54 protein-coding genes (1 of these 54 running past the window's edge) are annotated in these 57,671 nt (G+C 40.2%); 43 read left to right on the top strand and 11 right to left on the bottom strand.

Translation table 11 applies throughout. From position 1 onward, the window contains the following. The 3 genes from FCN14_RS08245 to FCN14_RS08235 form a co-directional block, all read left to right on the top strand. Nucleotides 1-323, top strand: partial view of an energy transducer TonB gene (locus FCN14_RS08245; RefSeq protein ID WP_138430802.1) — the 3' portion only. Its footprint begins 97 nt before the window's first position; only the last 323 of its 420 coding nucleotides appear in the window; its start codon lies beyond the left edge, outside the window; it ends in the stop codon at nt 321-323. 182 nt (nt 324-505) lie between these two features. Continuing rightward, entirely contained in the window at nt 506-910 is a 405-nt protein-coding gene (locus FCN14_RS08240) for a hypothetical protein (protein ID WP_138430801.1), read from the top strand. Between the two features lie 44 nt (nt 911-954). After that, the gene (locus FCN14_RS08235) at nt 955-1,347 is read left to right on the top strand and encodes a response regulator (protein WP_138430800.1); all 393 of its coding nucleotides are present in this window, start codon (nt 955-957) and stop codon (nt 1,345-1,347) included. A 749-nt stretch (nt 1,348-2,096) separates the two neighbouring features. Here FCN14_RS08235 and FCN14_RS08230 read toward each other — a convergent pair. Further along, nucleotides 2,097-3,095 (bottom strand): sensor histidine kinase, encoded by a 999-nt coding sequence (locus FCN14_RS08230; protein WP_138430799.1) that lies wholly within the window; start codon nt 3,093-3,095, stop codon nt 2,097-2,099. Nucleotides 3,096-3,455: 360 nt separating this feature from the next. Here FCN14_RS08230 and FCN14_RS08225 point away from each other — a divergent pair, with 360 nt between their 5' ends. The 21 genes from FCN14_RS08225 (at nt 3,456) to fliR (ending at nt 22,061) form a co-directional block, all read left to right on the top strand. After that, the gene (locus FCN14_RS08225) at nt 3,456-3,794 is read left to right on the top strand and encodes a flagellar basal body rod protein FlgB (protein ID WP_138430798.1); all 339 of its coding nucleotides are present in this window, start codon (nt 3,456-3,458) and stop codon (nt 3,792-3,794) included. Between the two features lie 18 nt (nt 3,795-3,812). Then, nucleotides 3,813-4,304, top strand: coding sequence for a flagellar basal body rod protein FlgC (locus FCN14_RS08220; protein ID WP_138430797.1), 492 nt, complete (start codon nt 3,813-3,815; stop codon nt 4,302-4,304). Between the two features lie 61 nt (nt 4,305-4,365). After that, a complete protein-coding gene (fliE, locus tag FCN14_RS08215; RefSeq protein WP_138430796.1) occupies nt 4,366-4,683 on the top strand; it encodes a flagellar hook-basal body complex protein FliE in 318 nt (105 codons plus the stop codon). Nucleotides 4,684-4,694: 11 nt separating this feature from the next. Next, on the top strand, nt 4,695-6,332 hold the full coding sequence (gene fliF, locus FCN14_RS08210; RefSeq protein ID WP_138430795.1) for a flagellar basal-body MS-ring/collar protein FliF: 1,638 nt from the start codon (nt 4,695-4,697) through the stop codon (nt 6,330-6,332). Between the two features lie 6 nt (nt 6,333-6,338). Next, nucleotides 6,339-7,379, top strand: coding sequence for a flagellar motor switch protein FliG (fliG, locus tag FCN14_RS08205; RefSeq protein WP_138430794.1), 1,041 nt, complete (start codon nt 6,339-6,341; stop codon nt 7,377-7,379). Between the two features lie 3 nt (nt 7,380-7,382). Beyond that, nucleotides 7,383-8,099, top strand: coding sequence for a FliH/SctL family protein (locus FCN14_RS08200; protein WP_138430793.1), 717 nt, complete (start codon nt 7,383-7,385; stop codon nt 8,097-8,099). Beyond that, nucleotides 8,090-9,424 carry a FliI/YscN family ATPase gene (locus FCN14_RS08195; protein WP_138430792.1) on the top strand — a complete coding sequence of 445 codons (1,335 nt, stop codon included), beginning with the start codon at nt 8,090-8,092 and terminating at the stop codon, nt 9,422-9,424. The genes FCN14_RS08200 and FCN14_RS08195 overlap by 10 nt, the downstream gene beginning before the upstream one ends. Nucleotides 9,425-9,441: 17 nt before the next feature. Continuing rightward, nucleotides 9,442-9,870, top strand: coding sequence for a flagellar export protein FliJ (gene fliJ / locus FCN14_RS08190; RefSeq protein WP_138430791.1), 429 nt, complete (start codon nt 9,442-9,444; stop codon nt 9,868-9,870). A gap of 9 nt (nt 9,871-9,879) precedes the next feature. Further along, entirely contained in the window at nt 9,880-10,524 is a 645-nt protein-coding gene (locus FCN14_RS08185) for a hypothetical protein (RefSeq protein WP_138430790.1), read from the top strand. A gap of 1 nt (nt 10,525) precedes the next feature. Beyond that, a complete protein-coding gene (locus tag FCN14_RS08180; protein ID WP_138430789.1) occupies nt 10,526-12,769 on the top strand; it encodes a hypothetical protein in 2,244 nt (747 codons plus the stop codon). Between the two features lie 22 nt (nt 12,770-12,791). After that, on the top strand, nt 12,792-13,478 hold the full coding sequence (locus FCN14_RS08175) for a flagellar hook assembly protein FlgD (RefSeq protein ID WP_138430788.1): 687 nt from the start codon (nt 12,792-12,794) through the stop codon (nt 13,476-13,478). Nucleotides 13,479-13,561: 83 nt separating this feature from the next. Beyond that, nucleotides 13,562-15,190 (top strand): flagellar basal-body rod protein FlgF, encoded by a 1,629-nt coding sequence (gene flgF / locus FCN14_RS08170; RefSeq protein ID WP_138430787.1) that lies wholly within the window; start codon nt 13,562-13,564, stop codon nt 15,188-15,190. A 371-nt stretch (nt 15,191-15,561) separates the two neighbouring features. After that, nucleotides 15,562-16,446, top strand: a complete 885-nt coding sequence (locus tag FCN14_RS08165; protein ID WP_138430786.1) for a motility protein A — start codon at nt 15,562-15,564, stop codon at nt 16,444-16,446. Then, entirely contained in the window at nt 16,404-17,102 is a 699-nt protein-coding gene (locus FCN14_RS08160) for an OmpA/MotB family protein (RefSeq protein WP_138430785.1), read from the top strand. Before FCN14_RS08165 ends, FCN14_RS08160 begins: the two co-directional genes overlap by 43 nt. A gap of 57 nt (nt 17,103-17,159) precedes the next feature. Beyond that, nucleotides 17,160-17,657: a flagellar basal body-associated FliL family protein gene (locus FCN14_RS08155; RefSeq protein WP_138430784.1), complete on the top strand. Its 498-nt coding sequence runs from the start codon at nt 17,160-17,162 to the stop codon at nt 17,655-17,657. 31 nt (nt 17,658-17,688) lie between these two features. After that, entirely contained in the window at nt 17,689-18,624 is a 936-nt protein-coding gene (locus FCN14_RS08150; protein WP_138430783.1) for a flagellar motor switch protein FliM, read from the top strand. 7 nt (nt 18,625-18,631) lie between these two features. Further along, nucleotides 18,632-19,630 (top strand): flagellar motor switch protein FliN, encoded by a 999-nt coding sequence (fliN, locus tag FCN14_RS08145; protein ID WP_212747606.1) that lies wholly within the window; start codon nt 18,632-18,634, stop codon nt 19,628-19,630. Next, nucleotides 19,617-20,171, top strand: coding sequence for a flagellar biosynthetic protein FliO (locus FCN14_RS08140; protein WP_138430782.1), 555 nt, complete (start codon nt 19,617-19,619; stop codon nt 20,169-20,171). Before fliN ends, FCN14_RS08140 begins: the two co-directional genes overlap by 14 nt. A 74-nt stretch (nt 20,172-20,245) precedes the next feature. Continuing rightward, entirely contained in the window at nt 20,246-20,968 is a 723-nt protein-coding gene (fliP, locus tag FCN14_RS08135) for a flagellar type III secretion system pore protein FliP (protein WP_138431272.1), read from the top strand. A gap of 12 nt (nt 20,969-20,980) precedes the next feature. Further along, nucleotides 20,981-21,250, top strand: coding sequence for a flagellar biosynthetic protein FliQ (locus FCN14_RS08130; protein ID WP_138430781.1), 270 nt, complete (start codon nt 20,981-20,983; stop codon nt 21,248-21,250). A 31-nt stretch (nt 21,251-21,281) separates the two neighbouring features. Next, the gene (gene fliR, locus FCN14_RS08125; protein ID WP_138430780.1) at nt 21,282-22,061 is read left to right on the top strand and encodes a flagellar biosynthetic protein FliR; all 780 of its coding nucleotides are present in this window, start codon (nt 21,282-21,284) and stop codon (nt 22,059-22,061) included. Between the two features lie 981 nt (nt 22,062-23,042). Here the strand turns inward: fliR and FCN14_RS08120 are convergent. Genes FCN14_RS08120 through flhB form a run of 5 tightly spaced genes read right to left on the bottom strand, consistent with a single transcriptional unit; the run spans nt 23,043 to nt 28,740 of the window. Further along, nucleotides 23,043-23,816: a sigma-70 family RNA polymerase sigma factor gene (locus tag FCN14_RS08120; RefSeq protein ID WP_138430779.1), complete on the bottom strand. Its 774-nt coding sequence runs from the start codon at nt 23,814-23,816 to the stop codon at nt 23,043-23,045. Beyond that, on the bottom strand, nt 23,816-24,070 hold the full coding sequence (locus FCN14_RS08115) for a hypothetical protein (protein ID WP_138430778.1): 255 nt from the start codon (nt 24,068-24,070) through the stop codon (nt 23,816-23,818). Before FCN14_RS08115 ends, FCN14_RS08120 begins: the two co-directional genes overlap by 1 nt. 42 nt (nt 24,071-24,112) lie before the next feature. Beyond that, entirely contained in the window at nt 24,113-25,552 is a 1,440-nt protein-coding gene (locus FCN14_RS08110; RefSeq protein ID WP_138430777.1) for a P-loop NTPase family protein, read from the bottom strand. Next, nucleotides 25,549-27,612 carry a flagellar biosynthesis protein FlhA gene (gene flhA / locus FCN14_RS08105; protein WP_246043149.1) on the bottom strand — a complete coding sequence of 688 codons (2,064 nt, stop codon included), beginning with the start codon at nt 27,610-27,612 and terminating at the stop codon, nt 25,549-25,551. The genes FCN14_RS08110 and flhA overlap by 4 nt, the downstream gene beginning before the upstream one ends. Nucleotides 27,613-27,666: 54 nt before the next feature. Then, nucleotides 27,667-28,740: a flagellar biosynthesis protein FlhB gene (gene flhB, locus FCN14_RS08100; protein WP_171032854.1), complete on the bottom strand. Its 1,074-nt coding sequence runs from the start codon at nt 28,738-28,740 to the stop codon at nt 27,667-27,669. A 307-nt stretch (nt 28,741-29,047) separates the two neighbouring features. Between flhB and FCN14_RS08095 the strand changes: the two genes are divergently transcribed. The 10 genes from FCN14_RS08095 (at nt 29,048) to FCN14_RS08050 (ending at nt 37,767) form a co-directional block, all read left to right on the top strand. After that, complete coding sequence (locus tag FCN14_RS08095; RefSeq protein WP_138430774.1) at nt 29,048-29,872, top strand: flagellar hook-basal body protein; 825 nt, start codon at nt 29,048-29,050, stop codon at nt 29,870-29,872. Nucleotides 29,873-29,892: 20 nt separating this feature from the next. Then, nucleotides 29,893-30,687: a flagellar basal-body rod protein FlgG gene (flgG, locus tag FCN14_RS08090; RefSeq protein ID WP_138430773.1), complete on the top strand. Its 795-nt coding sequence runs from the start codon at nt 29,893-29,895 to the stop codon at nt 30,685-30,687. Nucleotides 30,688-30,771: 84 nt separating this feature from the next. Beyond that, nucleotides 30,772-31,446, top strand: a complete 675-nt coding sequence (flgA, locus tag FCN14_RS08085; RefSeq protein ID WP_138430772.1) for a flagellar basal body P-ring formation chaperone FlgA — start codon at nt 30,772-30,774, stop codon at nt 31,444-31,446. Further along, complete coding sequence (locus tag FCN14_RS08080) at nt 31,428-32,051, top strand: flagellar basal body L-ring protein FlgH (RefSeq protein WP_138430771.1); 624 nt, start codon at nt 31,428-31,430, stop codon at nt 32,049-32,051. The genes flgA and FCN14_RS08080 overlap by 19 nt, the downstream gene beginning before the upstream one ends. Before the next feature lie 19 nt (nt 32,052-32,070). Beyond that, a complete protein-coding gene (locus FCN14_RS08075; RefSeq protein ID WP_138430770.1) occupies nt 32,071-33,216 on the top strand; it encodes a flagellar basal body P-ring protein FlgI in 1,146 nt (381 codons plus the stop codon). Nucleotides 33,217-33,263: 47 nt separating this feature from the next. Then, nucleotides 33,264-33,542 (top strand): hypothetical protein, encoded by a 279-nt coding sequence (locus FCN14_RS08070; RefSeq protein WP_138430769.1) that lies wholly within the window; start codon nt 33,264-33,266, stop codon nt 33,540-33,542. A gap of 49 nt (nt 33,543-33,591) precedes the next feature. Then, nucleotides 33,592-34,086, top strand: coding sequence for a hypothetical protein (locus tag FCN14_RS08065; RefSeq protein WP_138430768.1), 495 nt, complete (start codon nt 33,592-33,594; stop codon nt 34,084-34,086). Between the two features lies 1 nt (nt 34,087). Then, a complete protein-coding gene (flgK, locus tag FCN14_RS08060; RefSeq protein ID WP_138430767.1) occupies nt 34,088-35,455 on the top strand; it encodes a flagellar hook-associated protein FlgK in 1,368 nt (455 codons plus the stop codon). Nucleotides 35,456-35,468: 13 nt separating this feature from the next. After that, a complete protein-coding gene (locus FCN14_RS08055; protein WP_138430766.1) occupies nt 35,469-36,353 on the top strand; it encodes a flagellin N-terminal helical domain-containing protein in 885 nt (294 codons plus the stop codon). A 61-nt stretch (nt 36,354-36,414) separates the two neighbouring features. After that, nucleotides 36,415-37,767 (top strand): tetratricopeptide repeat protein, encoded by a 1,353-nt coding sequence (locus FCN14_RS08050; protein ID WP_138430765.1) that lies wholly within the window; start codon nt 36,415-36,417, stop codon nt 37,765-37,767. A 52-nt stretch (nt 37,768-37,819) separates the two neighbouring features. Here FCN14_RS08050 and FCN14_RS08045 read toward each other — a convergent pair whose 3' ends face one another. From FCN14_RS08045 to FCN14_RS08025, 5 genes are all read right to left on the bottom strand, one after another. Continuing rightward, entirely contained in the window at nt 37,820-39,265 is a 1,446-nt protein-coding gene (locus tag FCN14_RS08045; protein WP_138430764.1) for a sigma-54-dependent transcriptional regulator, read from the bottom strand. Between the two features lie 315 nt (nt 39,266-39,580). Beyond that, on the bottom strand, nt 39,581-39,934 hold the full coding sequence (locus tag FCN14_RS08040) for a hypothetical protein (protein WP_138430763.1): 354 nt from the start codon (nt 39,932-39,934) through the stop codon (nt 39,581-39,583). 43 nt (nt 39,935-39,977) lie between these two features. Beyond that, nucleotides 39,978-40,316, bottom strand: coding sequence for a hypothetical protein (locus FCN14_RS08035; protein WP_138430762.1), 339 nt, complete (start codon nt 40,314-40,316; stop codon nt 39,978-39,980). A 7-nt stretch (nt 40,317-40,323) separates the two neighbouring features. Then, nucleotides 40,324-41,730 (bottom strand): flagellar filament capping protein FliD, encoded by a 1,407-nt coding sequence (gene fliD, locus FCN14_RS08030; protein WP_138430761.1) that lies wholly within the window; start codon nt 41,728-41,730, stop codon nt 40,324-40,326. 33 nt (nt 41,731-41,763) lie between these two features. Continuing rightward, complete coding sequence (locus FCN14_RS08025; protein ID WP_138430760.1) at nt 41,764-42,090, bottom strand: flagellar protein FliS; 327 nt, start codon at nt 42,088-42,090, stop codon at nt 41,764-41,766. A 593-nt stretch (nt 42,091-42,683) separates the two neighbouring features. Between FCN14_RS08025 and FCN14_RS08020 the strand changes: the two genes are divergently transcribed. The 9 genes from FCN14_RS08020 to FCN14_RS16085 form a co-directional block, all read left to right on the top strand. After that, nucleotides 42,684-48,842 carry an FkbM family methyltransferase gene (locus FCN14_RS08020; RefSeq protein ID WP_138430759.1) on the top strand — a complete coding sequence of 2,053 codons (6,159 nt, stop codon included), beginning with the start codon at nt 42,684-42,686 and terminating at the stop codon, nt 48,840-48,842. 17 nt (nt 48,843-48,859) lie between these two features. Then, nucleotides 48,860-49,948, top strand: coding sequence for a DegT/DnrJ/EryC1/StrS family aminotransferase (locus tag FCN14_RS08015; RefSeq protein WP_138430758.1), 1,089 nt, complete (start codon nt 48,860-48,862; stop codon nt 49,946-49,948). A gap of 14 nt (nt 49,949-49,962) precedes the next feature. After that, complete coding sequence (locus FCN14_RS08010) at nt 49,963-50,649, top strand: WbqC family protein (protein WP_246043148.1); 687 nt, start codon at nt 49,963-49,965, stop codon at nt 50,647-50,649. Between the two features lie 2 nt (nt 50,650-50,651). Then, nucleotides 50,652-53,396 carry an FkbM family methyltransferase gene (locus FCN14_RS08005; protein ID WP_138430756.1) on the top strand — a complete coding sequence of 915 codons (2,745 nt, stop codon included), beginning with the start codon at nt 50,652-50,654 and terminating at the stop codon, nt 53,394-53,396. A gap of 100 nt (nt 53,397-53,496) precedes the next feature. Continuing rightward, a complete protein-coding gene (locus FCN14_RS08000; RefSeq protein ID WP_138430755.1) occupies nt 53,497-54,156 on the top strand; it encodes an acetyltransferase in 660 nt (219 codons plus the stop codon). Nucleotides 54,157-54,158: 2 nt separating this feature from the next. Next, on the top strand, nt 54,159-55,091 hold the full coding sequence (locus tag FCN14_RS07995; protein WP_138430754.1) for a glycoside hydrolase family protein: 933 nt from the start codon (nt 54,159-54,161) through the stop codon (nt 55,089-55,091). A gap of 11 nt (nt 55,092-55,102) precedes the next feature. After that, entirely contained in the window at nt 55,103-56,158 is a 1,056-nt protein-coding gene (locus FCN14_RS07990) for a hypothetical protein (RefSeq protein WP_138430753.1), read from the top strand. Between the two features lie 23 nt (nt 56,159-56,181). Next, on the top strand, nt 56,182-57,177 hold the full coding sequence (locus FCN14_RS07985; protein WP_171032853.1) for a hypothetical protein: 996 nt from the start codon (nt 56,182-56,184) through the stop codon (nt 57,175-57,177). 337 nt (nt 57,178-57,514) lie between these two features. Continuing rightward, on the top strand, nt 57,515-57,671 hold a 157-nt coding region (locus FCN14_RS16085; RefSeq protein ID WP_491523252.1), incomplete at its 3' end, for a flagellin N-terminal helical domain-containing protein.

Genomic DNA, 57,671 nt, shown 5'->3' with positions numbered 1-57,671 from the left:
CGGCCAATGCACAGGATGATAAAGTGTATACCGTAGTAGATCAAATGCCAGAGATTAAAGGGGGATTACCTGCACTATATAAAAAGATCGAATATCCTAAAGAAGCTCGTAGAAAGGGAATCTCCGGTCGAGTATACCTACAAGTAATTGTAGATGAAAATGGAGATGTACAGGAACCTAAGGTACTAAAAGGTATTGGCGGTGGTTGTGGTGAGGCTGCAATTGATGCTATTAAAGACGTTAAGTTTACGCCCGGCAAACAGGGTGGCAGCGCTGTTAAGGTAAAGTACTCTTTGCCTGTTACTTTTAGAATTGAAGGATAATTTTTTGAGCTTAAACCTGGGATATTCATAATATCCTGGGGTTGGTGTATGAATGTTATTGCACTATAGGACCTCTTACACCAGGTGCTTGATATTTGTCTTTTCTTTACGGGTTATAAAGAATGATTGCCGGCATCGCTATTGCTATGCCGGCGAGACAAATTATAATAAAATGAAATAACATGAATGATATTCCAACCGACTTCGAGATACTCGAAGATATTTATTATAGATATTACGATGAGTTCCGAAGGTATGCCAAAAAAGAACCTGACAGAATTGCTCGTATACGGGTGCCAATTGAGGTTGAGGAAGTAGCAGAAGCTTGCGGAGTTGAAAAAGATATGATTTTTGGTCGTATTTTTTATCACTTTAACAAAAAGTATAGCTACAAAAATGAAAAAGGAGAAATAACTACTTTCTTTTCTACAGAGAAGTTTGAAGGATTAAGTGTTAACTTTCCATTGGTTGCTTCGGTACTTTCTGATATGTATGCAGAGAAAAAAAGAAAGGATACTTTTACTATTTTATCAGGTAGTGCTATTGCAATTTCTGTTATAGCTCTACTTGTGTCTTTCTTTATGTAGTTATATTGAATTGTGAATCATAATCGTATGCGAGGTACTGTGAAATGGAAATTAATGTCCTGATAGTTGAAGACGATCCTACCATGCGGGTAGTGCTCAAAAATACGGTACTGTCTGTTGAGATGGATTTCGAAATTAATGAAATTCATGAAGCTGAAAATGGTAAGGAGGGCATCAAGGTACTCGAAAAAGAAGAGGTAGATCTAATGCTGGTAGATATTTATATGCCGGTAATGGATGGTTTAGATATGTTGGATTATGTTCATGACCATCCTGACTTCCAGCATATTCCTGCTATTGTGGTCTCAACAGAGAACAATGAACAGCGTATTGACGCTATTCTTCGTCAAGGGTTGGGATTTGTGCCAAAGCCTTTAACTCACTTGTTGTTGAAAGATCAGATTGCCAAGATGCTGGGCGAAAGTACAGAGTCTTAATTATATATATAAAATGGTAATTGATCACAATTTAATGGTCAGCTATCATTGGCTATTGAATGGTTTTTCTTCTGTGTTTTAGTATTGGACGATTAAATATAAAGTACTCTTCCTTTATCTTTTGAGTAAATTCTTACTTTTATTCATCATTTTAGAACTGGAGTGGAGAAACGGGCATTCCAAATTTTATCGCAATCACTGATGAAACGATTATTGTGTTCAAGTAAGCAGGCTAAGTAAATAACAGTCTGCTTTTCTTTTAAAGGTGTTAGATAAAAAACCCCTATCTGGGGGTAATACATGCATTCCAGTTGCGAAAAATAAACAGAAGTAAAACCGAACAAGTGGGACCTTGCGCGGTAGTATTAAACTAACCTATCAGTAAACCTCTTTGCATAAGAGTTATTGCCAATTAACCTATCTGCTTTCTGTTCTTCCTGCCAGTTTATTAACCTTTGGAGTTAAAACAACTAAGCAATTATTGCCCTATTTAGTACCTGTTATAGCAAGGAGAGTAGGGAGGTCTCCTGCTGGCAGAGGCAAAACGAAAATAAGACGAGGTCAGATAGCTAAGGCCAAGAAGGGAGTGGGTTTGTCTATATTTGATTGGAATAGAATTGGTATAGCATTTAGATTCACCAAGCAGGTGAATCTGCACATTGTTGTAACCTCCTAGGGAGGTGGCGATTAGTAGAACAATGTAGAGCTATTAAGGATTTAGGTTATTAGCTAATTACTATAAATATCCTCTATAAGGCAGTAATACCATAAGATGATGTAGATGGGGGCAGACAAAACGTAAAAGAGATCTCCCGAAATGGGTTGTTATCTGTTAAGAAGATAGATCCTTGGTATCGTTTTGCATAAAGCATCGCCATGGTGAGTCCAATACCAAGCTGTTGTGCTTTTGTTGTTACAAATGGATGAAACAGTTCTTTCGATATCGATTTTGGGATAGGATTCCCATTATGAGAAATCTTAATAGACTGGGCTGATGGTTGTGAAATTGAAATGTGATGTTGCTCAATGGGGGCGTGCTCAACCGCATTTGAAATTAATATGGAAAGAATACGTTGCAAATCACCGGGATTACAACGGACGTTTTGAGTAGATGCTGAAGCAGTGAATGTGATCTTATCACGGTGTTCCTTTGAGTAATTTGATAAGATATCATCTATCACTTCTTTGGGATTCGCCGAGTGATTATTTAATTCAACCGGGTCAAGCGAAATTTCTTCCAGGGTTTCAAGCTCATCAAGCAGATCAAAAAGTTGATCAATTCCTTTATTAACCTGGTTTACATATCGTTGCTCATGGTGTTCACCCAATTGATTTTCTATCAGTTCGGTATAACCCTGTATCCCCGTTAACGGCGAGCGAATTCGGTGTAGTAAGAATCCAATCATTTTTTTCAATGACTGTAAGGCTTCAATACTGGGTATCTCATTACGTTTCTTTAACTTTATTTTGATATGGGGAGCCCCATTCCATAACAACGTTTCTTGTTCTAAACAAAACCATTTACCATTAAAAAAGGCCGGTGATGTGTCACGGCCTATTTTCTTATCTATATAAATAATGTCCCCTAGCTTCTCCCCAATCGGACTTTTATTATTACATAGGGCAATTGCCTCTTCATTGACCTCACAGATTTTCCTATTATCAATATCGATAATAAAGGTGGGGTCACTTTTTTCGGTCTTCTCCATCAAGCTTGACAGTTCAATAGCATTTTGCGTTTGAAACATAGTATCTAATGTGTGTGAGATCCCCCGAATAAAGAAGGCCTCTAAATTAAAGTTCTTTTTTGAGGGGGCTATAATTCATCCTTCTCTGTTATCAGCTAAATTTCTCATTTCTTAAATAGAAGAACGAGAAAATCATCGAATAGGAAAAATTTACCTGTCGAACGGTTATTTCTACCCCTTCCCCATAAAAATCCAACGATTTTAAAGCCCGTTAGAAAGCGATCACTGTTAAATAATGATCTGGCATAGCTATTGCCTACTGTATAACACACACTGATACTGTAGTGTGATGAAAGATGTTCCGAAAATATTTGAAAAAGTTTAATTGAAGTTACGAACAGGCAAGTTAATGAGTTCCATATGAATATAATTGAAAGTGGACATAGTCAGCTATTAGCCCAGGCAATGGATAATTATACGCTGCGTCAGCGTGTAACATCTTCGAATATTGCTAATATCGATTCTCCCGGCTATAAACGACATGATGTGCCTTTTGAAGAAGAACTCCGTCAGGTACGGTCAAGAGGAGGAGATGTCAACAGTATTACTCCTACCATCAGAGAAACCGGAGATGAAGTAGTACTGGAGAATGAATTAATGGAGATGGCTGATACCCAGATGAGGGTTCAGCTTGTTACTCGTTCTCTACGGCACCACTATGATATGTTAAAAACAGGTATTACAAGTACTACACGTTAATAAAAAAGTATTAGAATTATGTTACCGGATAGAATTTCATCAGCATTTCAGACAGCGGCCCAAGGTCTTTCTATGCAGCGTGAGCGTATTAATGTTGCATCACGAAATATTGCGAATGTCAATACCAGCGCTACTAAAAATGGCGGTTATCGTGCGCAAACAGTGCGTGGGTATAGGCCTGAACCCGCTAAATTTAAAAATGTATTAAGTAATAGTATCGATTCTATGAAAAAAACAGATGGTCGCCATCTGTCGGCTGCTGTACCCAGTCGTCAAGGGCAAACACCCCAGGGACTTGGCCCATCATATGAAGTAGCTGAAAGTAATAGCTTTAGGTCGGAATATGATCCCCAGCACCCTGATGCCGATGAAAATGGGATGGTCAAATATCCTGATATCGATATGATTGAGCAGATGACCGATATGGTAAGTGCCAATAGATTATATGAGGCGAACTTAAGCAGTATCGAAGCAGAAAAACAGATTATGAAACGTTCTCTGGAGATATAGATCCTATGGCCAACAGTGATTGCAGAAACAGAAATGAGAATTTAGATAATTTCCAGCTAGTATGATTGAAGGGATACAGGCAAGTGAATTAATTAAGCAGGCAAATGAAATTGAGTTAACGCCTCAAAGTCGTGAAATAAAGCCTCAGGAAGGTGATAGTGAGTCATTTGCTAATGTGTTAACGGATGCGATTAACAGTGTTGACGAGACAATGAAGGCTTCGGATAACAAAGTGCAAGAGTTTGTAGCCGGTGAGTCAGATAATGTCCATGATGTTATGATCTCTATGCAGAAAGCCAAGTTAAGTTTTGACCTCATGGTAGAGGTTCGAAATAAGGTTGTTGAGACGTATCAGGAAGTAAGTCGTATGCAAATATAAGTTTGTTATAAATGAATTCTATCACAGATAAAATAAAAGATTTTTTAGAGCCCCTTAGTCCGGCCCAACGTACTCTTTTCTTTGGGTTAGCGGTATCTATATTGGTATTGGTGGCTACATTATTTTACTGGACACTTCGTCCCAGTTATACTCTTCTATTTGGATCTCTAAAGCAAGATTCTGCGCAACAGATTACGCAGGAGCTTGATGAGCGAGGAGTAGAGTACCAGCTTAAGAATGGTGGACAGTCGATTTATGTCGAAAATAGCAAAGTTGATAAACTACGCCTCGAACTAGCTCCATTAGGGGCTCCTCAATCAGATATGAAAGGGTATGAGCTATTTGATTCCAATTCGTTAGGAATGACTGATTATATGCAGCAGCTTAATAATAGGCGAGCCCTCGAGGGAGAGTTATCTAAATCAGTAAACACGTTAAAGCAGGTTGAGTCTTCGCGAGTGCATTTGGTATTACCTGAACGTTCTCCATTTGAAGAAACAACTGTAAAAGCTTCTGCCTCAGTTTTGCTAACTCTTAGGTCCGGTGAAAAGCTTAACCGCCAGCGTGTTGAAGGTATCACATCGTTGATATCGGGAAGTGTTGTAGGGCTTAAAGCTGAGGATGTTACTATTGTTGACCACGCTGGAAATCGCTTGACTACTGATACTAAAGGAGAAGGCGGGGCTGCCTCAGAAGACAGTTGGTTAAAGTCGGAACGAAAAACGGAAAATCATCTAACCGAGCGCGGACAGTCCATGTTGGATCGCGTATTGGGTCCCGGCAATAGTATTTTGCGTGTGGCTGTAGAACAAAACTTTGATAGCTTGGTACGCGAATCCAATAATATTGATCCAGAAAGCAGGACTTTGATTTCTGAGCAAAAAAGTGAAGAAGTACATAGCCAGGAAGGCTCTGAGGTTGTACCTATCGATGAGTTTACTCCTGTTGAAGATCGGGGAGAAACTGTAGTGACTTCAACAAATGACGACGAAGTTTCTTCACGAACACGAAATTATGAGGTCAGTAAAACCAAAGAGGTATATCGAAAGGCCAAAGGCGAAATAAGCAATATTAGTGCTTCTGTCCTACTAAATCATAAGCGAGTGAAAACAGAAACGGAAGAAGGAGAGGCCGTTTGGGAAAGCAAACCTTATTCAGAAGAAGAATTAAAAGAATTTAGAGAAGTACTGAGCTCTGCGTTAGGATTACAGGCAGATAGGGGGGATAAAATTACGATTAAGCAGGTGGAATTTTGGAATCCTAATAATATATCGCCCGGTGGCGGTATGCAGAATCCTTGGCCTTGGAGCAGAACTTTTAGGTGGGGGTTAATTATGATAGCCCTTGGAATTGTTGTATGGCTCTTGAATAGCCTCAGAAAACAGGCTATCGGAAAACAGAACTTGATTCTGGGTTCAACAACCGGAGATGGGTCAAAGGTTGTTACCGGGGATTCGGAAGAAGAACAGGTTGAAGGTATGAGTAAAGAGGAATTGCAGGATCTTATTGATAGTGATGAAAATGAAGAGATACCCGCTCTCGAAGAGAAAAAATACGACTTGGAAGAGATTGTGAATATGGTGGAGTTAAAACCTTCGAAAGCCGCAAAAGTGGTACGAGCAATGTTAATTTTGAACGACGGAAAATAGCAATTTATGGCTAATGAGAATAATAAAGGGGGCGTTATTGAAGATCCCAGCGAGTTAACAGGAGCTCAAAAAGCGGCAATATTTATTACCAATATCGGCACGAAAACAGCTGGATCAATGATGAAATACCTCAAGGAAGATGAGGTTGAATCCATTACCCTTGCTATTGCCAATATGGATAATATTAAACCCCAAGTAGTTGATTCGGTAATGAATGAATACTACCGAATTATGTCGAAAGACTCGTTTATGCTCGAAGGGGGTGCTGACTATGCCAACCAATTATTAGAAGAATTGGGAGATAGTGTTAACTCTGAAAAAGTTCGCCAAAAGCTGAAAGCAAGTTCTAAATCAACTGCTTTTGCTGATTTCCAGGAAAACAAGATTTCACAAATCACCTCTTTTTTAGAAAAGGAACATCCCCAGGTTGTTGCTCTCATATTTTCGCAGCTTGAAGAACAGAAAACGGCAGAAGTATTGGGGCATCTCGATGAGGATTTACAGGCCGAGGTGGTATTCCGTTTATCTACTATGGAAAAAATTTCAACAGATGTAATAGAAGAGATAGAGGAAGTAATTAAAGAACAAATGGGTGGCATGTATGCCACGGGTGATAGGCTCAGAAGTGGAACAGGTGCTGTGGCTCAAATACTGAATGAAGCCGATATCTCGGTTGAACGTCATGTATTGAGTTTCATTGAAAGCCGTGATGCACAAATGGCCGATGACATTAAGCAGCAGATGTTCCTTTTCGAAGATATTGTTCACTTCGACGACCGTACTGTCCAGGTTATTATCAACGAGATGGAGAAGAGCGATCTTGTTATGGGACTTAAAGGTGTTGATGATGAGGTTAAAAATAAGTTTCTCGACAACATGTCGGATCGTGCCGGAGGTATGCTACAGGAAGATATGGATGCCTTAGGTCCTGTACCGCTTAAAGATGTTAAGGAAGCACAAACTCAAATTATTAGGAAGATCAAACAGCTTGAGGAAGATGGCCAGATTACTACGCGAAAAATGTCTGAAGAAGAGATTGTCGAGTAATTTATGGAAGACCAAAAAATATTTAATACCGATCAGGTTAGCTGGTATGAAGATGACAATAACCAACTGGACTACCAGGTTGCATTTGAGGAGGCTGATAGTTTTCAAGCTGATCGGTCTATTCAAAAGGATGAGACTAATGATGTTGAGCCTGAAGGCCGGCAGGTGGATGTTCAAGAATTGCTTAAGGAACGAGATAAAAAGTGGAAGGAACGGTTAAAGAAATCACGGGCTGCTGCTTATTCAAAAGGAGTAGAGCAAGGTAAAGAGCAGGGGTACCAAGAAGCAAAAGAAGAGTTTAAGCAAAAAGAGAAACAACTTGAAACTATGTTTGAGCAAGCCCATAAAGAGTGGCATGAAAGACATGAGGCGTTAAATCCCGGTTTGCTGGACTTGTCATTCGAAATTGCAGAAGAGATCGTAGGCATACCTGTAGAAAATCCTGAGATTAGAGAATTAATGAAGGAGGAACTATCAGTGTTATTGCATGGTGCTGAAGAAGAGGTTAAACCACTTCTTCGTGTTTGCGAAAGCGACTATCAATATGTAAAAGATTTGGTGGAAAAGTATGCACCCGAAGCCACCTTGACAATTCGAGTTAGTGAGGATTGTAATCCGGGCGAATTTGAGTTCGAAACAGATAAAAAGATGGTCGTTTACCGGTTTAAGGAGATATTAAATGATTTTAGAGAAAACCTATCACTCCCTTCATGGAAATAAATCCAACCGATCAAATATCGAAACATATCGGGCAGATTCGATTACAGCTTCGTGACTACCCTCTCAAAAGTAAGAAGTATGGGAAGGTAGCCTCTATTGTAGGTACCATCATCGAATGTACCGGTTTACATGCCAGCGTAGGAGAAGTATATGGTATAGAAAATATCATGGGTGATATGATTCCGGCTGAGGTGGTAGGGTTGAAAGATCATAAAGCGCTGTTAATGCCTTATGACCAGATAAAAGGAATGCGATCGGGGTGTAAGGTTGAATATATGGGGCAGTCACTTACAGTTTCAGTAGGGCCGGAGATGCTTGGTCGTGTAGTTGATGCCAATGGTGATCCCATAGATCAAAAAGGTCCGATACTTTGTAGCGATCACCAGCCTGTACATAACGATCCCCCCTCTCCGGTAGAGCGTGAACCTATTAATGAGGTTATGTCTACCGGTATTAGAGCTATTGATGGTTTGAATACTATTGGCAAGGGACAGCGGGTAGGGTTGTTTGCAGGGTCTGGAGTTGGAAAAAGTGTGCTTTTGGGGATGATTGCGAAACATTCCGATGCTGATATCAATGTTATTGCGCTTATCGGCGAAAGGGGACGTGAGGTCCAGGAATTTTTGGATGAAACATTGGACGAAGAACTGTTGAAACGTTCAATAGTAGTTGCAGAGACATCCGATAAATCAGCAATGAGTAGAATAAAAGCAGCTTATACTGCTACTTCTATTGCGGAATATTTCCGTGAGAAAGGAAAAAATGTCCTGTTAATGATGGATTCAGTAACTCGTGTAGCCATGGCTCAAAGAGAAGTTGGGCTTGCCACAGGGGAGCCGCCAACGACTAAAGGATACACACCAAGTGTGTTTTCTATGCTCCCAAAATTCTTGGAAAGAGTAGGTAAAACAGGCAATGGAAGTATCACTGGGATTTATACTGTATTGGTTGATAGTGACGATATGAATGAGCCTATTGCCGATGCAGTACGATCAATATTAGACGGGCATATCGTGCTTTCAAGGCGATTAGCCCATAAAAATCATTATCCTGCTATTGATGTTCCTGAAAGTATTTCGCGTGTTATGCCAAGTATTGTAACGAAGGAACAGCGTGATTTGGCAGGTCAGGTTCGCGATCTGATAAGTACCTATCGCGAGGCTGAAAACCTAATCAATATTGGGGCATATGTTGAAGGGTCGAATCCGAAAATTGACAAAGCAATTGCGAAAAGAGAAGATTTGGAATCATTTTTGATACAAGATATAACGGAAGTGGACTTTGAAATTGATTTGTGGAATACAATTAAAAAGATAGTTGAATAGAAGAGGTATAAAAGAATATGAAGTTTGATTTTTCCTTAGAGCCGGTTTTGAAAGTCCGGAAACATGAAGAAAAGCTTCAGAAGCAGAAGCTTGCTGAAAAGATGTCGAAAAAGAAGGCTATCGCTAGCAAAAAGGAAAAGCTTAAAGAAAAATTGAAAGCTCATCTTGATACAGCTGATGTGAATGATTTTCGGAATCTGCATGATTTGAAGCGCCACCGAAGATATATAAACTCACTGCACAAAGAGGTTGAAGAGCTAAATAATAATTTGAGAATTGTAGAAAATGCTATAGAGCAAGAACGTGATAAATTAGCTGAAGTCCATAAAAAGCGTCATATCATGGAAAAAATAAAAGAAGAAGAACATGAGCTTTTTCTGGAAAAACTTTCAAGGCAACAGCGAAAAATGATGGATGAGATCGCTACGCAATCTTATAGCAAATAATTAGGACCAATGGTAAAGAAGATACTTAAAATAGCTGCCTTTATTCTGGGACCGATACTGCCACTGATGGTAGTTATCTATTTCTTATTCCCATATATCAATGAGCAGGAATACGAAGAAATAGCCGAAAAATATAAAGATACTCCGGCAATTGTTGATACGAGTGCAAACAATAACATCATTACTACTAATACTACTATCAATACAACCAACAATGGTAATGATGATATTAATGATATAGGGATTATCGGCGGTAATTCCGAAACCTTAAAAGGAAAGGAAAAAGTATTTCAAGAAAATATTAAAAAGTTGAAAGCTAAAGTTGATTCACTAACGATAAAAAATGACTCTCTTAGCTCTTTGGTAGTGACTCAAAATGATAGTCTCAATCTGTTACGCCAAGAATTGGCTTTCCAAGATAGTATTAGCCAAGCCCAAAAAGAAAATAGCATGATAATGGATGAAGAAGCTTTTGCTGAAAAAGTAAAGAGCTTGTTGAGTTTAGATGATGAAAATTTAGCTCCCATTATTAATGAACTAAGTGATAAGGAATTAGTGCGGCTCTATCAAAGTGGAAGTTCTCGACAACGGAAAAAATTGTTACGCTCATTACAATCCAAGCGTGCTGCTAAACTTATGACGGAGGTAATGTAATATGATAAGTAAATTAATTTCGCAGGCGGCAAACGGTAAAGAAGCATCTTCGCAGACATTAGAAGGTAATAGTAGTGAAGGGGCAACCTCATCAAAGAAGGTATTCCAATCGTTATTGCAGTCTTTGCAGTCAAAAGCTTCAACCGATGAAAAGAAGAGCCTGTTAAAAGTTCCTTTAACTGCTGAGGATACTAAGGCAGGCCAAAATAAGTCGGCAGTATTAAATATTCTTGGTGGAAAATTTACTACCGTCAGTGCCGACCAGAACTCAGAAAAGGTCTCAAAATTAACTAAGCCAGGACCGATTCTTACAGCACCAGGAACACAACATACTGAGGTGATTGAAGAAGAAGGCGATTCTGAAGAAGTGACAAGCCAGGAATTGAAAAATACTGAAAAAGGTGAGAAAGGCACCCAGAGTGCGAATGAAAAAACTAGTGCTACCCCAAAACAGCTAAATAATAACACTTCTAATCCTGAAGAGATTATTAACAAACAGCAAGAAGCTGAAGAGGGAACAGCTGATAAAACGACTAGGAAGGTTGTTACAACAGCAGAAAATAACGAACAGAAAAATAATATTACCAATAGTGCTAGCAATAGGTTTCAGCAATTAGGAAGTGAAAAACCTGTACCTACTGAAAAAACAAAAGTTGAGTTAAAGGCAGGTGAAAATAGTAAAAATATACCCATAACAGAGAAACCGTTAGAGTCTGGTTCGTCCACTAAGGGAGCGGTTGATAAAGGCAACCAGGGAAAGGCTAAAAACTATTCGGTTGGGAATGTTAAAGCATCTTCTACGCCCCAACCCCAGAAACAAGTAGATGAATCACCAAAATCTTCAGTTACAGAATCGGTGCAGTCAAAAGAAGCTGTAGAAAGTAAGAAGACTTCAAGACCTACTATTACAGAGTCGGCTGACAAGCATACTACAAAAGTTGAAGTCCAGAAGGATGTAAAAAATACCTTGGATAAGGGACTAACTGCTCAGAAAGAAACGGGTTCTGAACAAACATCTAAAGCCTCCCAAGCTGCGACGGGAACGACCGGTAAAGCAGAGGGCAGTAAGGTTGTTGAGCCTAGTACCGTTAATCACCAGAATGTCGACCAAGGTGACCGTAAGATTACTAATCCTAAAAATGTTTTAGATCGGCAAGATGCAAAGATGACTAAAAAAGAGATCGCTGCCGATAATGAATCACCGGATAAAACTGGAGCAGAAAAAGCAATTTTATCGGATAAAGAACAAAATTCTAAAGTGACGAAAAAGGGATCACCCTTTTTGAGGCAAGAGCAGGACCCACAGAAAACGAAGAAAGAAAAAGTTGTTTCAAAACAGCACGAGAAACAGGTTGCTGATGCTAATAGCAAAGACAACAAGGTTCAGCTCACAGAAAAGCAACGGAAGCTGATTAATAATTTCTTCCAGAAAAATACTGCCGGCGGTATCTCTGAGAAAGGATTTGAGATGAAAAGTATGCAGGTAGAAAAGCAAGTTAAGAAAGAAAAAGGATCTGATTCTAAAAACGCTAAAAGGGAGCGATTACCTGATCCCGGTAGTGCCATGAGAATGGGTATGGGACGAATGGGGGCTTCGGCAGAAGCTGTACCTGCTTCTTCAACCGGTGAACATTCGAATGTGAGTCCGACTGATACTTCGATCTCTTTTGACAATCAGCAGATTATGTGGGAGCAAGAAAGTAGTAATCCTGCAGATAAGAAGGAAGATAAAGAAGGAAATAAGAAGGTATTTAATAATGCGACAATGCGGTTAAACCAAATGCCGATTGCGAATGTGTCACTTCGTAAGAATATGCTATCGGGTTTAACAAAAAGTGTACTGAAAGCTGCATCGGAAGCTAAGAAAACACCGGAACAGTGGCAGAAGCATAATTTTGTATTAGACGATGGTAAAAAAGTTCAGCTTTCGGTTCGAGAATCGAAAGGTGTGTTACAAGTCAAAATGGGATCAGTAAATACAGAGTTGAGCAAATTGCTACAGCAAAATTTACAACATATACGTGATCACCTGAAGCAGGAATTTGGTACTGATATTGATTTGCAATTAGAAAATAATGAGCATGAAAACTCTTCAGGGTTTTCAGGAGATTCTAGCTCTTCAAATAGTAAGGAAGGGTATAAAAATAATTTTTTAAATAATGAATTGACATCAGAAAAGGCCGAGCAGGTAACTCTGAATTCTGTCCGAAATTTTGGTTACAACAAAATGGAATGGACAGCTTAAAAAATAATAGAGGTTAATAGTTATGGATGTTAGTCAATTAGGAGCCCAGTCATCGTTTTTAGGGCAGGGCCAGTCAGCAGGAAGTAATAAAAAGCTGGGGCAAGACCAGTTTCTAAAATTACTGGTTGCCCAGATGAAGAATCAAGATCCAATAAATCCGATGGACGGGAAAGAGTTTGCTTCACAGTTGGCCCAATTTAACTCTGTAGAACAGCTTGTAGGAGTTAATAAAGGGGTCTCATCACTAAAACAGACTCAGGAAATGATGCGGACCGAGATGACGAATTCTATGGCCGCTTCGCTTACTGGGAAAAGTGTACGGGCCCTGAGTAATAAGGTGAATCTCGATGCCGGTGGTAGTGTTGATATCAATTTTGAATTGAATAACACTGCAGAAGATGTTGAGATCATCGTCAAAGATGCAGCAGGCAGTACTGTTAGAACGGAAAGCCTGAATGGAGGTTCCAATGGTGCAAATACCTGGACCTGGGACGGTCGAAATAACGACGGTCGAACGGTGGCCGAAGGGCAATACAGTATTGAGGTTAAAGCTACAAATGGAGATAAAGGTGTAAAAGCACGGATGTTTACTGAAGGTACTGCAAATAGAATCCGTTTCAGTGGTGATGGTGTTTTAATATCAGTTGACGGGGTAGAAGTACCAATCGGTAATGTTGAAACTGTGGGGATCCAGAGTTCTTCATCATAAATGAGTAGTTCAAACAATTAATTTAATAAATCAGGCAGCAAGCATTTTTAGGCTGCCGCTTATAATAAAATAAGGAGTACAATATGTCTTTAATTAAGTCTTTAAATGCAGGGGTAAGCGGTTTGAAAGGGTTTCAAACCAAGATGGATACGATCGGAAATAACATTGCGAACGTTGATACCACAGGGTTTAAATCTTCCAATGTTACTTTTTCGGAGCTGATGAATGAAAATATAGGAGGAGCCAGCGGTGGAGAGTCTGCGCCTTCATTAAGTAACCAAGTCGGTTTGGGAGTGCGTGTTGCCTCTGTAGATCGAGATTTTAGCCAAGGAACTATTGAGAATACCGGGAACGCTACTGACCTTGCCCTACAGGGAGATGGATATTTCCTTGTCAATGCTGGTGGGCAGGACCTTATGACTCGATCCGGTAATTTTACCTTCAATAAAAATGGAAATTTAGTTACCTCTTCCGGCAGCTTTGTACAAGGATATAATGCCAATGAGTCCGGCACAATTTTGGGCGGAGGAGCAACAGATAATGTGCAAATTGACTTCGAAAATGCATTGTCTCCTCAAAAAACTACGGAAGTGAATTTAGGCGGTAACCTGAATGCTGATACCAGTATAAGACAAGTAATTACGGCACAAAGTGCTCTTACTGACAGTAGTGGAGACCTTGCTGATTCAGGAACAGCTATTGCAGACCTTAGTCAAACGTCGGGCTTAGGTGGCGGTGAGACTGTAACTATGAATATGACGTCAAATGATGGTTCGACCACAACTTCGGTTAGTTATTCTTACTCTTCTGGAGATACGGTTGGCGATATGTTAAGCACACTTAATACTGCAATTGATGCAGATGCTGATCTTGATGGACAACTTCGTATGGTAGATGGTATGCTGGAACTTAAGTCTGACAACTTGGGAGACAGCGATTTGAATATTGATTCAGTATCTGTAAGTGGTGGTACTGGGACATTTAATTTTCCGGGCTTCCAGATTTCTCAGGAAGGAGATACTAAGACTCAGACCATGAGTACAACGGTGTATGATGATCTGGGACAGGAGCATTCACTGTTACTTGATTTTACACAAACGGCCGAAAATACATGGGAGTATGAGGCACAGTTTGCTGATGGAGAAACCATCAATAGTGGGGCTACTGGAACAGTAACCTTTGACGAAATGGGACAGGTTACTTCAGGTGATACCTTTGCTATTGAGTTTGAACCCGGTAATGGTGCAGGTACTACCACCTTTGATGGGAGGTTAGGAAATACTGATGGAACTTCCTTTACACAGTATGCAGGTGCTAATACAGCCAAGGTATTAAGCCAAGACGGCTATACCCAAGGTTCTCTCGTTGATGTACGTATTAATGGTACAGGTACCGTTCAGGGAGTCTATGACAATGGGCAAAATAAGGATCTTGCCCAGTTGGCACTTGCTGATGTACAGAATGAAGACGGATTGGAAATGGTAGGCGGAGGCTTGTTTCAAGCAACGTCTGCAGCAGGAGAGGTTTTTGTAGACTCTGCAGAAAATTTTTCCAATACAGATATTACTTCAGGAGCTCTTGAAGGATCAAATGTAGATCTCGCTCAAGAGTTTACTGAAATGATTACTGCCCAGCGTGCCTACCAGTCTAGTGCACGAGTAATAAGTACTTCAGACGAAATGCTAACAGAGGCAGTGAACTTGAAACGATAATTAACAGACCAGACGGTAAGACTTCCCCATAAGCAGACGCCTCGTTCTTATAATAGGTAACTAAGTTACTATATATAAGGGTGGGGCGTTTTTATGTGGTTTTGTAAAATATGCTAATGAACAGCTTTTGAGGGGAGAACGTAAGATGGTAGGCTGGTATGGCGATACCATTGTAGGAGGGGCTGTAAAGCCCTGAAAAACAAAAGATAATGATATTGAATATGCTAGAGGGGTATTGTAGTGGCATGGCCATAATATCCCCCATCATTTTTTTAATGATTAGGTAGTTAATCTAAATGCTCTCCATCAGACTATCTTGGTAGAATTAATTTCACTGTTAAGTTTTGGTCGTGCTTGCCGATAATAAGCACATGCTAGACAGATCAACAAATATCGGTTTTATACTTGGGTTTACTTTGATCATTGGAGCCATTGTGCTGCAGGGTGATATTGTTATATTTGCCAGTTTTTCATCCTTTTTAATGGTTTCTGGAGGTGTTGTAGCAGCTACAATGATCAACTATAGTTTCGAAGACATCAAGAACAGTTTCGAAACAATTAAAAAGATGATGAGCGCAAAATCGGTGGATCTCAGGACAGATATGGAGCTTATGCGCATGTTTGCCAGAAAGACACGAACCGAGGGATTGTTGGCAATTGATTCTGATGTAGCGAACATTGAAGATGATTTTTTAAAAAACGGTATGCAATTGGCTGTAGATGGATTTAATAAGGAAAGCTTGGCGAATATCCTCAGAGATGAAATTCAGGCGCAGGAGCGACAGTTAAAAGTTTCTGTTAAGGTATTAGACTCTATGGCTGAGTATGCCCCTGCCTTTGGAATGATTGGAACAGTAATAGGTATGGTACTGATGTTACAAAATATTTCGGATCCAGAATCGCTGGGGGCAGGATTATCGGTGGCATTAATTACAACCCTGTATGGAACTATCCTTGCAAATATGCTGCTGGGCCCTTTGGCCGGTAAATTGCAGTATTTGAGCAAATTGGATCTGAACAGGAAAGAGATGTTCAGAGTAGGCATCCTTTCAATGGTGGAGGGCGAAAACCCTCGTATCATGGAGAAAAAAATGTTGATACATGTTGACCCTAAGAGCAGAGCTGAGTACAAAAAGTACCATGAAGAGCTCTCTATCGGTAACGATCGGGATCAAAAGTTATATAACCAATGGATTGAAATTCAGGATGAAGAATGGGAGACTCTGAACAAGAATCTGGAAATGGAAACTGGCTAGTAACGTACAGCGACCTGGTAACACTTTTATTAGTGTTCTTTGTGCTGTTGTATGTACTTACACCCGGTATCGATCAATCCACTTTCAATAATTTTATTTCTCACTTTCAATCGTCTGTGAGTGTTGTTAACGAGAATAATGCTTCTCGAAAACAACCGAGTAATAACACGTTGCGTGAAGAGTGGGAGCAGATTAAGAAGTATTTAGAAGAACAGGGGCTTTCTTCTGAGGTTAAAATACAACGTATTAAAGATGGCGTAAAAATCACTCTTAGTGATTCTCTAACCTTCAACAGTGGGTCGGCACGTTTATTAGCCCGGGCTAAAGATGTGATAGAAAAGATAAGCGGTGTTATGGGGCGAGATGTACGAGAAGTTAAAACACAGGGACATACCGACGATGTGCCCATCGCCAGTAATTCTATGTATCGGTCTAACTGGCACCTTGGCGCTGCTAGAGCCGTTTCGGTAGTTCAATTTATGAGTAGGGAAGCGCCCCTGTCGCCTCACAAGTTTGAAGCCAGTAGTTTTGGAGAGTATAAACCGGTTACAACTAATGATACAAAGGAAGGCAGGCGCAAGAATCGTCGGGTTGAGATATACGTAAGGTATTATGAAAACGTATCACCGAAAACGGCCAGTACCGTAAAGAAATGACATAATTATTGCTGAATAGATAGCAATTTTGATAAAATTGAGTTAAGACAAATTGATATGGGTAAAGGTAAAAAAGATAAAAACACTTCTGTTGATAGTAAGAAACGGAAGGCAAAAGCGTCAAAATTTCGAACAATTGGAAAATATTTCCTAATTGTTTTATTAATCGGCGGACAAGCTTTTCTGTCTTACTATATCATTTCAAAAAATTATGAAGCTATCTATAGCTATATAGATAGCTTTTTTCCACCTCAGACGGGTAAATACCAGTTGGAGCAAATTATCATAAATCCGGCAAATACTAACGGCAAACGGTATTTATTGGTTCAATTATCCCTTGAATTGGTTAAGAAAGAGGATATTAACCTTTTAAAGGAGAAGAAATCCAAAATTCGTAATGACCTTATTAAGTATCTTTCTGCACGGTCAGTGTCTGAGCTGCAGGGTATAAAAGGGAAAGAGGACTTACGGTTAGATCTGATTAGGATAATAAATCAAGCAATTGGCAGACGTTCGGTACGCAATTTGTATTACTCTAAGTACGTAATGCAATGATGTTAATGAACACCCGAGCGGTCCCAATTTTATGGAAACTCAGAAGTCTGAGCAAAAGCTTAATAATGTAAAATATGTAGAGTCTTACGACTTTAAGCAGCCCAAGCTTTTTAGTAAGGAGATTATGCGAAATCTTCGCTCTCTCCATGATATGTTTGCTCGTAGTTTAAGCAGGATTTTCAGTAGTGCACTCCGTCAGAAGGTGGATGTGTCACTGCAAAAAATTGATCAGCTTTCTGCAAACAAATTTATAAATAAGATAAAAAGCCCAAGCGCAATATATCTTCTTTCTGTAGAGAAGTTTGCTGGGAATATAATAATGGTGATTCCCCCTGCCTTTTGTATCCATCTAGTAGAACGACAAAGTGGTGGATACGGCGGTCAGATATCAGAAAGAAGAACGCTTACCACAATAGAAGAGAAAATTATTTCCCGGATTGTAAACAGGATTAACGAAGAGGTTATGATTGCCTGGGAACCCTATATGGAATTTGATATTGCTTCGTCAGCATACGAGAGCAAGCCAGAGAATATTCATTTAGCGTCAGTAGATCCGACTATCGTCGTAAAGCTGAAAATTGGGTTTGAAGATCATAGTGTGAAAGTCCACCTCTCTTATCCGTATAGCTTGCTTAAAGAGGCTATGAACAACTCGGTTTTGAAAAAAGGTAAAAAGACTGAAACGGAGAAATTAACAGATGAACAGCTGGAATCATATAAGTATACCCTTTCTAATGCCGGTGTACATATTAAGCCGTTGTTGGGCTCTACGAAGCTTTCTATTGATGATATTATAGATCTTGAAGAGGGGGATGTTATTCCGCTTAACCAGCGTACAGACCAGCCGTTAGATATACTCGTCAATAATGTACATAAGATGTCGGGTTACCCCGGGGTATTGCATGGTCGACGAGCAGTAAAAGTATTTGAAATGATAGAAGAAATTAACGAACAGGAAGTCATATAACATAATTATGGATATCCCAAAAGATACACTAGAGCAGTATCTGCCTACAATAGAAGAGTTTTTAACCTCATTGATGTTTGAAGAAACAGATATCGAGGTTGGCGCTTTTGAACGGGTAGAAAAGGAATCGTCACTTGAAAAGTCAGCCGACACAGATATATATCTCTACGCTAGAGAGCTTAACAGCAGTTCTGATGTGATTGTAGTACTCGATAAAGAATGGTTTGGGCTGTTGTCGAGTATTATGTTGGGCATTGAAGAGAAGGAAAAAAATGAACAGACAATTGGTCTCTTAAAGGAGTTTTCCGATGATCTGTCGGAGGTTGTCATTAAAGAGGCCAAAGAGCAGGATTTAGAGATTGCCTTCGGTGAGGTGCAGGTCCTTTCTAAGGAGGAGATGGAAGAAGAGCTCATGCATGGAGAGTACTTTTGGACTAAGTTGGATATCGAAGGAATCGCTGATGAAGCTGTCCGGGCCGAATTTCTGTTGGGTGACCCTGCAACCGAAATTGAACAAAAAGAGATTGAAGAAGCAGAAGAGGCCGAAGAACAAACCAGTGAGCAAAGAACTGAAATTAGTTCCCTTAATGATGAGGAGGAGGAAGAAGAGAGTGAATTTGCTGATTTTGATGCGGGGTCTCGATCGAAAGACGGGAAAGAACAAGAAGTAGTTTCAGCACGCCATATCGAATTTGCGGAGTTTTCGGAAGATGAAGACAGTTCAAATGGTACTGCTCACCGTATGGATCTGCTAAAAGATGTTGAACTGGATGTTTCGGTAGAGTTGGGACGTATTGAACTGCCGCTGGGCAAGGTGTTAGAGTTGGCAAAGGGATCGGTTATCGAACTGGAAAAATTGGCTGGTGAACCAGTTGATGTGTTAGTTAATGGCAATCGCATTGCATTGGGTGAAGTGGTTGTTATTGATGAACATTTTGGTGTTCGAATATCTAGTCTCGTTACAACTAAAAAACGCTTAGCTAAACTGAAGAATGGATCTTCGTAATAAATTATCGTCTTTAAATGTACCGCCTAAAAAGATATTGAAGGTCGTATTGGGACTTTCAGCAGTATTGCTACTCATTTGGGTAATGACACTTTCGCACGTCGATTATAGTGGAGGTGCAAGCGCATCGCAATATCTTCAAAAAAAACAGTCTGCAGATACCACGGCGGTTACAAAAGTAACCGGATTGTCCCCTCAAAAAGCGAGTACCAAAGAGGGTTCTTCGAGTATTTTTACTAATGGGATGGTCACCTTTATGGTTTTGCTGCTTATTCTTGTCGGTGTTTGGTTTTGGGTTGATAAGAAAGGCAGTTCTGATGCTGCGCAAAAAGTGCAGCGCGAAATCGATACCCAGATTTTGGGCGAAGGGGCGCAGCTGCAAATTGTTGAAGTGAATAATGAGATCTGGGTACTGGGTGTGACATCAACTGCGGTAAACCTGTTGCATCGCTATTCGCAGGTAGAATGGACCGAGCAGATGCCTAAAGAAGAAACTGCTGGTAATGAAATGTTCGCAAAACTGTTTAAAAGTAAGTTATGATAAGTTTTAAGAAATGTCCTTGGGCAAAGGTTACAGCAATAATAGGCCTGCTGCTTTTGTTTTTGCCCTTGAGTATGTTGGCCCAATCCGTCTCCTTAGGCTCTTATATGAATGCTGCTCCCAGCCTTGTGCAGGCAGCTCCGCCCATCGACCTTAGTATGGATGACGGTGACCTTTCAGTAGCTGTTCAGGCGCTTATATTGGTAACCATACTCTCATTTGGTTCTGCTTTTATTACGATGATGACCAGCTTTACGCGCATCGTAGTAGTATTCTTTTTCTTAAGAATGGGACTCGGAACTCAACAATCGCCTCCTAATAAGGTATTGATTGGCCTAGCTCTGTTTCTCACAATATTTATTATGATGCCTACTTTTAAGGCAGTAAATGAAGATGCTGTACAGCCCTATCTGAATGATGAAATTACACAGATGGAAGCTTTGGGAGAGGCCTCAATACCGATAAAAGAATTTATGGTAAAACAAACACGGGAAAAAGAACTTCTTTTCTTTATGGATCTGGTTGAAGTGGAAACCGTGCAGAGTTTTGAAGATATCCCGTTTTATGTGGTAGTTCCGTCATTTATTATGAGTGAGCTGCGCATTGCTTTCCAAATAGGATTTATGATCTACTTGCCATTTGTGGTTATAGATCTTGTAGTGGCATCGGTATTATTATCGATGGGTATTATGTTCTTACCCCCTGTACTGGTATCTCTGCCATTTAAAATTCTAGTGTTTGTATTGACTGATGGCTGGTATTTACTGGTTCAGTCACTGGTCCAAAGTTTTAATTAAGGTAAAAATACAATGAATGTTGAAACTGCTTTACATTGGTTACAAGAAATGCTGACAGCTGTTGTAACCCTCTCGGCACCTCCTATGATGGGTGCCCTGGTAATAGGATTAGCTGTAGCTATTTTCCAGGCTGCAACTTCGATACAGGAAATGACGCTCAGTTATGTTCCTAAAATGATTGTTGTAGCTATCATTTTATTTCTCTCCTTCGGCTTTATGTTACAATATGCTGTTGGGTTTACCCAGAGTATTTTTGAAATGATACCTGAGCTTGCTAAATGATAAACCGGTAGCTACTCAATAAGCCCATAGTATGTCTCTTTTTTCTACTAGTTATATATTGGCAGTATTCCTGATTTTTATTCGGGTAGGTAGCTTAATAATGACTGCTCCCTACTTTAATTCAGCGGCTTTCCCAAAGAAAATAAAACTTTTTTTTGCGCTTATAACAAGCTTCTTACTTACCTTTGTAATTCCCTCAGAAAGTGTAATAGGGCAGGTTGAACCTACATTATCATTCCTGGTTACCGCAGTTATAATGGAAGCGTTAGTAGGTATTGCTATGGGATTAGTAGGTCAGCTCGTATTCGCCGGTATAGAGATGGCCGGGCAGTTAATCAGCTTAAAGATTACTCTGAGTTTTGCCCAGATAGTAAATACGATGACCCAGCAGAAGAGTGACTTGGTAGGTAATGTATTTGGTATGCTGGCTGTGCTTATTTTTTTGTCGATGGATGGGGATAAAATATATATACAGGGGTTAGCAAGGAGTTTTGAAGTGATACCGCTAAATCAGGCCGAATTGCAATATGCCGGGCCCTTTATGCTTGAGGTTGCTAATTATCTGTTTAAGATTGCTGTGCAGATTGCAGCCCCTTTCTTAATTGTTTTATTTATTCTAGATCTCTCTCTGGCTATTTTTGCTCGTGTTATGCCGCAGGCAAATATTATGTTTATTGCTATTCCCATAAAGTTATTGTTAGGGTTTACACTCTTATCTTGGATTCTTCCTTACTTGCCGGATGCATTCAGTTCAATGTTCGATCAGTTGTTTAACTATATAGTTGAAGTTCTTAGTGTTATGACTGTCTGATCTTGAGGTAAACAAAGACCAACTTTTCTCGTCTTAATTTAAGATAATAATCCATGGCAATAAGAAAGAAGTATAAGTTGTTTTTCTAAATTTCTATGGAATAGATGAGTTGTGACATCATATACAAAAATTTATTCCAGGCTTAGTCGAGTTAAATAACCAAATGTGTATGCGGAGTAACCCTTGGAAAGGTTATCCTGCTAAGAGCCTTTATTTGACACACTATTTCATATATGCTCAAGTTGTTTCCTGGATAGCTTTTCCTGTCAATTGTCGATCACTATCTTTCATCACTATACTATGTATACCAGCATTATATTCGTGTTTTATCAATACTGGTAGAGAGGGCATCTATATTCAATCAATAAAAAACCAACCCATACACTTACTTCAAATTGCTTAAAAAATGTTCTTCCCCTTACCGGTAGGGGAAGAATAAGGTAGGCCCAGTGTGGGATTGCAACAAAAAGTAGACAGCAGTTTAAGATAGGTCATGAGACTTGGTTGCGTGTTAGTTGTCGGAGGGTTTGGACGGGTGTCTAGAAATTGAAGGGCAAATGCAGTTTTTCTGTTGTACCAAAGCTCGGCCAATGCAAGAGTGTTTTTCGTCTTTGCTGTAAGCGTACCAGTTCCCCGGTCGGAGTGAATATATAGAAATTGGTTAGGCAATCCTCAAGCCTAACTATGAGGTGGTTATGCTGTCTGTACTTAACCTTCTGTGGCGGGTGTACAAATTTCTTATAGCTTATGTTCGACTGTTTTTACAAAAAGTTCTATTACAAGGGCAAGGGATGGCAAAGGGGGCAGGTCAAAGGCTATGGTGGGTAATCTGCTACTGGTAGCAGATTGTGTTATAGAGTCTAATTTTTAAGCGCAGAGAAAGGGTTTGACAAAGACGCATCCATATTAAATGCTTTTAATCCTTGTAAGATCACAGTATAAATAGGGAAGGGATAACGGTATAGCTGTTCGTACTATTATTTAGCTAACCGTTACCTTTTCACCTACCAAATCTTCTTTAAGTTGAAGTAAAATTCTTCCGACTATTTGAGAGATTCGAGCTTCTGACAGTTCCAACAAAAGGGCAACCTCTTGCATAGTCATATCCTCGTAATAATACAGCGTAAGAATTAGACGGTCTCGCTCATTAAGATTTCCAATCTTCTCTTTCAATATTTCAGTTCGCTCTTTATTAACCAGATCTTGGTCTGGGAGCTCAACATTTGGATTTTCGTGAATGTCATAGAATGATCCGGAATCATCGCCACTATTGCCTAAGCTGCTATCAAGAGAGAGCGCATTACGGGTTTGTACATTCGAGAGCAGCGTGCGATAACGTTCGATACTCATATCCAGCGCATTGGCAACTTCTCCGTCGCTGGGTTTACGACCAAGTTGTTGTGATAGTTCCTGTATCGTTTTCTTAACCTGCCCGTAATCTTTACGCTTTTTGCGCGGTAGCTGATCAATTTTACGAAGGTAATCGATAATATTGCCGCGAATACGATAGTAAACGAAGGTATTGAACTTGATATTTCGTTCACAATCATAGGAATCCATGGCTTGTATAAGCCCACTAATGCCCGCGCTTTCGATATCCTCTTGCTGGGTGAGCGGTTGATCGGGAATATTGATCTTCCCAATAATACTGCGTATAAGTGGCATAGATTTACTTATGATTGCATCGCGAAGTCCATCTGATGGATTCTTGCAGAATAACTCGGCAAGTTCTTGAAGTGTTTTCTCAGACATCATTATTCCCCACTATTGTTCTGTGAATTGTTGCTTTCTGTTGCAGCTGATTTGCTTGATACGGTCTTTGAATTGTTTTCCTGGATGATATTTAGTAAAAACATCGAAATATATACCAGTGAAAAGAGGATCAAGAAAACCAACAGGCTTCGATAAAGCGCAATATTGACACTAGCACCGGAAACCATCAATAACAAAAACTGGATAAGTGATATAACCGTAATAATTCGTAAAAGCATAGGGTTCGATAATTTCATTGTTGTTAATCCATTTTAGTTTTAATGCACATGCATTTATGGTTACCGTATTAGTTTTTGGGCAAATTTCTCCGGATCAAAAGGGAGAAGATTCCCGGCGATAGTTGGACCGCTGCTTATGTAGCGTAGCTTATAATCTGTGTTGGTGATCAGCTGCATGGTTTTACCCCACTTGATCGATTGATCTATATGTGTTAGTGCTATATGGTCGGCTTCTACCTCAACACCAAGAGGATCATTAAAAGCATTACCGTTTATTGCGGTGTTTATTAAGTATTGCGTTTCAACTCCCCGGATGGCAGAAAGCGTTTCTTTTATTGCTAAAATCTTTTCCATGCGATGCTGTCCCTCTACCTCTATTGCAGGCGTATCGATAAGAATGTGATCATAGGTGTTCCATCTGTTTTGGAAATTATTCACCTCTTCTACACCAGATACCTGGTAATAGTCGATATCATTATTCTTGCAATATGGTGCCAGTACACTATAATAAAGCTGTTTTCCTGGCATGGGGTTAAAGTTGGCAACCGCAATGTTTTTATTTTGAAAAAACGAAGAGTGTTGGCACAGTTTCATTATTAATTGTGTTTTTCCTGTACCCGAACGGCCGCAAAACAATAGAATATCATCTTCTGTTGCAGCTTTGGATCCTTCTAATAAATCCTGGATAAGAAGAGCAAGTTTCGACTGAAATAACTGTGGTCGAAAATCCGGATCTATTCCCTGTTGGTTAAGGGTATCGAACCAGTTATTCACTAATTTTTGTGGCACACCTTTGTGTAACAATTTGTGGAATAACGGGTGGTCGCAAAACTGCCCATACCCCGATGATAAACTGAGGTGCATAAGTGATTCCAGTCTGTCGAGCCGCTTGTGTAAGTCGGCATTGCTATGTTCTTGCGTTTCTGTCTCCGTATTTTTGGGACCATCATTAGGTAGCTTGCTGACAGGCTGATCCATCAGTTGGTTTTGCTGAACAGATTTCTTTTCCTTCTTTTTATCAGAACTGTTCTTTATTCGCTTTTCTTTAGTACCTGCTGATTTCGCTTTGGGTCTAATATCTTTGCGGCTATATATAGGGGGGGCTTTTTGGGCCGTAGGGTTACTCAAACTTTTCGTTAGTTCCTCTTTATCAGGAGTAGACTTCCACTCGTTGCTGTGGTCTATCTGTTCACTTGTTTGTTGTGCTGCATACTTTCGAATAGAAGCCAGCTTAGAATCAATTTTTTTTGTTGCCTTATTGGAGTCAGCTTGTGAAGCACCGGAGCGTTCAAAAACAACCCCTTTATTAGGTTTTGTCGCCGTTTCTTGGTCATCACGGCTATTGTTCTCTTGTGCATGTTCTTTTGACGAACCTTGTCCATTGTCGTTATCCTTATCGGGAACAACACTTTTTAGCTGCGAATAATCATCGGCGTAGATTTGCCGAGCACTTTGTTTAGCAGCTTCAACAGTTTTACCTAAAAATTTATTCAATTTCATACCGATGCGGGTTCGTTTAATTCAGCACGTTGTATGTTGAGACGATCAAAAGTTTTAAACTGTACATTTTGACTAATATCATTGTATGACAGCACATTTATATCAGGCAAAATTGGTGCCAAAAACTCAAAGAGTGTATTACGAAGTACCGGTGATGTTAAAAGTACCGGATCGTATCCTTGGCGAATCATATTTTCAAAAGTTTTTGAGGAACTTTTGTATAGCAATTCAACAGTATTTGGATCAAGTCCCAGGGTGTTAGCATTTAATCCTCCTTGCTGAGCTTTCTCTATGAGTCGAGATTCAAGAGAGGAATCCATCATTACGACCACCACTTCATTGTCATCAGAAACAAATTTCTGGGTAATGGTTTCAGACAAAGAAGCACGGCAATACTCCGTCAGAACGTCGACATTGGCGGTTTGATGGCAATAGTCTGCCAGGGTTTCAAGTATGGTTATCAGGTTGTTAATAGGGATGCGTTCACGGAGCAATCGCTTGAGTACTTTCTGTATCTGACCTATTTGCATGCCTTCTGGAACCAACTCTTCTATGAGTGCCGGCGATTGCTCTTCAATATTATCAACCAGTCGCTTAACCATCTGTCGGTCGATTAACTTATGTGCATTCTTTTTAAGAACTTCCATTAAATGGGTAGTGATAACGGCGCCGGCTTCAATGACAGAAAGACCAAATTTTTCCGCTTGGGATTTATTTTTTCCGCTCACCCAAATGGCATCCATTCCGAAAGTAGGATCAGTGGTTTCAATACCTTGAATATTTGCATCAAAATCTGATGGTATAAGGGCCAGATGATAGTCGGGCAATAGCTCACCGCCTCCCTGCTCAATACCACGCATTTTAATAACATAGTGGTTAGCATCCAGTTGAACGTTATCTCTAATTCTTACAGAAGGAATAATAATTCCAAGTTCAGCTGCTAACTGTTTTCTAAGAGATGTTATACGATCCAGCAAGTCGCCACCCTGTTGGGCTTCAACCATAGAGATTAAACTATATCCGATTTCAAGCTCGAGTGTGTCTAACAGCAGATAATCTTCCACGCGATCTTTTTCTTGCTCGCCTTCGGGTAGTTCGTCTTGTCGCTGTTCCTCGATCTGTCTTTGCTTCTCTTCGGTCTGGTGGCGTTTATAAGCAAGCAAAAGAAAGAGGCCAGAAATTGACCAGAATGGTATAACAGGCAGGCCCGGCATTAGGCCGATAAAGAATACAAATGTCGCCCCCATAACCAGGGTTTTGGGATCGCCCAATAGTTGGTTGGTAAGGTCATCACTAAGGTTGCCTTCTGAAGCAGCACGTGATACAATAATACCTGCTGATGTTGAAATAAGAAGTGCAGGAATCTGTGATACAAGACCATCACCAATAGTCATTAAGGTATACAGTTTAGCAGCTTCTGCCATCGGCATACCAAGCTGGACTGTTCCAATCACAAGTCCACCTACAATATTAATACAGGTTATGAGCAATCCGGCAATAACATCACCGCGAACGAACTTACTAGCACCATCCATTGCACCATAAAAATCAGCCTCTCGGGCAATTTCCTCACGTCGTTGTTTGGCTTGCTGGTCGGTAATAAGGCCGGCACTTAGGTCGGCATCAATAGACATCTGTTTACCGGGCATCGCATCAAGCGTAAAACGAGCACCTACCTCGGCAATTCGAGTTGCACCCTTGGTAATAACGACAAAGTTAATAATGATAAGAACTGCAAAAATGATAATCCCAATTACATAATTGCCTTGAACAATAAAGCCCCCGAACGATTCAATGACCGATCCTGCATATCCTTCACTTAAAATAAGACGAGTTGATGCAATGTTCAGTGCCAACCTAAAAAGAGTCAGGATCAGCAACATGCCCGGAAAAACGGAAAACTCCAGGGGTTTTAGGGTATAAAAGGCTACCAGCATAACCACGATCGATAACGAGATATTCAATGCCAGGAAAAAATCCATAAGCATTGGAGGGAACGGAATAATCATTATCAAAAGAATGACAATGATACTCGAAGAAATTAGGACATCGGTCCTCATGAACCGATCCTTAAGCTGGTTTGTACTTATATTAGCAAAAGGCATTCTCTACAGTTAAATGTTATGTTTATTCTTAAGTTTGTAAACGTAGGCTAAAATTTCGGCGACAGCCCGATACATATCTTCTGGGATATGCTGGTCGACTTCTGCGGAAGCAAAAAGTGCCTGGGCAACCGGTTTGTTTTCTACAATAGGTACATCAAATTCTCTGGCTAATTTTTTAATCTTTTGTGCTTTATAACGCTGTCCTTTGGCCATTACCAACGGAGCGCTATTTGCTTCCGGATCATATTGTAGCGCTACGGCATAGTGTGTTGGGTTTGTCACTACTACATCAGACTCTAGTACGGCATGGTCCATTCGTTTGTGGCGGAGAGCCTGTCCCATCTCCTTTCGTTTACCCTTCATTTGAGGGTCCCCTTCAGACTCTTTCCGTTCATCCTTTACTTCTTTCTTACTCATTTTAAGATCTTCTTTATGTTGATATTGCTGATAAAGTGCATCAGCAACGGACAGGACAAATAGAGCTGCAAAAACTTTGCCTAAAAAAGTGAGTATATAGTACCCTGACTCTTGCAGCCCATATTCCATAGGGGTTACAGCAAAAGAGAGAAAGGTGTTGGCATTGGTGGTAATAGTGGAGTATGCAATACCTACTACAGCAGTAAGCTTTACTATCCCTTTTGCCAGCTCCATAAGCCCTTTCATGGAAAAGATGTTTTTAACTCCTTCTATGGGATTCAGGTTGCTGAATTTTGGTTCCAGGGCTTTTATGGAAAAAGCCATCTTGGTTTGAATGGCATTTACTAAGAAGGCGGTAATGATTAATACAATGAGAAGAGGGGTCATCGCTTCGAAGCCAGCTAAGAAGGCCTCCTTAAGATATGCAAGAGCTTGATCTTGGTTTTGAATGGCTGCCCCGGCATTGAGGAAAAAAGTTTCGAAGAGCTGAACAAATTTTCCATAGATGAACTCTCCGACACTCAAGATGGTAAATAGTGATATTACCATAATTACAACAGAAGACACTTCTTTACTGACACTGACATTCCCCTCCTCACGAGCTTTTTCAAGCCTCTGCTGTGTGGGGTCTTCCGTTTTTTCTTGAGCCGAGCTTTGGTCTGACATAAGGGTGTAGTACATCAAATACAGTACCACATAAAAAACAAGTCGCTTTATATCCTTATGAGGTTGTTTATAAATGTCCGGAGGAAGAAAAGCTCGGCTTTGACGGAAAACATTTCCCTGAATGCGGAGAAAATGAAACTATCCCACCTAAACAAGGCGGGCACAGCGAATTTAAACTTAAGGGCAGTAATGAAGTGGTCAAGAAGACAGTAGAGGATGCTATACTTTATAATATAAATATATATACACCGACTGATTTAGTTCAGGGGCAAGGTAAATAATTTAATAATCCTCGATAAAAGAGGAGGTGGCACAAAATTTGAAGGTATATGTATCTGAATCGGTACTAACCGAAGTTTTATTAACGAAACAAAGAAGTATTGTAGAGGATCTTATGACTGACGGTATACAGGCCCAAATGCAGGCGATGCAGATGCTTAGAAAAGCACAAGATGTTACTGCTAATAATTTAGCAAACATCAATACGCCTGGTTTTAAAGGTAGTAAGGTATTTTATCGGATGGTTCAGGAAGAAGTTAACGGTAAATCTGTAACTCGTGCTATGCCCCAGCAAGAATTAGATATGACCCAAGGGGTTTTGGAAGCAACAGGTAACGACCTTGATATGGGGATCAAGGGGAAAGGCTTTTTTGTAGTGCAAGGTGAAGAAGGACAAAAGCTGACCCGCGATGGCCGAATGCATGTTAGTAATGATGGGTATTTGGTTGATGGACGAGGAGCAAAGGTTATGGGGGATTCAGGACCTATATATATGCCTCAGTATCTGCAAGCCGGTGGAAAGAATGGAGAACCGGCAAAAGTTGAAGTGGCCGATGACGGTACCATTAGATTAAATAGCGAAGTGCTTGACAAATTGAAGATTGTGCAAGTAGAAGATACCTCTCAGCTAGATCGCATGGGTAGTAACTATTTTGCTGTGCAGCAGAGTGCTATGATTGATGATAACTCTAGCAGGGTAAGACAAGGTTATTATGAATCTGGGAATGTAAATCCTCTTGATGAGATGGTTGATATGATGCAGACTACGAAAATGTTTGAAACGCAGCAACGAGCAATTAAAACTACAGACGAAATGCTTGGACAGGTTACGTCTAGGTTGGGAAAATTTTAATCTAAAACAATTACACCATTATGCCTTTTAGAGCTTTATCAACGGCAGCGCTCGGGATGAGTGCCCAACAAAAATCGGTAGATAACATTGCTAATAATTTAGCTAATGTTGGAACAACAGGTTATAAACGAAGCACTATTGCTTTTCAAGATCTATTCTATGAGGATATTTCTGTTTCGAAACCCGGTGGGGCAGCTAATAGAATATCTGAAGATAGTCCTCGCTTGCAGATAGGCCATGGTTCACAGGCCGTTTCGACGATCAGAAACTTTATGCAGGGATCAATGTCAGAAACCGGCAATCCCTTAGATATGGGAATCAGCGGAAATGGATTTTTCCGGGTTGAAATGCCGGATGGTTCTATTGGCTATACCCGAGATGGTAATTTTAGTCGTGATTCTTCCGGGATGCTGATAAATAATTCGGGTTTACCCCTTGCCGAACAGATTGAGGTTCCAATGGAGGCACAGGCCATTGAGGTAAGTCAGAATGGAACAGTAACGGCGCTAATGGGAGATAACCAAAAAGTTGAGCTTGGTCAGATTGAGATCGCTCGCTTCTCGAACCCGGCCGGACTTCAGGCTAAAGGAGGAAATATTTATAAAGAAACGGAAGCCTCAGGGATGGCTTTTGTTGACCGCCCGGGATCAGAAGGTTTTGGTGTAGTGCGACAAGGTTATCTTGAAAGCTCAAATGTTGATGTTGTACAAGAGATGGTTCAGCTAATTGAAGCACAGCGGGCATATGAAACCAATTCAAAAATGGTGAAGTCTGCTGAAGATATGATGTCAGTAACAAACTCTATTAAACGATAACTCTAGTATTAGTAACCAGTGAAGATCCGAACTCTCATATGGCTTTTAATTTTTTGTGTTGCTTTCTCGCTAGCTCATAGAGCAGTGAAAGCTCATGGGGAATTAGAACGCCTGGGTGAGAATGATAGGGACACCAAACAGATGATTCTCCAACAGGCCAAAGAGCAGCTGCTTCAACAGTTTTCGGCCGAAAACTATCGGTTCGACATTAAAGCCCGTTGGATTCCTCGGCGTCTTTTAGAAGTAGGTGTGCAGGGTATTCTTGGGGTACAACTGGATGGGAATGTACGCCGATATACCAATTTTGAAGTTTTATATCGAGATCATCAAAAGAAAAGGCGTGTACAAATACAGCTCGTGGTAGAACTTGAAAAGAAAGTACCAGTAGTGATACGTCGAATACGATCGGGTAGTGAGATCAAAAAAGAGGATCTGAAAAACCAGTGGGTGTCTTTATCACGAAATAAAGACAATTTGATTGAAGATGTTGACACCTTGATTGGTAAAACATTGCGAAGAACGCTTCTTACCGGCCAGCCGGTGCAGAAGTCTTTTATTAGTAGAGAATTTATAGTAGAAGCAGGGGATCAGGTACAAGTATTAATACGGAAAAAAGGAATCCAGGTCCAGGTTGCAGGTGAAGCTCGTGAAAACGGTGCAAAAGGAGATAAGATTAGAATTTATAGCGATGAAACGAGAAGAAAATATGTGGGCGAAGTTGTTCGCTCGGGATTAATATTATGGAAAAATACACTTTGATATCTAAAATTGGACTTTCACTACTCTTTGTTTGGGTTACTGTCACTTCGGTACAGGGCCAAAGCTCAATGTATCAGGATAATAAGGCACAGCAAGTGGGCGATATTATTACGGTTGTGCTACAGGAAAATATATCCGGAAGTACCAGCTCAGACGCGCAAAATGCTACAAATGCAAAAGCTGGGGCAGGCGGCTCGTTAGGTGGTAATTTTATGCCTTTCCAACCAACATTCGGTGGCGATGTAGAAGTTAACTATGACTCTGGTGAGCAGATGCAAACCAACCAGGGACAGTTGTTAAACGGCTATATGAGTGTTGAAATAACCGATATGACCGCCAGCGGTAACCTGATTATTAAAGGAAATCGATCTACAGAAATTAATGGTGAAAAGCATAAGATCGATCTATCTGGAATAGTTCGTCCTAAGGATATTAATGGGAGAAACCAGGTACTCTCTTATCGAGTGAGTAATGCAAAGATTAACTACGAAAAGGAAGGTGGTCTTGATCGGATAAAGAAGAAAGATGGATTTATAAAAAAGGCAGTTTTAACCGGTGTAGGTATTGCATTAGGTGCAGCTGCCGTTATGAAGGCGATGAATTAACAAGTATAAACGTGGACTTATGAAATTTCATACACATAAAAAATATTGCTTACAGCTTTTTCTGCCGATTATGATCTTGGTTTTTATGGTCTCAATCGATGTTAAAGCCCAAGGTCGCCTGAATAGCCATGTCAAAGTTAAAGATGCACAGGCCAAAAAAATTGTTGGCTATGGTTTGGTAGCGGGTTTGGACCGTACCGGTGATCGCACTATAAGTAGCCGGGGATCGCAGTTTACCGTTCAGTCTATTGCCAACATGCTTGAAAATTTCGGAATTAATGTTGACCCTTCGCGACTTCGTACTCGTAATGTGGCTGCTGTGATGGTTACCGCAGATATGGGGCCTTACCATGCAAGAGGGAGCGAAATTGATATTACAGTTTCTTCTTTGGGCGATGCCAGTAGCCTTAAAGGTGGGGTGTTACTTGAAACACCACTGTTGGTGCCGGGCACCCAAAAAGTATATGCAAAGGCCCAGGGAGCTCTTGTTGTAGGTGGAGTAAAATCTGAACTTGGAGCTTCACAAATTTCGCGCAATGGTTCATTAACAGCAACAGTTCCGGGTGGCGGTATTGTTGAAGATAATGAGGTTTTTGAACTCAATCCCAATGAACCTCTTGGGTTGGTATTAGATAAACCGGGATATATTAATGCACGTCGTATTGTAGAAGCGATAAATACAAATTTTGATGAACAGATTGCTTCTGTATTTAATCCTGGATTAGTGAATGTACAATGGCCGGATGCATTCCAGGAACAGGGAATGAGAAATATTTTTATCAGTACAATTATGGAGCAGAGGGTTGACTTGCATAAGCCGGCGCGTGTAGTGGTTAATGAACGTACAGGTACGGTAGTTGCGGGAGGCAATGTCACTATTGACAATGCGATGGTTTCGCATGGTACTGTACAAGTACGCACCCAGGTTAACCCATTAATCAGTCAGCCGCCGGCATTTAGTGGTGGAGAAACACAAGTGGTGCCTGTTCCACAAGTGGGAATTAGTGAAGAGTCTGCTCAAAATATAGTGTTAGATCCTGATACGAATGTACAACAGTTGGCTGAGGCCCTAAATTCATTGGGGTTAAGTCCACGAGATATTATCTCCATATTTCAGGCTCTGGATCGTGCCGGTGCTTTGCAAGGAGAATTGATAGTAATGTAAGTCGGAAGCACAGTAGAAAGGAATAAAAATTTAAAGGTAATACTATTATGGATATAAGTTTAGTAGCAAATTCAATGCAAAATGAAATTGCCCCGAACAATAGCAATAGCAAGCAAGAAGAAGTTGCCACCAATTTTGAAAAAATTTTTGCCAGAAAGCTGGTAAAGGAGATGACTAAAGATTCATTTAAGATGGGCGATAACAAGGGGCTGATGGGACAATCGAATAACTTATATCGGAAGCATATTGTCGATACCTTGGCAACTGAAATTGCTGAACAGCGCAAGTTAGGGATGGCAGACCTTGTTACTAAATACAACAAATAGGATAGCTAAAACGAGTTAAAGATAATTAATTCTCAGCAGGTAAACGATTATGCAAAAGGAAGAAAAGTTTAGTGCATTCGGTCAGACGGTAGAAGAGTTAGAGGTCTTATCACAAAAGTTGATTCAGACTATCGATAATCAAACGAAAGCCGTTATTGCTTCTAATGATAAAAAAATAGAAGAATTCGCAGAGCGATATACCACCTTGAAGGGGTCATTTAAAGAACAGGAGAAGCAATTTATTGATCAGCTACAAGATATGACGCCTCCTAAGGATGAGAGATTAAAGCTAGAACATCTCAAAGAAACGTATCCTCAATATGGGCAGATGATTGAGCAGTGGGAGGAGTCACTTGGTACTCATACCCGCTTGCTAAAGCGTAAGCATAAAAAGTTAAATGAACTTTTGGAGTTTGCACTAAATCGTAATGTTGAGCTTATGCATTCAATATATCGTCTGCATAATCAGAAAAATACGCACTATAGCTCAGGCGGCGGTAGAGAAGAAATTGCATCCGGAATGGCAGTAAATAAAGAAGCATAATATGAAGTCAATATTTGAAATTGCAAAGAGTGGTCTCCGAAGTTCCCAGCGATCATTATCGGTAACTTCCAATAATATTATTAATGCTGATACCCCGGGCTATAGTCGGCAACGTGTTGAAAAAACTCCTAACGGTATGCAGAAAGATGGCTACCACGTGGGGTTGGGTGTTAATGTTCAGGAAATAACCCGTCTTCGCGACGGTATTAATGATACTTTGCTGAATAAGAAGAAGCAGCATATGGGATATCTGCAGAAAAAAGGAGATATCTTTGAAAAGCTGGAATCTATTATGGTATCCGACTCCGGTAAGGATCTGGATAGTCAGGTTAGTGTACTGTTTAATAACTTTTCTGAGATGGCCAGTGACCCGCAGGATGTTAGTATTCGGAATAACCTGGTAAGTGAGGCTCAGCAACTTTCAGCAAAAATGCGAGAGACCAGCAATAATGTTGATGAAACCAGCGACCAGGTTCGTACACTGGCCGGGAAAACGGTTGGTTCCATAAATTCATTACTTAGTGATATCAATGAGCTGAACAAGTCCATACAACAGGGGCAATCTAAGGGGCAGCCAGATCATGCCAGCCTGGATAAGCGAGTAGCAAAAATGGGTGAGTTAGCAGAGCTTGTAGACTTTGAAAGTCGCCTTACGAAAACCGGTGCTGTGCAAATACAGATCGGTGGTCATAGCGTGGTAGATGAAAACCAGTATTATGAAATAAAATCTGAAGTTGATGATGTCAATAAAAAGTATCGGCTTCGAATGGAAAGTGGCCATGTTATTGAACCTAAAGGCGGCCGCATTGGGGCCGAAGTTGAAATGTATGAGGAAAATATTCCGGCTCTCAAAGATAAATTAGACAAGATTGCGAAAACGGTAGTAGAGAAATTTAATAATCTCCATAGCAATGGATATGGGCTGGACGATAATGTACAGCGTAATTTCTTTGATGCTTCCGGAACTACGGCACAGACCATTAAGGTAAAACAGTCTATTGTTGATAATACCAATAATATTGCTGCTTCATCAGCTGCCGGAGAAGCAGGAAACGGTGAAATAGCAGCACAGATTGCTGCTATGAGAAATGAAGAAATTATTGGCGACAATGCTACTAACCAACGTCTTAATGATTATACGGTAGGGGTAATTAGTGAGCCCGGCGTAAAAGTAAATAGCCTTAATTCAACCATCGCAGCACGAGATTCTGAAATTCAAATGCTTAAAAAGCAACAAGAAGAAACAGCTGGGGTAAATGTAGACGAAGAATTAAGTAAGATGATAAAATTTCAAAATGCATATCAGGGGGCAGCTAAGGTTATGAGCGCTGGCCAACGAATGTATGACACACTAATCAGTATTGTTTAGATAGGTAAATATTATGCGAATTACACAAAAGACAATCTTTAGTAGTTTCATGCGGGATGTGAATCAGAATCGCAATGAAATGGCTCAAATACAATCCTCCCTATCCAGTGGTCGATCTGTTCGGGCCCCCTCGCAAGACCCTATTTCTTTTCAAAGCAGTAGAATTGTTGAAGGGAATATCAAAAAAACTACCCAGTATCAAAGTAATTTGGAAAGTGGTACGCGCCAGGGCAGACTTGCCCAAGAAGCATTGGATGATATTGTTGACAACCTTATGAAGGTTAAAGAAGTGATGGTAAAGGGAGCTTCTAGTTCGGTAGGAGATAGTGAGAGAGAAAATATGGCCAATCAAATATCAGGTATTCGAAAGAATATTGTTGATAGTTTAAATAGGGATTATGGAGATCGTTACCTCTTCGCTGGCACTAAAAGTGATGCCAAGCCTTTTGAGCTTAGTGGCTCTACAGTAACAAATAACAGTAATAATAAGCCTCCGAAAATAGTAGCTGGTGATGGAGTGAAAATTAATATCAGTATTACCGGACAAGAGATTGCCGATGTTAATGGACAGGATATGTTTACCCTATTAGGAGATATTGAGCAAGCTTTTCGTAATAACGACTCTGATGGTATTAATGGACTTTTGTCAGAAAGTGATGACATGATTCAACATGCTACTGATTTAACTTCGCGTTTAGGGGATAATATTAACCGCATGAATTTTATGTATGAGCAGTACGAATCCACAAGAATTACCCAAGAGTCTGACGTGAGTGAATTGGTAGATACCAACTATGCACAGGCATTTTCAAACCTTCAGCGAAACCAAGTAGCGTACGAATCGGCTATGGCAGTACATAGCAAGATGTTTGAAAACACATTACTTAATTATATCTAATTTTATAACCTAACCGTTTAGAACTCATCGTTCTTCTTCGGTTTACTACAGGGATTGTACTATGAATAATGAACTTGCACCAGTAGCACCTCAAGGAAATAGCGGTATGGAGTGGGCAGAAGTTGTTTTGTTTTTGTCTGATATGTCATATCTCGATAATAGAAAGCTGTCGCAGTGGGCTGAGCAGTTTGCGCATGTGACGGTAGCTGGCAAAGCCGAGCGCCCTGAAGAGATCACGGATGGTATTGATTGGTACCGTTATGAAGAGGAAAGTGTACGTTCAGAAGTTTGGAATACAATACTTGATAAAGTGCGAAAAAACTGGGTGCTCTTTGTTGAAGATGATGAGACTGTACGATTGAGTAGCTTCCCAGATAAGCATTCCTTGAGTGATCGGACATGGACGCCTACCCTCATTCGCCAAGAAAAAGAGGACCGCAGTCGTCAGTTTTACCAGATGCGTTTGATTAATGCAGCGGCGAATAATGGATCTAACATTTTTTCAGGCCGAAACTTGCCCGATTCAACACAGTATATACGGGGACATGATATTGAGCTTTCCAATCATCCTATTATTATTGAACGGGAAAGCAACCCTATCAGTCATATTGATATTGATGAAGAGTTATCCGTAAAAGAATACTCGCCCAAATTATACTTGGTACAAGGAGAACGGTATTTTAACGAGAAAAAATATGTGCGAGCAGCTGCACAGTATCGACAGTTATTGAAGATGGAAAAGCTTCTGCCGTACGACCGGTTGGCAGCTGTTAATGGTCTTGCGAGTTGTTTGACAGAGCAGCACAAATGGACGAATGCTATGACTTTGGCCGAAGAGTCACTGAAAGCAGAGTCGCTGCAAAGTTTACCCTATCTTATTAAGTATCGAATTTTTGAACTTAAAAAAGAGTGGGGTAAGGCACACGAAACGTTGAGCCAATACTACCGACGGTTTTCGTTATATTCTCGCGCTAACTTTGATCGTAATATCGATGAAGAAAAGACCTTGGTTAGTTTGGCTAATGTGGCCTTAAAAAGCGGGGATCGAAAAGCAGCAGCTGGTTATTTTGAAAATCTGTTTTCTTTTAAACGCGGTGATATCGACCGGTCATTACTAAAAAAGGTATTGGTGATGTCGGTAGAACTGGATGATTATGAGCGTTCGGTATATCTTTTTGAGCGTATGTTTGGCGATAAATTGCCTGACAAGCTGGATGCCCAAGGCCGCGAGGAGTTGGAAGAGATCATGACGCTGTTCATGAGTAGGAAATGGCATGAATATGTTTCGCAGGTATATACCAAACTACATAATGCTTACCCCGAAGATAGTACATACAAGCGTAGGTTGATAGTAACACTTACCAAAACAAACAGGCTGGATAAAGCCAAAAGTATGGTTGCTAATATAGTTTAGCATAGGCTTTGGTCTCTCTCTGGTTCAAGAAGTAATCAACGAAGGGCATATTTTAGCCGTCCTCATTGGAGCTTTCAGAAGTAGCCTTTTTTAACTTATTTCGGATTGTACGATCTGTGATCCCCAATATTTTGGCGGCTTCTTTTTGATTCCCTTCGGTATGTTCCAATGCTTTTTTTATGAGTTGTAGCTCCATATCTTCAATAGACATGAGAGGAAGGTCAGACAGAACTTCACCGCTTACCTCCAAATCAACCTTAGAGAACATGTTTTTTTCAATATGATCCAGAGTAATTACATCGTTATTGGTTGAAAGTATAACGCCACGGTGTATTTTGTTTTCCAATTCCCGAACATTGCCATGCCATTTTTTATTTTTTAAGAATTCCATCAGCTCATCTGAAACCTCTTTATCATCCAACCCATACTGTGAGGTGTATTCATCTATAAAATGATTAACGAGTAGTGGGATGTCCTCTTTCCGGTCTCGCAGAGGCGGGATTGAGATGGGGAAAACATTAAGGCGATAGTATAAATCTTCCCGAAAATTTCCTTCTGCTATTGTCTCAGCAATATTTCTATTGGAGGTTGCAACAACCCGTACATCGCATTCTATTGTTTGTTGCCCTCCTACACGTTGAAATTCATTTTCCTGGAGTACACGTAATAACTTAGCCTGGATATTGATATCAATTTCTGTAATCTCATCAAGTAGAATGGTTCCATTATTGGCCTCTTCAAAAGCGCCTTTCTTATCAGCAATAGCGCCAGTAAATGCACCTTTTACGTGCCCAAAGAGTGTGCTTTCTACCAGTTCTGTAGGCAGATTTGCACAGTTTATTTTAACATAGTTTTCATCAGATCGCTGACTATTTTGATGGATAAGATTTGCGAACACTTCTTTCCCAGTACCGCTTTCTCCCTGGATCATAACCGGGGCATCACTTTGGGCAATATTGGGAAGAATGTTCAGCAGCTTTTTGATTTGAGGATCTTCTCCTAGAAATCGTTTTTCGCCCTGCTTAAGCGTTTCGTCGCTGTCTTGATCATCCTTCGTTTCAGTGGCCTCTTCCTGTTGGTTTCTTGTCTTGCTGCCAGATAAGGATTCGATTTTTTTCCTGTTATGGAAAGAATCACCCGCTTCAAAGAAACGGTTAATGCGAAATAGAATCTCTTTGGCTTTAAAAGGTTTGGTTATATAATCATATGCTCCTTTTTGGAGAGCACGTACGGCATGTGTAATATTACCAAAGCTGGTCATCATGATTACACCGGTTTCAGGATAATTTTCAGTGACATAGGCTAATACTTCATCCCCTGTCATTTCATCCATCTTTACATCGGTTAGCACTAAGTCAACATCATGGGTATCTATATATTCTTTGGCCTCAACCGGTGATTTAAATGCTTTGGTATCATAACCGTTCATGCTCAAATTCTCATCTAGAAACTCGAGCAGCATTGTATCATCTTCAACTATAAGAACTCGCTCTTTCATAAAAGGGTATGGAAATGCGTTAAAAGTAGACAACAAAAATGAGAGGAAAACCCTAAGGCGGATAGAATGGTTAGCCTCTCTGCAGTGGCTGATTAATTATTAAAAGACTTTCTCCGATAAAGGTCAAAGATAACACCTCTTAAAAAGAAATAAAATGAATTTTTGCTGTTATGAACGAAAAGGGCTCTTTTTTATGGGGTAGCAAGGAAGCGATCCCATCTACAACCTCTACAGGAAGGCAGAGAGGTTGATTAGTAAATATGAATAGCGCAAATCTATTTAGATTATAGAGTTATAGTAAAGGGAGAAAAGCTATTATTTTAGCATCTTTTGCGCAATATCTTCCCATACATTGGGATCGTTTAGCTTTTGGCCAATTTCAGTATTTTGGGCTGCCTCAGGAGAGACCTCTTTTGCCTTTTTATATTCTGAGACCTGTTTATTGAGCTCCACTAATTTGCCTGAGGAAGCATTGTCCAACTTTTCCAACTCAAGTTGGGCAAAGAGCTGGTCATTCTTCCGGAACTTATAATCACTGATAGACACCTTGTCAGCGGTATTGGGTGATTGTTTGGAAGAGGGGACGCCGGGCTGTTTTTGCCCCTTAGAGGTTTCCTCAGTTTTATTGAAACTGTTGCTTGCGCTACTATTTAATTTATTGATATCCATAATCAGTTAAATTTGTTCGTAATTAATTTACGAATCGATCTGGTTATTTTAAAACCCGATACCCTTCTTCAGCTTTACGCCGTTGTACGGCATCGGTTAGTTGATCTTGAGACTTTTCTGTTACCTCATTAAGAGTTTTCTGTATTTCTTTACTCTGTTGGATAAACTTATCAAAAAGTCTCTTTAGCAAAGCTGAATCTTTATCAGAAAGAGCTTCTCTATCCATAGTTGGTACAATTTCGTTTATTTTTTGAACATGGGTTTCTCTGTTATCAAAAGCCGTACCTAAGTCTTCTACCGAAATATTGTCTTTATGAAGCTTGACTAACATTTGAGTATTGATTTTAATCATTTCACGAAGGTGATAAACGAGTGTTTCCATATTGTAATTATAAACTAGCTGTTAAACCCAGTGAAGATTGTTGGTTCATTACTTGGCTTAATTGGCGCTGCCCTTCCATTTGCATCTGTTGGAGTTCGGCAAACTCTTGCCGTTGACGTTCTTCGTATTTCTTCAAGTATTTTTCTTCCGATTCGATGCGGTTCTCAAGAAAATCGATCTTTTGGTCCAGGCCGCCTTCGAGTGATGAAATGATACCTCCTGTTTGCGTATAGGTATCAGCTCTGTTATACATTTGTTGAACCGGCGAATCATCAGCAGTAAAGAGGTTTTTTACTTCATCAGCCCTGTTATTTAAAGCATCTTCTAACATGCTGCTATCTTCAATTTTCATAGTTCCGTCTTTACCAAAACCAATGCCAATATCTGCGAGATTATCATGCTCACCGGCGGCTGCAGATCCCATATCTCCTAAAGCAAGTTGCCGGAGATTAATACTTAGGTTTCGAATAGATCGCATACTCTGTAATGGACCTTTATTTCCGGTTTCGCCGTTAATAAAAGTCTTATTCCGGATTTTACTATTCATTTCATTAAACTTGGTAATGAAACTCTCAATATTGTCTTTAGCAGAATCCAGATCTTTCGTTATTGAAATCTGTTCTTTTGTTCCGGGTTCATCCAAGATGGTAAAGGTCATTCCCGAAATAGCATCATCAATCTTGTTGTGACCCCGGGTAAAATTGATCCCATCGATGGTAAACTCAGCATCAAGGTTAGTGGGCGTTGTATTATGGGTCATATTGGTAGTTACCGTAGATAGTGCACCGGTAGCATTAGCAAATTGTACACGCTCATCATATCCTGTTTCTGCACTTTTGATAGAGAGTTGCACATTACCATTACTGTCAACCTGAAAGACGTCACTATCTGACTCTTCTCCCAACAGGTTATTAATTTCGGTAGAGAAAGATTCAAGAATTTCTTTATCAGTCTTATCGGTACCATCATCGTTAGTGACTGAGACAGAAATAGTTTCTGTTTTATCACCGATAGTTATATCTACCGACCCATCACCATCTCCTACCAGGGTGGTTCCGGCACCGTCCATCACATTAGAAAGCATAATATCTTTTTTTGCTTTCTGGTTTACTGTGATATCGTAATCATTTTCTTGAGTCAAACCTGAAATAGAATCAACCCGTATTACGCTTTCATCTGTAACTGATGATTGAAGAGGGCTAAAATGATTTTCTGTTTTACTATCCAACTCTTCAATTTTATTGGTAAAGCTGGATACAACAGAACTTACCTGTCCCAAAGCAGATTTTTGATCGCTGATATCACTTTTTTCGACCTGAAGCTTGAACTTCTTTTGGCTTTCAAGCTGTACCAGCTGTTGAACAAACTTCTCGTAAGGGTTTGCTTGGTTTAATAAAGCGCTTATTGATTGCATAATCCTATTGTCTTGTTAATCTGGATGAAACTTCTAGGCATTTGCATTTTTGGGATCCGCCTGCTCATCATTGGCAGCAGTGTCCCAAGCATCTCGTAGAGGTTCCAATATTTCTCTTATTTCTGTAAACTCTTCTTGTCGTGCCAAATCTTGGCAGTACCTGTAAAGTTCAAAAAGTTCATCGGCTGGTTCATGGTCAAAGTTTAAGCTTTCAATAAGTGTTGAAAGTACTTCTTTGGCACGTTCTCCATCTTTCCGATATGTAGCTTGCAGTACTAAGTCATACAATTTTACCACCAACCTTAGAGGGGAGGCATTTAGAACTGCTTGTCGCTCATATACTTTCTGTGGGTTTTGCATGGGTTAATTATTTACAGTAAAAGTTAAATACAGTAATAGGTATCTTTCCTTATCGACGGATTGCTGGAAAACTTAAAGTGTTTATGATTAGACTTTTTTAATATCACACTCTTTTTTTAGCGTGTTAGCTGTTTTCTAACAAAACGTTTCTTCAGGCTCTTTCTTCTGCTATTTCGATTTACGGTCGCAATATATATTGCCACCGGTTTTATGATCACACACTTAATACAATCAAAGAATATGCCAATCCTTGGAATATGGATCTGTTTTTGGTCAATGCGGTGAAATAAAAAGCCACACGGAGGTAGTTTTTTTATCCTGATAGGATGATAAGCGGTTATTCAGCCCTGATATTTAGCTTTTGAAACCCAGAAGGTACATTCTGTATATAATTTGGCAGTATGGTTCTAGGGCCATTGGTTTTTTTCAACTGCCAATTATTCCCGCCTCAAAGAAAGAATTTCCGTTTTCAGGAAGAAAGTAATGGTACTATCCCTCTATATAGGGTATGACATAGCCATATAGTTAGCTGGCACTTTATTTGCGAATTAACAGGGTGAAGCACAGAAAAATCGCAAATAAACAGTTAGCCGGTGAAAAAACAGATTAAGCAAGCCCAAAAATATTTAGAATGGGAGCAGCCTAAGCAGGCCATAGCTGAATTGCGACCTGTGTTAAGAAAAAACCGGGCATGTCCGTGGGTGGCTCACCACTTGATGGGGGTAGCATTATCCCAAAGCCGTAGCTACAAATCTTCTATCAAGCATTTGGAAAATGCGATAGAAAAAGGATCAGAGGCTCCTGAGACTTATCATATGCTTTCAGTGAACTGTTTTCATTTGGGGCAATTTGATGAGGCTGAACAGTACGAACGCGAAGCTTTGAATAGAAACCCGGAGTTGCTGAAGGGGTGGATGAACTTAGGATCTATCTACCGAGCACAGGCTAAGCTTGAAGATGCATTAGAGTGTTATACAAAGGCTAACAAACTAGATCCCAAAAACTCGGGTGTTGCTTTTCGTATCGGGGAAATATATCGAGATCAGGGAGATCTTGAGCAGGCCTTAAAGCTATTTGATATTACCCTCCAGTTAGATGAAGGACATAAAAGAGCTATTCTTGAGAAAGCAGAAATTAACAAAAAAAAGGGCCGCTATGAAGAGGCCGAGAAATATATAAAGGAAGCTAAGGAAAGACACGGTAGTCAACTTCCTATTTTGGTAACAGAAGCAGAGCTTTATAAATCCAAAGGAGACTATGATCAAGCAGTTGAGCTTTATGAGGTACTGCTAGATCAGCAGCCGGGCCATGGAATCATAAGGGTGAACTATGCTCTTTGCCTGCAAGAGTTGAGCCAGTTTGATGAGTCAGAAAAAAATTACCGCCGCGCAATTAAAGATTTGCCAGGTAACCAAGGAGCTATTTCCAACTATCTGATGGGGCTGCATTATAATCCTAATAACAGCAGAGAGCATATCTATAAAGAGCATGTACGCCTTGTAAAAGATTTTATGCCGAAAGAGGCGCCTACGCGTCCTTTGCCATCTAATAAATCAAAAGATAAGCGCCTTAAAGTGGGCTTTGTTTCCGGTGGTTTTCGTCAGCACCCTGTAGGTTGGATGATTGCCGGTGCATTAGAGCAATTGCCCGATGATGTTTTTGAGATCTATTGTTATACCACAAATAATAAGTTTGACTTTGTTACTCAGCGTATCCATAAAAATATTGACGAGTGGCGTTCAATTGTTGGGTATGATCCCGGTGTTGTTGAAGGTCTGCTCCGTGATGATGAGCTGGATATTTTAGTTGATCTTTCAGGGCATGCAGCAGATAATTGCCTGGATGTAATGGCTAATGAACCTGCCCCCATTATGGTTAAGTGGGTGGGGGGACTATTTAATACCACAGGGCTGCCTGCATTCGATTACCTTATTAGTGATTGGTATGAGACCCCGGAAGGAGAAGAAGAGTTTTATACCGAGAAGTTGGTCCGTTTGCCAGATGACTATATTAGTTATACGCCCCCTTCGTATGCACCAGATGTGAATCCATTGCCTGCCCAAAAGAATGGGTATATAACTTTTGGCTGCTTTAATAACCCCACTAAAGTTAATGATGGATTATTAGCGCAATGGGCAAAAATTATGAATGAGGTCCCCGATAGCAGATTGTTGTTAAAGAGCAATCAGTATGATACGCCCTCTGTGAAGGAGCATATTAGAGGAGTGTTAGAAGAGCAGGGTATATCAGGGGATCGTGTGCTTTTTAAAGGTCATAGCCCGCATGATGAGCATCTGGAAGCATATAGCGAGGTTGATATTGCCCTTGACCCGTGGCCCTATTCGGGTGGGCTAACCACTTGTGAAGCCATTTATATGGGAGTGCCCGTGATTACTTTGCCGGGCCCTACCTTTGCCGGACGACACTCAATGACACACCTGCTCAACATCGGATTAAGTGATTGGGTGGTAGACAGTTGGGATGAGTACACCGAAAAAGTCGTAGAATTGGCAACAGATCTCCCTGCATTAGCTGAGATCCGAAAATCACTGCGAGACAAAATTAGTAATTCACCGGTTTGTGACGGCAAGCGCTTTGGTGCACATCTCGCTGTAGCATTTCGTGAAATGTGGAAGCAGTGGCTGAGCGGCCAAGACGAAAATATTGAAGAATGGCAAGATCATATCGCAGTAGATGAATTAACAGATGAACAACTTAGCCAATGGACTGATGGTCCATCGGTTACCCCGCTTATTTCAGTAGATGGTCAAGATGATAGCGATGGTATAGATTACCAGGAAGAAGTGGAAACAATAGCTCCAAAAGAAAATGGTCAAGCGGCTAAAAATACAACGGTTCCTGATAAGATTGAGGGTGTTACCAAGGAGTTTGCTAAAAATGGAACAGCTCAAAAAAATGGAAGGCAGACACAAGATTTCTGTATTGAAACCAAAGATGGAGTTTCAATATGTGTGCCTCCCACGTTTGATCTTCTTACTACCTATGTATTATTGGAACAACAAGAGTGGTTTGAAAATGAATTAAATTTTGTGAGTGATTTTTTGCAGCCCGGTATGACGGTTATTGATGCCGGTGCTGCTTTCGGGGTATACGCGCTGCCAATGGCAGAAAAGGTAGGGAGCAAAGGGGCTGTATATGCTTTTGAGCCGGGCGATAAGGCACGAGCACATCTTGACAAAAGTAAGCAGGTGAATGGTTATGATCAGTTAAAAGTGATCGAGCGTGGACTTGCTGATGAGACTGGTGTAGCTAAACTGGAGCAGGCAGAAAGCCCGGAATTTAATACTCTTGATAAAACTGGTGAAGGGATTTCTGTTACTACCTTGGATGCCTGGTGGGATTTCGAAGGTCGGCCGAAAGTGGATCTGTTGAAAGTTGATGTCAATGGCATGGAAACAGAACTCCTGGAAGGAGCAGATACCATGCTTTCAGAGACATCACCAGTTGTCATTATTTCGGTGGGTGAAAATGAGAACACTCTTTCTGCTATTAATCAGAAGTTCGAATCCGAAGGGTACAAGTTATATGAATATATCCCTTCCCCGGGTGTGTTAGTTGATTTTGAGCCTGAGGCGGGTATTGATCCCTATGTAATGAATCTGGTAGCGGTTAAAGAAAATCGCGAAGAAGAACTGGCCAATGGCGGACTGATATTTAATGCTGATATCGAGATTGAAACAGCAGAACAAGTGACATGGGAAGAGCTGCTTTGCGGTATGAAATGGGCGGATGAACAGGTCGCAGATTGGAAAGTTAATACCACAGTCGGTGAACATTCAAAATATGTAAAAGCATTGAATTTGATCTGTACTGCTGAGCAGTTGGAAGAGCTTGAAACATCTTCGCGATCATTGAAGGCAAAAATGCTACTCACGGCTGCAAAACAGTTAATTACGATCTTTAATAATGGAAAAGCCGGCATTGCTACTGCGTTGACATATGTGCGATTGATGAATGGACTTGGAAAACGACACCAGGCTGTAGAGATGATCAAGGAGCTGATGCAGACGCTGAATTCCGGAAATGAGATAACAGTTGAACTCCCGTTTCTACCTCCCCTCCCACAGCAAGATAGTACCAGTATTCAGACAGACTTTGCAAAATGGTTGACGGTCCGCATTGTAGAGGCATGGGCTGTGTTGAAAGATCCTACAACATTTATGAGTGGTGGAAATAAAATGTTGAGTGTACTTGAAGGAAATCCTGAAGTGACTGAGTGGTTTTCATGTCGTTTGGATTTATTAGCCTTGAAAAAAGGTGATGCGTTAACTAACAATCAAAAAGAAAGGTTCAAAAATAGTTTTGGTATTAATGTAGAAGTCCTGTTGGACAACGTCACAAAACAGAGTGACGAAACAGATAGCCTAGTAGTTAAAGAACAACAACCTCGAGATAATAAGGATAATCAAGGTAAGCTAATACCTGAGGAATTTTGGCAGGCACCGCTCAGTAACAAAAAAGGGAAATGGGCAATAGATATAGCCGCCCAAATAGATGGTGGGGAATTTGCGCGACATATAGATGCAATAGTTGAAGAGTGTCAGGCAAAGATAGATCAGGATGGAACGAATAGTATGGCCTTTTTTCTCATGGTTAAGGCGCTATTGGCTTCCGATTCTGATCTGTCTGAGCCTATTGATGAAGCGTTAAGGGCTCACTTAGAAAAAAGAAGCTGGGAGCATAAAAAGGCTCTTTATGCCTATTTCTATGATTCTGTAGAAATAAATAGTAAGGTCATTTCTCCTGAACTGTCAGTAATTGTTGTCAGCAATAATGGCAATGATGAAGTTATAAAAAATCTTGAAGAAATCGATCGACAGAGTGATAAGCAGACAGAAGTTATTTTTGTAAATAATGGCCTTGAGAAAGAGAAAGCAGCAGCTATTGCCGACTATGTGGACTTAGTCATCCATTTGAAGCAAAATGCCGGAGCTTGCATGGCGCGAAATTTCGGTGCCCTGTTTTCTAAGGGAGATCTCTTCATGTTTGTGGATGATGACGGCATTCCTGAAGAAGGTATGTTGCAAGCCCATAAAGATATTCATGCAGACCACGATCTGTATGTGGCACGAGGGGTGTATCAACCAAAAACAAAAGGCAGCGAAATTCCCTGTCACTATTATTTAGGGCCAGATGCAAAGTCTGCGGTATGTTTCTTAGAGGGTAATACTTCTTTTTCGCCGGCTGCATTTTTTGACGTAGGGGGATGGAACGACAGCCTGTTGGTTTACCATGAAGGTATGGAATTGAGCTATCGTTATGCCCAAAAAGGTTATGAGAAAGAAAAGCTTATCTATTTTCCGGATGCGGTATTGCGACATGATTATATAAAGTCACCCAAAAGCCAAGATAGGAAAGGGAAATTACTGAGTGTTTCAAAAAAGTTAATCGATGGCATGTATCCCAACATTGATAGTGTTATCCACAACTGGCCGGAAGTTTCTATGGAGACTTATGATAGCAAGTTAAAAAAGGAGGATAAGCCGAAATATAGGAATCTGGAAAAGGTAATCTATTTGGCGCCCGGAAATTCAGACATGGCCTATGGATTACATAACAAAAGGGCATCAATGCTGGCAGGGGAAACTCGTAAAGAGGGCATTTCTGCAGACATTTTATACCTCACCGATCAGGATTTCTTGAAACGCATTGTTGAAGTAAGTGAAAAAGACGGGTATGCGGTACATGCCGGTACGATGGGATATCCTTCGTGGGTAGAAATTGACCGCGTACAAAGTGCCAATCTATTTGACCTGTTGGATATTAAAGTATTTGCCACATTGGGTGATCATTTGTTTGCCGATTTTATGTGGCAGCGACTCAAGAAGATGGGATCGAAAACGATCTTTTATGCTCAGGAACAGTCTATGCTCAACGAGCTAGAGGTGCTGGGGCCTGGAGGAAATGAGTCATTTCTGATGGATTACTTCCCTGCTATTACCGAGATCGACGAGAAGAAAGCAGGGATGAGAATGGAAGACCGAGAAATAGATATCCTGGTTCCCTGGTCGTTAAATGGCAATTATGCCAATACTCAGATGGTAAAGCAGGCTTTGTCTAAGATAGGAGGCAATTTTGCATTGGTGGGGAAACTACTGTTGAAAAAGATGAAAGGTGTCTATGATGTTTCTGTGCTTTCTGTTTTCCAAGAATGTTATGAGGAGGTTGTTGGCAGTAAACACTCTTTCAAAAAAGGAAAAACCCAAGCTGATTATCAATGGATGAAAGTTTTACATACCGTAGATCAGCATGTGCGCCATTGGCGACGATTCGAAATTTTAAAACAGCTTGCGGGCTTGCCCAATCAATATAGCATTTGTATTACGGCCGATCAGGATCAGGTCAAAGGATATAAGAAAATATACAATAACAAGAATATTACCTGGCAGGGGCGGGTGACTACTCAACATCTAGACAGATTGTATTCCATTTCAAAAGTGGTTCTAAATAGTAATCCTACGTATCCCGATTACCTGCATGGGCGGGTTAAAAACAGTATGAAATGGGGATGTTGTCTTATTACTGACCAGATACCCGGTCTCTCCAAGAGATTTAATCACGGAGAACACCTGTTGTTTTTGGATGATAAAACTGATTTAGCAACCCTGATAAAGGAGAATAGTAAGGCCTTACAGGATATTGCTGATCAGGGTAAAAAGATCATGGATAGCACGTATACCATGGATGATTTTAGCAAAGCATTGTTAAAAGAGATGGATCAACGAATATAATACAGAGGAGAATAGCTATGATTCCTATTACAAAACCATTTATGCCGCCCCAAAAAGAGTATGAAGAATATCTGAAAGGTATTTGGAAGCGAGAGTATTTAACAAATAACGGTCCGCTTGTTCAGGATTTGGAGAAAAATTTGGAAAGCTATTTGAAGGTTGACCATATGCGTTTCGTCTCCAATGGCACTATGGCTTTACAGATTGCAATAAAAGCTTTGGAGCTTGATGGAGAGATCATAACGACTCCATTTTCGTATGTGGCAACCACCAGTAGTATTGTGTGGGAAGGAGCAAAACCCGTATTCGTTGATATCGATCCGGAAACATTAAATATCAATCCCGACGCAATTGAAGAAGCAATTACACCCAAGACAACGGGCATTGTTGCTACCCATGTTTATGGGAACCCCTGCGACATTGAAGCAATTGAAGAGATCGCCAACCAGCACAATTTAAAAGTTATATATGATGCGGCCCATTGTTTTGGAGTGCAGTATAAGGGGGATTCCGTGTTCCACTTTGGAAATATCAGTGTGGTAAGTTTTCATGCAACAAAGCTCTTTCATACCACAGAAGGGGGCGGGCTTGTAACTTCTGATGCAGAATTGGATCACAAAATATCGAGACTTCGAAATTTCGGACACGATGGTCCGGGAGAGTTTGATGGGGTAGGAATTAATGGTAAAAATTCAGAATACCATGCTGCTATGGGGTTATGTAATCTGAAGTATATTGATGAAATAATGGAGCAGCGTAAAAATCAGTGGTTACGATATATCTCATTTTTAAAATATGAAAATACGCGTGGTTTAAAAATCAATCCTAAAGCCCATTTTAACTATGCTTATTTCCCTATAATCTTTGAGGATGAAGAGCGGTTACTCCATGTTAAACAGTCGCTGGAAGAAAATGATATTTATCCACGACGATATTTTTATCCAAGTTTAAATGAACTGGACTATGTTGAGTATAAACCTGCGCCACATGCCGAGAGTATCTCAAAGCGCATTTTGTGTCTTCCCTTATATCACGGGTTAAAAGCAGAGGAGCAGGATCAGATCATTGGAATTATAAATAAGTATGAACTAGCAAAAGTATCGTGAAGCGTATTGCTATAATGCAGCCGTATTTTTTTCCCTATGTCGGGTATTTTCAGCTTGTTAAAGCAGTAGATACCTTCATTTTCTATGATGATGTAAATTTCATAAAAAGGGGATGGATCAATAGGAACAATATACTATTGCAAGGAAACAAATATCTTTTCTCAATACCGTGTGTAAAACCCAGTCAGAATGATTTGATTAAGGATACTGAGGTGAATTACGGTCATCCGAATTTGCGGAAGATAAAGAAGACTTTTTACCATGCCTACAACAATAAGGAGCGGTTTGAAGAAATACAGGCTATTTTTGAAAAGGTTTTATCTTCTAAAAACAGAACCATTGCTGATATGGCAATGGAATCGGTGCAGCAAGTAGCTGAATATCTGAATTTAGACACTGACTTTAAGGTTTCTTCTCAAGAGTATCCTGAAAACAGAGAGCTCGATAAAGCCGAACGATTGATTGATATCTCCCAAAAAGAAGGTGCCGATACGTACATTAATGCAATCGGTGGTAAAGAATTATATGATAAGGGGCATTTCGCTGAGAAGGGTATACAACTTTATTTTTTAGAACCTGTTTTGACCCCGTATAAACAGTCGTCAGATGAGTTTATAAGTGGTCTGTCTATTTTGGACCTGTTGATGCATCTGTCTAAAGAAGATGTCAATAAAAAACTAGATGATTTCACACTCCTGTAAAAATGAGTCAACCCGTTATGCCAGAGCGTAATATGTATCAAATAGAAACCAAAGATGGCATTGTTGTATGTACGCCTGCTGATATTCAGACGATGACCTCGGTGGTATTGTTAGAGCAAGAAGATTGGTTTGAGCAGGAATTGGATTTTTTACGTGAATACCTGCAACCGGGTATGAGTGTGGTTGACGGCGGAGCCTCTTTTGGTACTTTCTCCTTACCTATGGCCCGAGAGGTAGGAGACCAAGGCATGGTATATGCTTTTGAACCGAGTGCTACTACTCGTAAATATCTTGAAAGCAGTAAGCAAAAAAACAATTTTGGTCAGCTTGAAATTATTGAAAAGGCATTGGGTGAAAAGGTGGGGAAGGGGCGTTTGCGCATTGCTGATACACCAGAACAGAATACCATACATAAGAAAGGGAAAGAACCTATCTCGATTACCACATTGGATGCGTGGTGGAATTATGTAGGTAATTGTTCTGTGGATGTAATTAAGTTTGACTTAAACGGGATGGAGGATAAAGCATTGAAGGGAGCTCAACAGGTGTTGCGTCAGGAACATCCTTTAATATTAGTTTCATTAGATGCAAAAGAGGATTTGCAAACTGCTGTAGGCGAACAGTTACAAGAAGCAGGGTACCACTTGTTTGATTATATCCCCGGTCCCATGTTATTGGTAGATCATGAGCCCAAAGTGGGCGAAGATCCTTATTTAATGAATATAGTTGGTATTCACGAGGACCGTATAGAGGAGTTTAAAAAGAAGGGTTGGATTTTTGATGATGCGGTCTCATTTGATATTCCCGGGAAAGACAAATGGAAGGAAGTGCTCGGTAATTTTCGGTGGAGTAAGGATAAAATTGAAGATTGGGAAAGTGAGATGGCCGGTGAGCAGCATCAAGAATATTTGGAAGCTTTAAATATTCTTTGTGCCGCCAATCAGATATCCCCGGATGTATCAGCAGATTCTTCTGCACGATCTCGCAAAGGGGCTATGATGTTAGAAGCCGCACAGCGACTTATTGAAATATTTAATAAGGGAAATGGTACAATATCTGCTGCAATGAGTTATGCCCGAAGTATGTATGAGCTGGGCAAACGCACCCAAGCTATTGATATGGTAAAGGGATTGATGGAAACGGTAGGTGCCGAGGAAGCGACTGGAAACTTGTTACCCTTTTTGCCGCCACTTCCTGAACAGGATGACACAAAGGTGCAAACAGATTTTTCAAAATGGCTTTTTGTACGTACCGTAGAGGCATGGATTGCTATGAAAGATGCTTCTGTGTATATGAGTGATGAACAGGAAAAAGAGTTGATTAAAGTTCTTAAAGGCAATCCTGAAGCGGTTTCATTAATGGCTAAGAAGAATTACTTGCTTAGTGATGAACAGGAGGATGGATTAGCTGTTGGTCATGTCAACAGAAATCGGTGGTTTTGGAATGAAAAAGAGTCAAAGTTGTCCATTAATAGAAATGGTCGATTGGTGGATGACCAACAAAACTCGGTGTTGTCTCATATTTATCTAACTGTACCGGGAGTACAAGGAGGGGCACACGGTATTCATAAAGCCCGAACTCATAAATTGGCTGCTGAAATTGAGCGTCAAGGTATTGGGGTTAGCGTGATCTCCGGAAAAAGCCCTGAATTTGTTCAGAAAGTTGTTGAAGCCTCTAATAATGAAGGCCATGTTTTTTATACCGGCATTATGGGGTATGACCTTTCCGTAAGTTCTCAGCTTAATGTCACGGGTAACCTGTTTGAGCTACTAGATGTTCCGGTATTCGGTTTGTTGGGAGATCATCCCTACACCGAATTTATGTGGCACAGAATGGAACAGCTGGGAAATGCTACTTTGGTTTCCCCTTTACCTTCTGTGAAAGAGGAATATGAGGAGATTTTTGAAAGTAATAATAACATCCTGCTATCTGAACACCCCCCACCACCTTCACCGAAAGATGGAGTAGTAGAGGCCATTGCCCCCTTGTCAGAGCGCCCGATTGATCTTTTGATTCCTTGGGGCATTCATAAATTTTACCGAAACCAACGAACGCTGGATGAGAAGCTAAAGGTGATTGGGAAGCCTGCATTAGAAATTGGTATGGAGCTTTTTAAAGCAGCTCTGCATAACTATGAAGAATCCATATATCAAATATTTCAACGCATATATAATCAAGGATACGGTTCTCGTTATATTTTTAAAAATCCCAAAACAAATGAAGACAAGTGTTGGTTAAAAGTTCTAAGTTTAGTTGACTGGACTATCCGAAAAAAACGACGCCTGCAAATGCTTAAAATGTTGCCGGCCTTACCAGATGAACTTAATATCACCATTACGGCCCACCCTAAAATAGGAACAGTTCTTCCTTTTTTGAAAGATATGAAGAATATCAGTTGGGTTAATGAAGTAGAAATATCTGAGCTTGAACGTTTGTATTCCCAGTCCAAGGTGGTATTAAATTGCAATCCTACTTACCCGGATACGATCCACGGCAGAGTGCGCAGTGGCATGGCTAACGGCTGCTTTGTAGTATCTGATTATAATCCTGCTCTTGAAGAAACCTTTGGCAGTGAGGCTATTGGACTTATTAGGCAGCAAAAAGATTCACTAATAAAATATTTTACTGATGATTGGGAGAAGGTGCAGGCTAAGGCTGATAGAGGCCGACAGATTGTACGAGATTCATTCACCGTAGAAAAACAGGCACAACGTCTGATTGAAATAATCACCAACCATATAAAGTAGGCCTTGGTTTCATAAAGACTGCCTATAGGAAAAATATGGTTGGGGCTCATATTTAGAGTATTTATGAGCACAACCAAAAATATAAATATGAAAAATTATTATGGCTAAAGTAGTAGTGTTCGGTTTACGAGATACGGCCGAACTGGCTCATTATTATCTACAAAATGATTCTTATCATGATGTAGTGGGATTTACAGTTCACGAAGAGTATATGGAAGAAGAGGAGTTCCGGGGATTGCCGGTAGTGCCTTTCGAGAATGTTAATGACTATTTTTCTCCTTCAAAATTTCAACTTTTTGCTCCTATGACAGCTCGCAATATGAATAGGAACCGGGAGAATGTATACTTGGAAGGCAAAGAAAAAGGATATGACTATGTAACGTATTTAAGTTCACGTGCGTCATTCTGTGATAACGATATAGGAGAAAACTGTTTTATCCTTGAAGATAATACCTTACAGCCTTTCACTAAGATTGGAAATAATGTAGTACTATGGAGTGGAAACCATATTGGTCATCACGGTGAAATTAAAGACCATGTTTTCTTCACTTCGCATGTAGTGATGTCGGGACATTGTGTAATTGAATCCAATTGCTTTTTTGGAGTTAATGCATCTATAAGAGATTACTCTACCATTCGTAAGGGTACGCTCTTGGCAATGGGGGCTAGTCTTGTTTCACAAGAGACCGAAGAGTGGGGCATTTATGTGGGTAACCCTGCGAAGCGGAAAGGTTCAAAACCAAGTTACGAAGTGTATTAAATATGGAGTGGACAAAAAAAGGCCGAATTTTTAATCCCCAAAATAGTGACAGCTGGATTAGTAATTATGCGGCATTGCCTGTTTGTGATTTGATCGATGATTCTATCTTGAGAATTTACTTTTCAGATCGCGATGAGCAAGGCCGAAGTGTCCCTACTTTTATTGAGGTTGATCCGACAAAGCCAGAGAAAATACGCAATATTCACAGCGAGCCAATTCTTGAGCTGGGTGCGCTGGGCACTTTTGATGATAGTGGAATCATGCCTTCCAGTATTGTAGATGATGGTACTCGCAAGTTATTGTACTACATAGGATGGAATCCCCAGGTAACAGTTTCGTACCGCTTATCAATCGGATTAGCCGTTAGCTATGACGGAGGTATTACATTTGAAAAAATATCGGAAGGTCCGGTTGCCGATCGAGCCAACAGCGAACCCTATTTTAATACCGCACCTTTTGTTATGAAAGATGAGGGGCAGTGGAAAATGTGGTACGTCTCATGTACCGGGTGGGAAGTTATTAATGAGTGGCCGGAGCCCTATTATAATGTGAAATATGCTGTTTCTAATGATGGTATCAGCTGGAAAAAAACAGGAATTACCTGTATAGGTTATGATGATTTTACCGATGCGGTAGGCAAGCCTGTGGTGTATAAGGAGGACGGCATTTACAAAATGTTTTATTCGTACAGAAATGCGGTCAACTACCGAGAAGACCCTGCGAAAAGTTATCGCCTGGGCTATGCAGAATCGGAAGATGGGGTATGTTGGACACGAAAAGATGAGCAGATGGGAATGTCGTTTAGCGATTCTGGGTGGGATTCTATTATGCAGGAATATTGCTCAACTTATGTTTTTCAGGGCAAACGATACCTGGTATATAACGGAAATGGGTTTGGAGAAACCGGTTTTGGATATGCGATCTTAACTCAATAATAAATAACAGTATGCGAAAATATATACATATTGGATATCCTAAAAATTTATCGACTACGCTGCAGCGAGACTTCTTTTGCAAACATCCCCAAATTCATCATTTAGGTGTTGGGGTAGGATCTAACATCGGTTATGTGGATGATGAGATCAATATGATTTGTGAAGATTACCTGCTCTATGCCAATGAGCGGAAATATGAAGAAGTCCGGGATTACAGTAAGCAGGTTATAACTGATTATATGCAATCTGTCGAAAAGCAGTCTGAACACGATAAACAGGCAATTGGGATATCGGGTGAACTGTTATCATTTAAATTTTCACCGGATCATGTTGACAGCCACACTAAAGCACGGCGCCTGGAAGAAATATTTGATACCGATACTACCATTATAATGGTGATTCGTAATCAGATGGATCTTCTTCGCAGTCTCTATCGAGAGGTTATTAAAATTGGGTATCCCCATACATTTCAGGATTTCATTGAATATACCTTTTATTACCAAGATCGAAATTTTGCCCTCGATTTTTGCTATGATCAAACGGTAAAACTATATAGCCGGCTTTTTGGAAAAGAAAATGTAAAGGTTTTACCGATTGAAGAAGTTCGAGCTGATGATGGAAGCCTCAAAAAAGGTGAACAGGGTAATACCCTTCTTATAAAATGGTTGTGTGATGCGTTGGAATTGCAATTTGAAGAGCTAGAGTTGAACCACCATAATCGACCATTAAATGGTCAGGAGTTGCAGTACAAAATGCAGTTGAACAAAAAACGGACGCATGATTTGGGACGTTCCGTTTATAGTGTCGTAAATGGACACCGAATGGCTTCATATTTTAATAACGATCTGCAAGTACCATTACCGAAGACTCTGCATGCAGGCTTATTAAATAAACGAACATCAATTGATGAGGCGAGAATAGCGGCGCGTACGCATACCGAGGAGCTGCGAACAATCGATTACTATGCAGACTCTTTTTTTATGGATAAGCTTAAGAAGCTTTATCAACAATCTAACGAAAACCTTAAGGCATTCGGTGTTTCGTTACCTCATTCATATGATTTTTAATTTGGTTCGATTTTAGTAAGAAAATGAAGACAGTACATTTGCATATTGGTTCCTATAAAACGGGAACAACATCTATACAGGATACACTATTTCAGAATCGAAATACTTTAAATCAATTGGGATATGATTATCCGGGAGGCGAAGTAAATCATCATTTCTCGTTTTTTGCAACTCAAGCCCCGGCTGAGGATTGGCCGCGACAATTTAAGTCACTTGATGGAAATAAATTGCGGAATCAAGTGGGAAATTATGTTTCTGCAATGGAGAGTGATTTTGAATCAGACTCTGAAGATTATATTGTTTCTACAGAATATCTTTTCATTTCTAATGAAGATTATGTTCGTAACTATATAGATTATTTAAACCGTTTCTTTGACAAAATAATAGTGTATGTATTCATACGAGAACCAGCAGCATTTTATCGGTCAGGTCAGCAACAAATGTTAAAGGCACGATCATTTCTTACTTCCCCCCAGGAGTTTCAATATCAATTTAGAAAGGTAATTGAGACGTGGAGCTCATTTTGTGATGTAGAGGTTATAGCTTATGAACGTATGGTAGATTCTTGTGAAGCTTTATGTGAAAAAATAGGTATAGATTTTAATCGATTATCTGTTCCGAGTAAAAAAAGTAATGTGTCATTATCTTTGGAACAGATGTTATTGCTGGAAAAGATACAACGGATCATATATCCGGGCCGGGAAAATGAATTCAAATCTAATTTAGATGTTTTGCATCATATCAATCCCTCCTTTACTACCAGGCCTAATCTTAAGCCAGGAGTAAAGGCAGTAATTCAGGAAAACCATCGTGAAAGTTTAGAATGGTTGCAGGATGAATATGGGGTCAACTTGTTTGATGATGAGATAACTTCTTTGCCTTCTTTAAATATCCCAAATTTTAGAAATACGAGAGCGTCAATAAGGGAGGTATTTACGGTAGAAGATGAAGGTTCGGCTGAGAAATATGAAGCGTTGGTCATTGATGCAATTCTGAAAAAGATAGTTGAACTCAGCTAACGTTTTTCAGTAGTATTTGGAAAACCTGCTCGGTAACAAGTCTGAGGGATTTGTACTTCCGTTAAAAAGGATGCCTCAACCCGAAGCACAAATATTTGCCCTCCCTCCTTAAATAGTTTTATTTGTCATCGCTAATCTTGGGATTAGCGCCTTTCCCGTTAAAATATTAGAAAATATTAAAACTTTTTAAGAATAATTATGCTGTTTATAGGTCATAGAGGCACTTTTGATAAAAAAGTGGAAATAATTTCTTAAGAACGGAATTTCTAAAACGATAACTAGCCATGTCACGCAGGTAAAGGTGAAAATTTTAAATTACAAATAACGGAGAACATTTATGGCAAGTTTTGGAGATTTAAACAGGGTGAATACAAACATACAATCGCTGGATTCCCAGCTATCCCTGAACAGAATTAATAAGGAGATGTCCGAAAACCAGTTGAAGATGTCAACAGGTAAGCGGATTAACCGTGCGGAAGATGACTCGGCCGGGT

This window comes from Fodinibius saliphilus (assembly GCF_005869845.1).
Classification (GTDB): domain Bacteria; phylum Bacteroidota; class Rhodothermia; order Balneolales; family Balneolaceae; genus Fodinibius; species Fodinibius saliphilus.
Note: the sequence above shows the minus strand (reverse complement) of the source record. Positions and strands in the feature narration are given on the sequence as shown.

Coding starts and splice junctions, on each gene's coding strand:
- FCN14_RS08005 (WP_138430756.1), top strand. CDS start 50,652: ATGAGTCAACCCGTTATGCCAGAGCGTAATATGTATCAAATAGAAACC.
- FCN14_RS08160 (WP_138430785.1), top strand. CDS start 16,404: ATGGGAGACTCTGAACAAGAATCTGGAAATGGAAACTGGCTAGTAACG.
- FCN14_RS08080 (WP_138430771.1), top strand. CDS start 31,428: ATGGAAAAATACACTTTGATATCTAAAATTGGACTTTCACTACTCTTT.
- FCN14_RS08235 (WP_138430800.1), top strand. CDS start 955: ATGGAAATTAATGTCCTGATAGTTGAAGACGATCCTACCATGCGGGTA.
- fliE (WP_138430796.1), top strand. CDS start 4,366: ATGATTGAAGGGATACAGGCAAGTGAATTAATTAAGCAGGCAAATGAA.
- FCN14_RS08150 (WP_138430783.1), top strand. CDS start 17,689: ATGGAAACTCAGAAGTCTGAGCAAAAGCTTAATAATGTAAAATATGTA.
- FCN14_RS08165 (WP_138430786.1), top strand. CDS start 15,562: ATGCTAGACAGATCAACAAATATCGGTTTTATACTTGGGTTTACTTTG.
- FCN14_RS08070 (WP_138430769.1), top strand. CDS start 33,264: ATGGATATAAGTTTAGTAGCAAATTCAATGCAAAATGAAATTGCCCCG.
- FCN14_RS08055 (WP_138430766.1), top strand. CDS start 35,469: ATGCGAATTACACAAAAGACAATCTTTAGTAGTTTCATGCGGGATGTG.
- FCN14_RS08035 (WP_138430762.1), bottom strand. CDS start 40,316: ATGGAAACACTCGTTTATCACCTTCGTGAAATGATTAAAATCAATACT.
- FCN14_RS08000 (WP_138430755.1), top strand. CDS start 53,497: ATGGCTAAAGTAGTAGTGTTCGGTTTACGAGATACGGCCGAACTGGCT.
- FCN14_RS08225 (WP_138430798.1), top strand. CDS start 3,456: ATGAATATAATTGAAAGTGGACATAGTCAGCTATTAGCCCAGGCAATG.
- fliG (WP_138430794.1), top strand. CDS start 6,339: ATGGCTAATGAGAATAATAAAGGGGGCGTTATTGAAGATCCCAGCGAG.
- FCN14_RS08230 (WP_138430799.1), bottom strand. CDS start 3,095: ATGTTTCAAACGCAAAATGCTATTGAACTGTCAAGCTTGATGGAGAAG.
- FCN14_RS08140 (WP_138430782.1), top strand. CDS start 19,617: ATGGATCTTCGTAATAAATTATCGTCTTTAAATGTACCGCCTAAAAAG.
- FCN14_RS08015 (WP_138430758.1), top strand. CDS start 48,860: ATGATTCCTATTACAAAACCATTTATGCCGCCCCAAAAAGAGTATGAA.
- fliP (WP_138431272.1), top strand. CDS start 20,246: ATGTTGGCCCAATCCGTCTCCTTAGGCTCTTATATGAATGCTGCTCCC.
- FCN14_RS07985 (WP_171032853.1), top strand. CDS start 56,182: ATGAAGACAGTACATTTGCATATTGGTTCCTATAAAACGGGAACAACA.
- FCN14_RS08050 (WP_138430765.1), top strand. CDS start 36,415: ATGAATAATGAACTTGCACCAGTAGCACCTCAAGGAAATAGCGGTATG.
- FCN14_RS08240 (WP_138430801.1), top strand. CDS start 506: ATGAATGATATTCCAACCGACTTCGAGATACTCGAAGATATTTATTAT.
- fliR (WP_138430780.1), top strand. CDS start 21,282: ATGTCTCTTTTTTCTACTAGTTATATATTGGCAGTATTCCTGATTTTT.
- FCN14_RS08110 (WP_138430777.1), bottom strand. CDS start 25,552: ATGAAATTGAATAAATTTTTAGGTAAAACTGTTGAAGCTGCTAAACAA.
- flhA (WP_246043149.1), bottom strand. CDS start 27,612: ATGAGGACCGATGTCCTAATTTCTTCGAGTATCATTGTCATTCTTTTG.
- FCN14_RS08045 (WP_138430764.1), bottom strand. CDS start 39,265: ATGAAAGAGCGAGTTCTTATAGTTGAAGATGATACAATGCTGCTCGAG.
- FCN14_RS08130 (WP_138430781.1), top strand. CDS start 20,981: ATGAATGTTGAAACTGCTTTACATTGGTTACAAGAAATGCTGACAGCT.
- FCN14_RS07995 (WP_138430754.1), top strand. CDS start 54,159: ATGGAGTGGACAAAAAAAGGCCGAATTTTTAATCCCCAAAATAGTGAC.
- FCN14_RS08115 (WP_138430778.1), bottom strand. CDS start 24,070: ATGAAATTATCGAACCCTATGCTTTTACGAATTATTACGGTTATATCA.
- FCN14_RS08075 (WP_138430770.1), top strand. CDS start 32,071: ATGAAATTTCATACACATAAAAAATATTGCTTACAGCTTTTTCTGCCG.
- FCN14_RS08185 (WP_138430790.1), top strand. CDS start 9,880: ATGGTAAAGAAGATACTTAAAATAGCTGCCTTTATTCTGGGACCGATA.
- FCN14_RS08175 (WP_138430788.1), top strand. CDS start 12,792: ATGGATGTTAGTCAATTAGGAGCCCAGTCATCGTTTTTAGGGCAGGGC.
- fliN (WP_212747606.1), top strand. CDS start 18,632: ATGGATATCCCAAAAGATACACTAGAGCAGTATCTGCCTACAATAGAA.
- FCN14_RS08155 (WP_138430784.1), top strand. CDS start 17,160: ATGGGTAAAGGTAAAAAAGATAAAAACACTTCTGTTGATAGTAAGAAA.
- flgF (WP_138430787.1), top strand. CDS start 13,562: ATGTCTTTAATTAAGTCTTTAAATGCAGGGGTAAGCGGTTTGAAAGGG.
- fliF (WP_138430795.1), top strand. CDS start 4,695: ATGAATTCTATCACAGATAAAATAAAAGATTTTTTAGAGCCCCTTAGT.
- FCN14_RS08065 (WP_138430768.1), top strand. CDS start 33,592: ATGCAAAAGGAAGAAAAGTTTAGTGCATTCGGTCAGACGGTAGAAGAG.
- fliD (WP_138430761.1), bottom strand. CDS start 41,730: ATGCAATCAATAAGCGCTTTATTAAACCAAGCAAACCCTTACGAGAAG.
- fliJ (WP_138430791.1), top strand. CDS start 9,442: ATGAAGTTTGATTTTTCCTTAGAGCCGGTTTTGAAAGTCCGGAAACAT.
- flgG (WP_138430773.1), top strand. CDS start 29,893: ATGCCTTTTAGAGCTTTATCAACGGCAGCGCTCGGGATGAGTGCCCAA.
- FCN14_RS08040 (WP_138430763.1), bottom strand. CDS start 39,934: ATGGATATCAATAAATTAAATAGTAGCGCAAGCAACAGTTTCAATAAA.
- flhB (WP_171032854.1), bottom strand. CDS start 28,740: ATGTCAGACCAAAGCTCGGCTCAAGAAAAAACGGAAGACCCCACACAG.
- FCN14_RS08180 (WP_138430789.1), top strand. CDS start 10,526: ATGATAAGTAAATTAATTTCGCAGGCGGCAAACGGTAAAGAAGCATCT.
- FCN14_RS07990 (WP_138430753.1), top strand. CDS start 55,103: ATGCGAAAATATATACATATTGGATATCCTAAAAATTTATCGACTACG.
- FCN14_RS08025 (WP_138430760.1), bottom strand. CDS start 42,090: ATGCAAAACCCACAGAAAGTATATGAGCGACAAGCAGTTCTAAATGCC.
- FCN14_RS08195 (WP_138430792.1), top strand. CDS start 8,090: ATGGAAATAAATCCAACCGATCAAATATCGAAACATATCGGGCAGATT.
- FCN14_RS08200 (WP_138430793.1), top strand. CDS start 7,383: ATGGAAGACCAAAAAATATTTAATACCGATCAGGTTAGCTGGTATGAA.
- FCN14_RS08220 (WP_138430797.1), top strand. CDS start 3,813: ATGTTACCGGATAGAATTTCATCAGCATTTCAGACAGCGGCCCAAGGT.
- FCN14_RS08010 (WP_246043148.1), top strand. CDS start 49,963: ATGCAGCCGTATTTTTTTCCCTATGTCGGGTATTTTCAGCTTGTTAAA.
- FCN14_RS08120 (WP_138430779.1), bottom strand. CDS start 23,816: ATGATGTCTGAGAAAACACTTCAAGAACTTGCCGAGTTATTCTGCAAG.
- flgK (WP_138430767.1), top strand. CDS start 34,088: ATGAAGTCAATATTTGAAATTGCAAAGAGTGGTCTCCGAAGTTCCCAG.